Annotated in this window: 51 protein-coding genes and 2 riboswitches (2 of these 53 only partly in view); of the genes, 13 read left to right on the forward strand and 38 right to left on the reverse strand. The window is 45.9% G+C overall.

Features of this window, described 5'->3' with window-relative positions; genetic code table 11:
- Together rsmH and mraZ are read right to left on the reverse strand one after the other, a co-directional pair.
- Window positions 1-320, reverse strand: partial view of a 16S rRNA (cytosine(1402)-N(4))-methyltransferase RsmH gene (gene rsmH / locus K7R10_RS06515; RefSeq protein ID WP_224483876.1) — the 5' portion only. It extends 577 nt beyond the left edge of the window; the window shows 320 of its 897 coding nt (coding positions 1-320); it begins with the start codon at window positions 318-320; its stop codon lies off the left edge, out of view.
- A complete protein-coding gene (gene mraZ / locus K7R10_RS06520) occupies window positions 307-783 on the reverse strand; it encodes a division/cell wall cluster transcriptional repressor MraZ (RefSeq protein WP_224483877.1) in 477 nt (158 codons plus the stop codon). The genes rsmH and mraZ overlap by 14 nt, the downstream gene beginning before the upstream one ends.
- Before the next feature lie 286 nt (window positions 784-1,069).
- Between mraZ and K7R10_RS06525 the strand changes: the two genes are divergently transcribed.
- Complete coding sequence (locus K7R10_RS06525) at window positions 1,070-1,834, forward strand: alpha/beta fold hydrolase (RefSeq protein WP_224483878.1); 765 nt, start codon at window positions 1,070-1,072, stop codon at window positions 1,832-1,834.
- A gap of 2 nt (window positions 1,835-1,836) precedes the next feature.
- Complete coding sequence (yihA, locus tag K7R10_RS06530) at window positions 1,837-2,445, forward strand: ribosome biogenesis GTP-binding protein YihA/YsxC (RefSeq protein WP_224483879.1); 609 nt, start codon at window positions 1,837-1,839, stop codon at window positions 2,443-2,445.
- Here the strand turns inward: yihA and K7R10_RS06535 are convergent.
- The 3 genes from K7R10_RS06535 to gldB all read right to left on the reverse strand — a co-directional run bounded on the left by K7R10_RS06535 (window position 2,432) and on the right by gldB (window position 4,113).
- Window positions 2,432-2,680, reverse strand: a complete 249-nt coding sequence (locus K7R10_RS06535) for a hypothetical protein (protein ID WP_224483880.1) — start codon at window positions 2,678-2,680, stop codon at window positions 2,432-2,434. The two genes, yihA and K7R10_RS06535, sit on opposite strands and share 14 nt — an antisense overlap.
- Before the next feature lie 129 nt (window positions 2,681-2,809).
- Complete coding sequence (gene gldC, locus K7R10_RS06540; protein ID WP_224483881.1) at window positions 2,810-3,148, reverse strand: gliding motility protein GldC; 339 nt, start codon at window positions 3,146-3,148, stop codon at window positions 2,810-2,812.
- Window positions 3,148-4,113, reverse strand: a complete 966-nt coding sequence (gene gldB, locus K7R10_RS06545) for a gliding motility lipoprotein GldB (protein ID WP_224483882.1) — start codon at window positions 4,111-4,113, stop codon at window positions 3,148-3,150. The genes gldC and gldB overlap by 1 nt, the downstream gene beginning before the upstream one ends.
- 135 nt (window positions 4,114-4,248) lie before the next feature.
- On the opposite strand from gldB, the gene nadE reads away from it, so the two are divergent.
- Together nadE and K7R10_RS06555 are read left to right on the forward strand one after the other, a co-directional pair.
- Window positions 4,249-5,037, forward strand: coding sequence for an NAD(+) synthase (gene nadE / locus K7R10_RS06550; RefSeq protein WP_224483883.1), 789 nt, complete (start codon window positions 4,249-4,251; stop codon window positions 5,035-5,037).
- A gap of 178 nt (window positions 5,038-5,215) precedes the next feature.
- Window positions 5,216-5,845 carry a response regulator gene (locus K7R10_RS06555; protein ID WP_224483884.1) on the forward strand — a complete coding sequence of 210 codons (630 nt, stop codon included), beginning with the start codon at window positions 5,216-5,218 and terminating at the stop codon, window positions 5,843-5,845.
- Here K7R10_RS06555 and dnaG read toward each other — a convergent pair.
- From dnaG to K7R10_RS06640, 17 genes are all read right to left on the reverse strand, one after another.
- Window positions 5,842-7,800 carry a DNA primase gene (gene dnaG / locus K7R10_RS06560; RefSeq protein ID WP_224483885.1) on the reverse strand — a complete coding sequence of 653 codons (1,959 nt, stop codon included), beginning with the start codon at window positions 7,798-7,800 and terminating at the stop codon, window positions 5,842-5,844. The two genes, K7R10_RS06555 and dnaG, sit on opposite strands and share 4 nt — an antisense overlap.
- A 69-nt stretch (window positions 7,801-7,869) precedes the next feature.
- Complete coding sequence (locus K7R10_RS06565; protein WP_224483886.1) at window positions 7,870-8,970, reverse strand: hypothetical protein; 1,101 nt, start codon at window positions 8,968-8,970, stop codon at window positions 7,870-7,872.
- Window positions 8,971-9,001: 31 nt separating this feature from the next.
- Entirely contained in the window at window positions 9,002-9,712 is a 711-nt protein-coding gene (locus tag K7R10_RS06570; protein ID WP_224483887.1) for a hypothetical protein, read from the reverse strand.
- Window positions 9,684-10,271, reverse strand: coding sequence for an RNA polymerase sigma factor (locus tag K7R10_RS06575; protein ID WP_224483888.1), 588 nt, complete (start codon window positions 10,269-10,271; stop codon window positions 9,684-9,686). Before K7R10_RS06575 ends, K7R10_RS06570 begins: the two co-directional genes overlap by 29 nt.
- Window positions 10,272-10,413: 142 nt before the next feature.
- Window positions 10,414-11,391 carry a polyprenyl synthetase family protein gene (locus K7R10_RS06580; RefSeq protein ID WP_224483889.1) on the reverse strand — a complete coding sequence of 326 codons (978 nt, stop codon included), beginning with the start codon at window positions 11,389-11,391 and terminating at the stop codon, window positions 10,414-10,416.
- A 61-nt stretch (window positions 11,392-11,452) separates the two neighbouring features.
- Window positions 11,453-12,493 carry a dual-specificity RNA methyltransferase RlmN gene (rlmN, locus tag K7R10_RS06585; protein WP_224484313.1) on the reverse strand — a complete coding sequence of 347 codons (1,041 nt, stop codon included), beginning with the start codon at window positions 12,491-12,493 and terminating at the stop codon, window positions 11,453-11,455.
- A 104-nt stretch (window positions 12,494-12,597) separates the two neighbouring features.
- On the reverse strand, window positions 12,598-13,647 hold the full coding sequence (queA, locus tag K7R10_RS06590) for a tRNA preQ1(34) S-adenosylmethionine ribosyltransferase-isomerase QueA (protein WP_224483890.1): 1,050 nt from the start codon (window positions 13,645-13,647) through the stop codon (window positions 12,598-12,600).
- A 262-nt stretch (window positions 13,648-13,909) separates the two neighbouring features.
- Window positions 13,910-15,136, reverse strand: a complete 1,227-nt coding sequence (gene aroA, locus K7R10_RS06595) for a 3-phosphoshikimate 1-carboxyvinyltransferase (protein WP_224483891.1) — start codon at window positions 15,134-15,136, stop codon at window positions 13,910-13,912.
- Between the two features lie 61 nt (window positions 15,137-15,197).
- Entirely contained in the window at window positions 15,198-15,524 is a 327-nt protein-coding gene (locus K7R10_RS06600; RefSeq protein WP_224483892.1) for a nucleotide pyrophosphohydrolase, read from the reverse strand.
- 4 nt (window positions 15,525-15,528) lie between these two features.
- A complete protein-coding gene (locus tag K7R10_RS06605; RefSeq protein ID WP_224483893.1) occupies window positions 15,529-17,466 on the reverse strand; it encodes a transglutaminase family protein in 1,938 nt (645 codons plus the stop codon).
- Window positions 17,467-17,470: 4 nt separating this feature from the next.
- Window positions 17,471-19,399 carry a DUF3857 domain-containing transglutaminase family protein gene (locus K7R10_RS06610; RefSeq protein WP_224483894.1) on the reverse strand — a complete coding sequence of 643 codons (1,929 nt, stop codon included), beginning with the start codon at window positions 19,397-19,399 and terminating at the stop codon, window positions 17,471-17,473.
- A 76-nt stretch (window positions 19,400-19,475) separates the two neighbouring features.
- The gene (gene dtd, locus K7R10_RS06615; RefSeq protein ID WP_224483895.1) at window positions 19,476-19,928 is read right to left on the reverse strand and encodes a D-aminoacyl-tRNA deacylase; all 453 of its coding nucleotides are present in this window, start codon (window positions 19,926-19,928) and stop codon (window positions 19,476-19,478) included.
- Between the two features lie 26 nt (window positions 19,929-19,954).
- On the reverse strand, window positions 19,955-20,905 hold the full coding sequence (gene rsgA, locus K7R10_RS06620; RefSeq protein ID WP_224483896.1) for a ribosome small subunit-dependent GTPase A: 951 nt from the start codon (window positions 20,903-20,905) through the stop codon (window positions 19,955-19,957).
- Window positions 20,906-21,043: 138 nt separating this feature from the next.
- Window positions 21,044-22,126, reverse strand: a complete 1,083-nt coding sequence (locus K7R10_RS06625) for a bifunctional 3-deoxy-7-phosphoheptulonate synthase/chorismate mutase type II (protein WP_224483897.1) — start codon at window positions 22,124-22,126, stop codon at window positions 21,044-21,046.
- Between the two features lie 10 nt (window positions 22,127-22,136).
- Window positions 22,137-22,997, reverse strand: coding sequence for a prephenate dehydrogenase (locus tag K7R10_RS06630; protein WP_224483898.1), 861 nt, complete (start codon window positions 22,995-22,997; stop codon window positions 22,137-22,139).
- Complete coding sequence (locus K7R10_RS06635) at window positions 22,994-24,160, reverse strand: pyridoxal phosphate-dependent aminotransferase (RefSeq protein WP_224483899.1); 1,167 nt, start codon at window positions 24,158-24,160, stop codon at window positions 22,994-22,996. The genes K7R10_RS06630 and K7R10_RS06635 overlap by 4 nt, the downstream gene beginning before the upstream one ends.
- Window positions 24,157-24,984: a prephenate dehydratase gene (locus tag K7R10_RS06640; protein WP_224483900.1), complete on the reverse strand. Its 828-nt coding sequence runs from the start codon at window positions 24,982-24,984 to the stop codon at window positions 24,157-24,159. The genes K7R10_RS06635 and K7R10_RS06640 overlap by 4 nt, the downstream gene beginning before the upstream one ends.
- A 310-nt stretch (window positions 24,985-25,294) precedes the next feature.
- On the opposite strand from K7R10_RS06640, the gene gldA reads away from it, so the two are divergent.
- A complete protein-coding gene (gene gldA / locus K7R10_RS06645; protein WP_224483901.1) occupies window positions 25,295-26,191 on the forward strand; it encodes a gliding motility-associated ABC transporter ATP-binding subunit GldA in 897 nt (298 codons plus the stop codon).
- Here gldA and K7R10_RS06650 read toward each other — a convergent pair.
- From K7R10_RS06650 to metK, 12 genes are all read right to left on the reverse strand, one after another.
- Window positions 26,188-26,946: a head GIN domain-containing protein gene (locus tag K7R10_RS06650; protein WP_224483902.1), complete on the reverse strand. Its 759-nt coding sequence runs from the start codon at window positions 26,944-26,946 to the stop codon at window positions 26,188-26,190. The genes gldA and K7R10_RS06650 overlap by 4 nt on opposite strands.
- Complete coding sequence (locus K7R10_RS06655; protein WP_224483903.1) at window positions 26,943-28,037, reverse strand: acyloxyacyl hydrolase; 1,095 nt, start codon at window positions 28,035-28,037, stop codon at window positions 26,943-26,945. The genes K7R10_RS06650 and K7R10_RS06655 overlap by 4 nt, the downstream gene beginning before the upstream one ends.
- A 39-nt stretch (window positions 28,038-28,076) precedes the next feature.
- Window positions 28,077-29,030, reverse strand: coding sequence for a methylenetetrahydrofolate reductase [NAD(P)H] (gene metF, locus K7R10_RS06660; RefSeq protein ID WP_224483904.1), 954 nt, complete (start codon window positions 29,028-29,030; stop codon window positions 28,077-28,079).
- Between the two features lie 22 nt (window positions 29,031-29,052).
- Complete coding sequence (gene metH, locus K7R10_RS06665; RefSeq protein WP_224483905.1) at window positions 29,053-31,737, reverse strand: methionine synthase; 2,685 nt, start codon at window positions 31,735-31,737, stop codon at window positions 29,053-29,055.
- Complete coding sequence (locus tag K7R10_RS06670) at window positions 31,734-32,735, reverse strand: homocysteine S-methyltransferase family protein (protein ID WP_224483906.1); 1,002 nt, start codon at window positions 32,733-32,735, stop codon at window positions 31,734-31,736. Before K7R10_RS06670 ends, metH begins: the two co-directional genes overlap by 4 nt.
- Window positions 32,736-32,836: 101 nt before the next feature.
- Window positions 32,837-32,937: riboswitch (SAM riboswitch) on the reverse strand.
- A 105-nt stretch (window positions 32,938-33,042) separates the two neighbouring features.
- Window positions 33,043-34,098, reverse strand: coding sequence for an NAD(P)/FAD-dependent oxidoreductase (locus K7R10_RS06675; protein WP_224483907.1), 1,056 nt, complete (start codon window positions 34,096-34,098; stop codon window positions 33,043-33,045).
- A 5-nt stretch (window positions 34,099-34,103) separates the two neighbouring features.
- Complete coding sequence (locus K7R10_RS06680) at window positions 34,104-34,679, reverse strand: precorrin-2 dehydrogenase/sirohydrochlorin ferrochelatase family protein (RefSeq protein ID WP_224483908.1); 576 nt, start codon at window positions 34,677-34,679, stop codon at window positions 34,104-34,106.
- On the reverse strand, window positions 34,676-35,464 hold the full coding sequence (cobA, locus tag K7R10_RS06685) for a uroporphyrinogen-III C-methyltransferase (protein WP_224483909.1): 789 nt from the start codon (window positions 35,462-35,464) through the stop codon (window positions 34,676-34,678). The genes K7R10_RS06680 and cobA overlap by 4 nt, the downstream gene beginning before the upstream one ends.
- On the reverse strand, window positions 35,461-37,557 hold the full coding sequence (locus tag K7R10_RS06690; protein WP_224483910.1) for a ferredoxin-like domain-containing protein: 2,097 nt from the start codon (window positions 37,555-37,557) through the stop codon (window positions 35,461-35,463). Before K7R10_RS06690 ends, cobA begins: the two co-directional genes overlap by 4 nt.
- 76 nt (window positions 37,558-37,633) lie before the next feature.
- Window positions 37,634-38,806: a trans-sulfuration enzyme family protein gene (locus K7R10_RS06695; protein WP_224483911.1), complete on the reverse strand. Its 1,173-nt coding sequence runs from the start codon at window positions 38,804-38,806 to the stop codon at window positions 37,634-37,636.
- Between the two features lie 17 nt (window positions 38,807-38,823).
- A complete protein-coding gene (gene thrA, locus K7R10_RS06700; protein WP_224483912.1) occupies window positions 38,824-42,213 on the reverse strand; it encodes a bifunctional aspartate kinase/homoserine dehydrogenase I in 3,390 nt (1,129 codons plus the stop codon).
- A gap of 119 nt (window positions 42,214-42,332) precedes the next feature.
- Window positions 42,333-42,434: riboswitch (SAM riboswitch) on the reverse strand.
- A 76-nt stretch (window positions 42,435-42,510) separates the two neighbouring features.
- Entirely contained in the window at window positions 42,511-43,770 is a 1,260-nt protein-coding gene (metK, locus tag K7R10_RS06705; protein WP_224483913.1) for a methionine adenosyltransferase, read from the reverse strand.
- Window positions 43,771-44,073: 303 nt separating this feature from the next.
- Between metK and K7R10_RS06710 the strand changes: the two genes are divergently transcribed.
- Window positions 44,074-44,688: a deoxynucleoside kinase gene (locus K7R10_RS06710; protein WP_224483914.1), complete on the forward strand. Its 615-nt coding sequence runs from the start codon at window positions 44,074-44,076 to the stop codon at window positions 44,686-44,688.
- Window positions 44,689-45,029: 341 nt separating this feature from the next.
- On the opposite strand, the gene K7R10_RS06715 is transcribed toward K7R10_RS06710, so the two are convergent.
- The 4 genes from K7R10_RS06715 to K7R10_RS06730 form a co-directional block, all read right to left on the reverse strand.
- Window positions 45,030-47,381 (reverse strand): sodium-translocating pyrophosphatase, encoded by a 2,352-nt coding sequence (locus K7R10_RS06715; protein ID WP_224483915.1) that lies wholly within the window; start codon window positions 47,379-47,381, stop codon window positions 45,030-45,032.
- A 119-nt stretch (window positions 47,382-47,500) separates the two neighbouring features.
- The gene (locus K7R10_RS06720; protein WP_224483916.1) at window positions 47,501-48,028 is read right to left on the reverse strand and encodes an inorganic diphosphatase; all 528 of its coding nucleotides are present in this window, start codon (window positions 48,026-48,028) and stop codon (window positions 47,501-47,503) included.
- A 105-nt stretch (window positions 48,029-48,133) separates the two neighbouring features.
- A complete protein-coding gene (locus tag K7R10_RS06725; RefSeq protein ID WP_224483917.1) occupies window positions 48,134-50,626 on the reverse strand; it encodes a DUF5686 family protein in 2,493 nt (830 codons plus the stop codon).
- A gap of 66 nt (window positions 50,627-50,692) precedes the next feature.
- Entirely contained in the window at window positions 50,693-51,670 is a 978-nt protein-coding gene (locus K7R10_RS06730) for a pyruvate dehydrogenase complex E1 component subunit beta (protein ID WP_224483918.1), read from the reverse strand.
- A gap of 180 nt (window positions 51,671-51,850) precedes the next feature.
- On the opposite strand from K7R10_RS06730, the gene K7R10_RS06735 reads away from it, so the two are divergent.
- From K7R10_RS06735 to K7R10_RS15335, 7 genes are all read left to right on the forward strand, one after another.
- Complete coding sequence (locus K7R10_RS06735) at window positions 51,851-52,597, forward strand: electron transfer flavoprotein subunit beta/FixA family protein (RefSeq protein ID WP_224483919.1); 747 nt, start codon at window positions 51,851-51,853, stop codon at window positions 52,595-52,597.
- A 48-nt stretch (window positions 52,598-52,645) separates the two neighbouring features.
- Window positions 52,646-53,614, forward strand: a complete 969-nt coding sequence (locus tag K7R10_RS06740; RefSeq protein WP_224483920.1) for an electron transfer flavoprotein subunit alpha/FixB family protein — start codon at window positions 52,646-52,648, stop codon at window positions 53,612-53,614.
- Window positions 53,615-53,699: 85 nt separating this feature from the next.
- Window positions 53,700-54,320, forward strand: coding sequence for a bifunctional nuclease family protein (locus K7R10_RS06745; protein WP_224483921.1), 621 nt, complete (start codon window positions 53,700-53,702; stop codon window positions 54,318-54,320).
- A gap of 102 nt (window positions 54,321-54,422) precedes the next feature.
- Complete coding sequence (locus K7R10_RS06750) at window positions 54,423-56,099, forward strand: NupC/NupG family nucleoside CNT transporter (protein WP_224483922.1); 1,677 nt, start codon at window positions 54,423-54,425, stop codon at window positions 56,097-56,099.
- A gap of 104 nt (window positions 56,100-56,203) precedes the next feature.
- Window positions 56,204-57,028: a thymidylate synthase gene (locus K7R10_RS06755; protein ID WP_224483923.1), complete on the forward strand. Its 825-nt coding sequence runs from the start codon at window positions 56,204-56,206 to the stop codon at window positions 57,026-57,028.
- A gap of 64 nt (window positions 57,029-57,092) precedes the next feature.
- On the forward strand, window positions 57,093-57,593 hold the full coding sequence (locus K7R10_RS06760) for a VOC family protein (RefSeq protein WP_224483924.1): 501 nt from the start codon (window positions 57,093-57,095) through the stop codon (window positions 57,591-57,593).
- Window positions 57,590-57,671 carry the beginning of a GNAT family N-acetyltransferase gene (locus K7R10_RS15335; RefSeq protein ID WP_224483925.1) on the forward strand. The gene runs 389 nt beyond the window's last position, so the window shows 82 of its 471 coding nt (coding positions 1-82); it begins with the start codon at window positions 57,590-57,592; the stop codon falls past the right edge of the window. Before K7R10_RS06760 ends, K7R10_RS15335 begins: the two co-directional genes overlap by 4 nt.

Here is a 57,671-nt window from a genome sequence, read left to right on the forward strand (position 1 = left end):
TCGGCCACATCGAACTGGTGAGACGAAACCCCGAAATCTGCCAGGATGCCATCTACCTTATGTATTCCGTGAAATTTGAGAAACCGCTTAATGAACCTGAAATTTTCACCGATAAGGGTAAAACGATCATCATCGATAGCATTCTCAAATGCATCTTCATCCTGGTCAAAAGCAAACAATCTGCCCTCAGGCCCAAGACGCTTCAGTATTTCCCTGCTATGCCCGCCACCTCCAAAAGTGACATCCACATACACCCCCTCAGGCCTGATCGCCAGACCGTCAACAGATTCTTTCAGCAAGACAGGGTTATGATACGTCATCTGTAAGATTGTTTTCCCGGTTACCCATCACCTCTTCAGCCAGATCTGAAAAATCATCAGCACCCGAATCGAGCACCTCATAATATCGGTCCTTATCCCAGACCTCAATACGATCTACAGACTCAGACAAAACCACACCTTTTTCTATTCCGGCATAACTCAGCAAATTCTTGGGAATGGAGATACGACCCGTACTGTCGATCTCCACCTTTCGCACTCCGGCAGTGAATTGCCTGATGAAATCGTTATTCTTTTTCACAAAACGATTCAGCTTGCTCACCTCCTTCATTTCCCTGTTCCAGGCCTCCATGGTATAGATCTCCAGACACTTCTGAAAAATGGACCTTTTTAACACCAATCCCTCTTCCAAAACAGGCGCGAGTTTGGCACGCATAGCAGAAGGAACCATGATACGGCCCTTGCTATCTGCCTTACACTCATACTCTTCTGTGAAGTGGAACATCTACTGATCGGATTGACGGTTATTTTTCAAATATATATAAATATTTACCACAATTTACCACATTTTGGCACTTTTTACCACAATGTTGATAAATTACAAAAAAGACCGTTCAATAGCCACCATCCTGCCCGGTTGTGAAAATAACGCCCGAACACCTTAAAAGTCAAAGCACTTAAAATCAAGCTCTTCTGAAGAAGGCTGCACAAGCCATCTCCAAAGAGCACAAAACCCCCGCGATAAAAGTGAAATGACTATATTTGCTTCGAAGAAATGTAACTAACCATTAATGGTACACGAATTAAAGAAGGAAGGAAAATTTGCCTACATAGAAGTTGGCGAAGGAACCCCGATGATCGTTCTTCATGGACTCATGGGCGGACTCAGCAACTTCAAAGGGGTTACCGATTACTTTTCTGAAAGGGGCTACAAAGTCCTGATACCGGAACTACCTATCTACACTATGAGCCTGTTAAAAACGAACGTAAAAAGCTATGCTTTGTTTTTAGAGGCCTTTATCGAGTATAAGAATTTTGATGAAGTGATCCTTTTAGGAAACTCACTTGGGGGACATATTGGTCTTTTGCACACCAAACTTTTTCCCGACAAGGTTAAAGCCCTGGTGATCACCGGAAGTTCGGGGCTTTATGAAAGCGCCATGGGTGACGGTTATCCCAAAAGGGGCGATTATGAATTCATCAAGAAAAAAAGCGAGGAGGTGTTTTACGATCCCAAGGTGGCTACTAAAGAGATCGTAGACGAGGTTTACGCCACGGTGAATGATCGCAATAAACTGATCAAGACCCTTGCCATCGCGAAAAGTGCCATTCGTCATAATATGGCCAAAGACCTCCCACATATGCACACTCCAACCTGTATTATCTGGGGAAAGAACGACACGGTAACTCCTCCCAATGTGGCGGAAGAGTTTAATCAACTACTCCCTGATGCAGAGTTATTCTGGATCGACAAATGTGGTCACGCCCCTATGATGGAACATCCGAACGATTTCAACCGGATCTTACACTCCTGGTTGGAAAAACGCAATTTGTAGCTATGCAGATCAAGTCGGCCGATTTTGTAATGAGCAACAGCGAGGTAGCCAAATGCCCTGCTGAGTTCATACCCGAATACGCCTTTATCGGCCGTTCGAACGTGGGGAAATCTTCCCTGATCAATTTGCTGACCAACCGGAAAAACCTGGCCAAGACCTCCGGCAGACCCGGAAAAACCCAACTGATCAACCATTTCAGGATCAACAACAACTGGTTCCTGGTAGATCTTCCCGGTTATGGCTATGCGAAAGTCTCGAAAAGTGCAAAAAAGGAATTTCAAAAGTTTATCACTGCTTATTTCGAACAGCGTAAACAACTTGTCTCTGCCTTTGTGCTGATCGATTCCCGCCATGAACCCCAAAAGATTGACCTGGAATTCATGCGCTGGCTGGGCGAAAGGGAGATTCCGTTTTCTATAGTTTTTACCAAGGCAGATAAACTGAAGCCCAAAGCTCTGGAACGCAACGTGAAGAATTACCTGGAGCAATTAACCGAAGGAGCCTGGGAAGAACCTCCCAATTACTTTATCAGCTCCTCTGCCAGAGGCGACGGAAGAGATGAAATACTGAATTACATAGAAACTATCAACCGCCAGATCAGAGAATCCTAGACTTTTTCGTTCGCTTCTTTAACAGCACTGTCAAAGCCGAAACATCTTTGAGCTCTGCCATTTCAAAGGCGGTGATCAACACTTGGAAATCAGACCCGGAACAGTAGCCGATTACAGGCAATGGCATTTTAGAAACCCTTTCACTACAAGGCAATTCCCACAGCTCATCCCGATGAACAAATCCGATCTCCGCAGTTCTGAATTCTTCGACATATGCCTTCCATTCCTTACGCATGCCAAAAGCATGATGGGTCAATCGGCACAGATCGCATCTATATGTAGACGGGCTGATTATTTTATGAAGGCTGTCAAGGGCTGCATGACCCATGCCAGACCGGGCATTGTAAATGAAATACAGCACGGATTACTGCTTCTTCAGCTCCAGTTTCTCTGCGAAATAATCACAAAAATCTTTCATGGTAGCAGTCATCTTCTCATCCTGAGTAGCCTTATAAAAGGTTTCACTCATGGCCATGAGCGTCTGATGGAAAAACTTTTTCATCTCATCGACGGGCATGTCCTTGGTCCAGAGATCGATCTTTAGAGTCTCCTGTTTTTCACTGTCCCAGACCGAAAGCAACATGGCTTTGGCTTCCTCATTATTTACGCCTCCATCTTCGGCACTCCAGAAGAGTTTTTCGGGAATTCTGTTTTCATCGAGTTCCACCTTCAGGTTGATATCAGAGGTATGTGTTTTTGACATTATTTTTCAGGTTTATATTTTGCTTCATTAAAAATCACTTCTGCAGGTGTCTGCAGCATCTGCTGCAAAGATACCTCATTATTCTCCATATATGCCTGCACAATCTTCCACCCTAGATAGCGCCCGAGGCGGCCCGGGGATTCATTATCAAGTTCCAGGTAAAATTTAGAAAAAGGTGCCGGATCGATGAATCGCTCCTGAAGTTTGCGATCTGTAGAGAACAGCAGATCCCGTTCTACAAAATACCTCCATATCTCAGCTTCATTGGCATCTGCCCAGGCATAATCATCTTCGGTATACCCCATAACCGCAGCCTCTGATTTTTCGGGTAACAAACGGCTGATCAGATAATAAAGTTTCCCGTAATAAACCATTTGAGCCACAAAGGCCCTGTCGTTATAACCCGGCACTTTCGAACGTCCCATGGCCATCGCCACATCGACCGATATTTGCTCACTTTCCAGGGCCTCTTTTACATAGACCGGAATACCGGCATAGAAATGGTGCTCCGGACCCAGGTAATTATCCAACCCGATCAACACTAGGGAATCTGCGTATATCACGCGGTTACGGTAATCGACATCAGAAGTGACCGTTACCACATCAGGGATCGAAGTATCGGGGAAATAGTATTTGTAATGCTGCATGAGTTCATATAGTTCCTGTTCCAGATCGCTGTGATCGGGAAATCTATCGCCAACCTCAGCAAATAATTCCTGTTGAATGGTGTCGGTCATTCTTTGGTACCAGACACTGTCTTCAAACTCATCAGGAAAGAGATAAGGAAAGTCGCTTTTAAGACGTGAAAGATCTTCTGGACCAGCCTGAGCAAATTCACGGTCAAAACGCATGAGCTCCATTTCGACCTGGATCTTATCGATCTCCTGCTCTCTTTTACTCTCCCCGGCACAGGAGAAGACTAACAGGACAATACCGCAACAAAAAATTCTCTTTAAATATGACATACAGATCTGAGGTTTAGCTTTCAAAACGAGAAATAAACTGTTAAATTTGTTTGCAAAGGTAAGCCTATCAGCGATAAGATATCTGCCTAATTACCGGCTGCTTCAACAAACTGTTTGTCCAAATTTAAACCAAAGATGAAAGAAGAAAAAATTATCGATCATATTACCAACTGGCTGAAGAGTTATGCTGAAAAAGCCGGCATGAAAGGGTTCGTAATCGGGGTTTCCGGAGGGATCGACTCAGCCCTCGCCTCCACTCTTTGTGCGCGTACGGGCCTGGAGGTTCTTTGCCTTGAAATGCCAATACACCAGGCTGAAAATCAGGTCAACAGAGCGTTAAGGCATATCGACTGGTTGCAAGAAAAACATCAGAACGTACGCATGGAGACGGTGAACCTTACACCGGTATTCGATTCGCTGGTAGCCGAATTCCCAAAAGTTGAAAACGAGGTCGATCGTTTTATGGCCCTTGCCAACACCCGCGCCAGACTTCGCATGACCTCCCTTTATTACTTTGCTGCCTACCACAAGCTCTTGGTCGCTGGCACCGGAAATAAAGTGGAAGATTTCGGGGTCGGTTTCTTCACCAAATATGGTGATGGCGGGGTAGATCTGAGCCCCATCGCAGACCTGATGAAAACCGAGGTTTATGCACTGGCCTCATATCTCGGCATCAACCATGAAATCCTGGATGCCCCGCCTACAGACGGGCTCTGGGGAGACGACCGTACCGACGAAGATCAGATCGGAGCAAGCTACCCCGAACTCGAATGGGCCATGCGACAAGATGCCCTTGGAAAACAATTGGATGACTTTAACGGGAGAGAGAAAGAAGTCTATGATATTTACAAGAGACTAAACAGGGCGAATCAACACAAAATGAACCCCATACCGGTATGTGAAATACCCGAAAAGTGGAAATGAATGGAAATAATAATACTTTAAACGAAAGTTTTTTCTACTATTTTGCTTACGTATTTTTTTTCGTTAATTTTACTGTTAAGTATAATTTCCCCGAACCATGCGTCTCTGTCTGGTATACCTGATGAAATTATCCTATAGTGTATTGGCTCACTAAATAATAACAACAAAACGTATTATTATGATCAAGGTATTAGTAGCCGACAACCATCCTATTGTTCGCGCAGGATTGAAAGCGGTTTTGAATGATTCCAGCGACTTTGAGGAGGTGGGCAGTGTGAGCACCACTACCGAACTTTTCAATGAGCTGAAGAATGCAAGTCCGGATGTCATCCTTTTGGAAATGGACATCCCTGAAGTTAATGGTATTACCGCGTTACGAAAACTCAAAAAAGATTACCCCGATATTAAAGTGCTGATATACAGTACTCAGGCTGAAGATGTATATGCCCTTAGCACCTTACGTGCCGGAGCAGCCGGATATGTTTCAAAAGCCGCGTCACTCGACACCTTAAAGAACGCCATCAACAAAGTGGCAGAAGGAGGTATGTTTATCACAAATGAACTCGCTCAACGCCTGGCCTTTGACGAAAGCACCAATAAACCCCGTCGTTTTTTCAGAAAGCTTTCAACCCGCGAGGTGGAAGTACTCAAGTTGCTGGCATCCGGTAAAAGAAACAAACATGTGGCGGAAGAACTCGGCTTGAACGAAAAGACCGTAAGCACCTACAAGGCTCGTCTGATGCGAAAGCTGAACGTGGATAACATGGTCGATATGCTGCAGCAGGCAAAAGCCCTGGAATTATATTAAATAACCCGATTCAATTTTTTTGCAAGGAGCCTTCTTAACTGATGGTAATTTATGATCTCTTCCAGAGTTTCTGAATTGCCCTCATTCGAATATTCCTTTACGCTTTCCTGAAGGTGGTCTACCCTTTTGTCGATCAGCTGACATCGCAAACTCAGAATTGTCTCAGTTACCAGCTGAGCCACGACCGCCTGCTTATCTTTCACAAAGATATCTTTACGGTCCCAATCATGGAGCCGGTACTTCTCTTCTTCCATAAGCAGGGAAGATACTTCAGAGGCCACATCTCCTGATGCACTTTTCACAAAGGTTTCAACTGAAAACTGGTCATCGCTGTTCATTCGCTCGATCAGTTCATCATAGATCTCGCGAAACAACGGATTACTCAGGGCCACTTCATCCTGCTGAAGGTCGAGATAAATCTTTTCATACACCTTTGCCCGATGTACCTCGGGCTCCAATATAAGCTCGCCCTTGTCATCTGCTTTCAGTACCAGGTCTTCAAAATCCTCTTCGTGTTTTCCATATAAAAGCAGCAACTCAATGATCTTTCGCTCCAGCTCCTGCAAGGCGTCAACCTTTTCAAGTTTGTGATCGGTTTTGACCACTTCAAAGGCTTTATGCTGTTGCTTCTGAATTTTCCCCAGGTCATTGATCTCTTTTTTTCCGATCTGAGCCAGGGTATTGAAAAGCACGTCTTCAGAAATATCCATTATGCGGGAACATTCCTGTATGTAAATCTCCCGTTTTATCCGATCGGGAATCTTCGAGATACTATTAACGATATCCCTGATCGTCTCAGCTTTCCTGATGGGATCATCAGCAGCTTCCTTCACAAGGACAGAGGCCTTAAAACGAATGAAATCGGTAGCCCGGGTTTCCAGATAATGAGTCACCTCTTCCAGACTGTTCTTTCTGGCAAAACTATCGGGATCTTCTCCTTCCGGAAAGGTACACACCTTTACATTCATCCCCTGCTCCAGGATCAAATCAACTCCCCTGAGCGAAGCTCTTAAGCCTGCCGCATCTCCGTCAAAGAGCACGGTAATATTATCGGTAAGTCTTTTAATAATCCTGATCTGATCGGGAGTCAGTGCCGTACCGCTGGACGCAACCACATTGGTAAGACCCCTCTGGTAAAACTGAATCACATCGGTATAACCCTCTACAAGGTAACAGTTGTTTTCTTTGGCAATAGACTGTTTGGCCTGGTAGATCCCGTAAAGCACCTTGCTTTTATGATAGATCTCGCTTTCCGGAGAATTGAGATACTTGGCTGCTTTCTTATCATTATTCAGAATACGCCCGCCAAAACCCAACACACGTCCGCTCATGGAATGAATAGGAAACATTACTCTTCCTTTAAAGCGGTCAAACTGCTTTTCCCCCTTAACGATCGTGAGTCCTGTTTTTTCGAGAAATTCCAGCTGATAGCCGTCTTTAAGCGCTCTTGAAGTAAAGGCATCCCATTGATCGAGACAATATCCGAGCCGAAATTCCCTTATAGTCTCAGCAGTGAATCCTCTTTCCTTGAAATAGGTAAGACCGATGGCTTTTCCCTTCTCGCTCTCCCAAAGGTTTTCTTCGAATACATCGGCCGCATATTCTGATACCAGAAACATGCTTTCCCGTTCACTTGCCTTTTCCTTTTGCTCGTCGGTCTGCTGAGTTTCAATGATCTCTATGCCATATTTATTGGCCAGGTAGCGAATGGCTTCAGGATAGGAGAAATGCTCGTGCTCCATCACAAAGGCGATCACGTTCCCGCCTTTTCCCGAACTGAAATCTTTCCAGATCTGTTTGACCGGAGACACCATAAAACTGGGGGTACGTTCGTCTGTAAACGGACTCAGCCCCTTAAAATTACTTCCCGAACGTTTGAGGTTGACGAAGTCGCCGATCACCTCTTCCACCCGGGCCGTCTCAAAAACTTTATCTATGGTTTCTTTTGCAATCACAAGCGATGGGATTAAAAAACGATTCCCGCCACAGGGCGGGAATCAAAAATACTAATAAATCGTTATGTCTTAAAGCTCAAATCTCAATCCGGCTGAGATATTGCGCTGCTCCGTATTCTGATCTTTAAAAATGGTATTCAGATCATATTTGACATAGAGCGAAACATCTCCGAAACCTACATAGCCTGCAAGACCATAAATGGTGTTGTTGGTGTTATAATTGTCGATGATCTTTTCTTTGACACGTTCACCATTCTCACGATATTTCAGTTTTTGCCTGGTGGTATAATTGAGCCCCACATATCCCCCTAGCCCCATTCTGAACTGATCATGGGTGGAGTACCTGAAGTAATCTTCCCTTTCTATTTTTTTGGAAGGTCCGAATTCAAAATATACAGGAATCACAATATTGTCCATTCGCAGCTTCGACTTATTCAGGTCAAGGTCGAAGGTTTCAAGGGTTGTAAGATCTCCGTCTTTGACAAAGTACTGGTTATCGTCGGGCTTCAGTCCGTTCTGCTGGATTGAAAAACCATAGCTGACCCGTAACCAGTTTGAATTTTTAAAGACGCGGGTTTTCCACTGCCAGCCGATCTCAAAGAAGCGGCTCCCTCCTATTTTATAAGGGGTGTCATTAAATGATTCCCCTGAGAAGATCGCATTATTGAATCCGAAGGCTATCACCAGGTCGCTGTAGGTTCTGCGATCATACCGCCGCTCCTTATGTTCCCAAAAGTCCCAATCATCCCAGTCATCCCAGTCAACTCCGAAAACACAGGAATCACAATCATCATCGTCCATACCGACCTTGGTTCCCTTGTGAACTTCGAACTCATAGGTCTCACCGCGCTCCAGCAGGGCGATCTTGTTTTCAATAATGGCTGTTTTATTCTCTATGTTCCGCGCACTGCGCATAGCAGCCTCTTCCTTCAGTCGCTTCGCCTCGGCATCGCTGATCTCACCTTTTTCCAGGCGGGCATCGATACGGGAGACTTCAGCCTTCAGACGGTCCTTTTCCTCTGCAACTATATTATCACGCTCAATGCGTAATTGTTCGAGCTGATATCGTTGCTGATCGGTTAGCGTCGAATCTTTGACCGTTTGGGCCGATGAGAAAAAAACATTAAAAATAAGCATCACCAGGGCGATGCAAAGCATTCTTGCATACATAATTGTTTGATTTAAAAGATTGATGAATAAACTATTGATTGCGTTCAGCTACAGCTGTTTTGACTTTTTTAAAACCGCTTTTAAGCATATCGAACATCTTTTCTTTAAAGGTTTCATCCAACTCGTCTTCCACCTCCTCGAGCAAGGCCATGGCATCGACATCTTCATCTGCTGAAAGCGTGTCTTTATAAATTTTACTCTGTGCCTCTGCCAACAAGACCGCTACTTCTCTCTCTGCTGCTTCTGCCGGGGAAAACTCATGATCTTCCTGGAACGCGATCGCATGATCTGAGGAATCTTCCATAGGGTCATCTGCCGGTTTTTCAACATGAGTCACCACTATTTGTCTCTCACCGGGATCAGCAATATCCGAATGGTTTATGGCGCGTTTGCTGTCGGTGGAATCGTCCTGAACGGCCACTGCATTGGAGGTCACAGGTTGGATCAATTGCTGTTCAATCTGATCGGGATGATCTTCTCCCGGGCCTGGTGCAGGGGTTGTGGTCACCTCAATCTGATTTTGTTGTACCGGACTCAGGTAATAAAAAAGGCTGCCTGCCATGAGAAACAGTAAAACGGCGGCCGCAACAGGACGATAATCCCTCAGCCTTTTTACCGGCTTCTCAGCATCCTTATCAAGCATCTCCTCCAGACGATCCCAGGCCATATTCCCCGGCGACATCTCTTTGTTACGGAATGCCCGCTTTACCTGCCTATCCAAATATTTCTTTTCGTTTTCCATCTTTCAATAAGTTCAACTCTTCTTTCAACGCTTTTCTGGCTTTGTGCAATTGGGATTTTGAAGTGCTTTCAGATATACCCAACATTTCGGCAATCTCTGAATGACTGTATCCCTCAACAGCATACATCAGGAAGACCGAACGATACCCGTCAGGCAGTCTTTCGATCAAGAGTCGTATGGTTTCCTCATCATAGAGAATTTCGCTGTCCTGGTGGTGTTCTGCCATTTTATATTCCGGCAATTCATCACGAAAACTGATCCCCTCTTTTCTTGCTCGTAAAAAATCGATCGCTTCCCGCACCATGATCCTTCTGATCCAGCCTTCAAAACTTCCTTTTTGTTCGAATGAATAAAGATTTTTATAAACCTTAAAGAATCCTCTGATCATCACATCCTCAGCAAATTGCCTGTCTTTTACATAAGAATGACAAACCGCCAGCATTTTCGAGGCGTAACGGTCGTAGATCGCACGCTGAGCACTGCGATTTCCCTTCAGGGCTCCCTGAATTAATTTTTCCTCGTTGCGATATAAGGGTATGACCTTCAAAATTCCTTTCATTCGTTCTTCTGTTAATAAAGACGAAACTTTTGTCAATATGGTTGCCTGGCCTATGGAAAAAAATTAATAACCCGGGCTAAATCACTGATAAACCTGCTTATATAAGAGAAGTGAAAAAGCGTAAAATGTTACAAGAGAGGCGTTACTTTTTACGTTCGATCACGTAATTCACCATCATTTCGAGAGAATCACGGTAAGGTGACGGGGGGTACTGACATAGAATCTCCATGGCTTCGGCCTGGAATTTATGCATTTGCTTCTCGGCATAGTCAAGTCCGCCATTTGACTTCACAAAGGCAATAACTTCATTGATACGCTTCTTGCTTTTATTGTGATTCTTAACCGAATTTATCAACCATCTTCGATCTTTCTCCGCAACGGTATTGAGCACATGAATAAGCGGAAGGGTCATCTTTTGTTCCTTCAGATCTATTCCGGTAGGTTTCCCGATAGGACCATCGGTATAGTCGAAAAGGTCGTCTTTGATCTGAAAGGCCATACCGATCAACTCACCAAACTTCCTCATCTTTTCGACCTCTTCTGAATCTGGACTCACCGAACAGGCACCCAGGCTACAGCAGGCAGCGATGAGCGTGGCGGTTTTCTGCCTGATGATTTCGTAATAAACCGATTCTGTGATATCGAGCTTGCGGGCCTTTTCGATCTGCAAAAGCTCGCCTTCGCTCATTTCCCGCACCGCGACCGAGATGATCTTCAACAGATCAAAATCATCATTATCTATGGAGAGGAGCAGCCCTTTAGACAACAAATAATCTCCGACCAGCACAGCGATCTTATTCTTCCAGAGGGCATTGATGGAGAAAAATCCACGTCTGCGGTTACTGTCATCTACCACATCATCGTGCACCAGGGTTGCGGTGTGGATCAGTTCTATAACGGAAGCCCCGCGGTAGGTACGCATATTCACCTTCCCTCCCGAGACCATCTTGGCCACCAGGAAGACGAACATAGGGCGCATCTGCTTCCCTTTTCTGTTTACAATGTAGTGGGTAATACGATTGAGCAAGGCCACTTTTGAAGACATGGATTCGTAGAACTTCTTTTCAAAAAGTTCCATCTCATCATGTATGGGCCCTTTAATTTGCTCAACTACCTTCATCGGAGGATCAAATATAGTATTTCGCTTTGATAATTAAGCGGTGTGATCACAGAATATCGCCTTATGATTTATTGGCAAGCTGCCCGCAGGCAGCATCGATATCCTTACCCCGTGAGCGTCTTACGGTTACGGTGATCCCGGCTTCCTCCAAAATTTCACGGTACATCTCTATAGCATTGAAATCAGCCTGCCTGAATGTATCATCACCTATCGGGTTATATTCGATCAGGTTGACCTTTGAAGGGGCAAAGCGACAAAATTGCACCAGGGCCCTGGCATCTTCCACGGTATCGTTAATGCCCTTCCAGACAACATATTCATAGGTGATCCTGCTTTTGGTCTCCTGGTACCAGTATTGCAAAGCTTCCCGTAGGTCTTTCAGCGGGAAGGTTTCGTTAAAAGGCATGATGCGGCTTCGCACTTCATCTATGGCAGAATGCAGGGAAACCGCCAGCTTAAACCTGACCTTGTCGTCGGCGAGTTTCCGTATCATCTTGGGAACACCGGAGGTAGAGACCGTTATTCGTCGGGGTGACATCCCCAGGCCGTCTTCAGAAGTGATCATTTCGATCGCCTTCAGAACGTTCCGATAATTCATCAGGGGCTCACCCATTCCCATGAAAACGATGTTGGAGAGCGGACGATCAAAATACAGACGGCTTTCATTATCGATGGCCACCACCTGGTCATAGATCTCATCGGGATTCAGATTGCGCATACGCTTTAATTTGGCAGTCGCGCAAAACTTACAATCCAGACTGCATCCCACCTGGCTGGAAACACAGGCTGTTGTTCTGGTTGAAGTAGGTATCAAAACCGATTCAACCACCAGCCCGTCATGCAGTTTCACCGCATTTTTGATCGTGCCGTCCTGGCTTCTCTGCATCTGATCGACCCTGATATGATTGATCACGAAATGCTCTTCCAGCATGGCTCTCGTTTCTTTAGAGAGGTTAGTCATCTCATCGAAACTATGAGCAGACTTGGCCCATAACCATTCATAGACCTGATTTCCCCTGAAAGCCTTATCGCCCTCAGAAACAAAGAAGTCCCGCAACTGATCCCTGCTAAGGGCTCTGATATCTTTTTTTTCCTTTATCATAATCTTTGCAAAGATAAGAGATTCTTTTTCCATGCCTTACGGGCATGGGCAACAAAAAAGCCCCGTGAATCTCACGGGGCTTTTCCTGATATTATATGACCTCTTTACAGGATCAGCATGGCATCACCGTAGGAGTAGAATTTGTAATTCTCTTTCACAGCCTCCTTATAAGCCTTCATGATCAGGTCGTGACCGGCGAAAGCAGAAACCATCATCAACAGCGTTGATTTTGGAGTATGGAAATTGGTCACCATACAATCTGCGATGCTGAATTCGTAGGGAGGAAAGATAAATTTATTCGTCCACCCATCATAAGGATTCAGTGTTCCTTCAGAAGAAACCGAGCTTTCGAGTCCTCTCATAACAGTGGTCCCCACGGCACAAACTTTATTCTTTTTGGCTTTCGCAGAGTTAACGATCTCAGCAGATTCTTCGGTGATGAACAACTCCTCACTGTCCATTTTGTGCTTGGAAAGATCTTCCACCTCAACCGGGTTGAAAGTTCCCAAACCTACGTGAAGGGTCAGTTCTGCAAAATCAATTCCCTTTATCTCAAGGCGTTTCAGCAGGTGCTTTGAAAAGTGAAGTCCGGCTGTCGGAGCGGCTACTGCTCCTTCCTTCTTGGCATAAATGGTCTGGTAACGCTCTTCATCTTCAGGCTCTACCTCTCTCTTGATATATTTCGGAAGCGGGGTCTCACCCAACTCATTCAATTTGCTGCGAAACTCATCATAAGAACCATCATACAGAAAACGAAGGGTTCTTCCGCGAGAGGTCGTATTATCGATAACCTCGGCCACCAGGCTCTCATCTTCCCCGAAATACAGTTTATTACCGATTCGGATCTTACGAGCCGGGTCTACCAACACATCCCACAGGCGTTGTTCCTTGTTCAGTTCCCTAAGAAGAAAAACCTCGATACGGGCTCCTGTTTTTTCCTTGTTACCAAAGAGACGGGCAGGAAATACCTTGGTATCATTCAATACCATCACATCACCTTCATCAAAATAATCGATCAGGTCTTTAAAGAGCTTGTGCTCGATTTTTCCACTTTCACGGTGAAGCACCATTAGTCTGGCCTCATCACGATGTTCAGAAGGATACTCTGCCAATAATTCCTTGGGTAATTCGAAATTGAAATTAGATAGTTTCATCTGCTTTATTTTCTTTTTTCACAGCAGACCAAAAATGAATAAACCGCGAAGAAAGCCTGTTACAGGCATTCAACACGGATCGTATTTTTGATCTAAGGTCTGTTATTCATGTATTCAGTAACCTGAAAGGCAATATTTTATACCTGACAGGAGGCGCAAATATACAACTTCAACAGGGGGGATGTCAAGGAATTGAATGATTATTTTCTCAGTAGACAGAAGGTTATGCGAGCCTCGGGCATCACTGTCCAGAAAAGATTATTTAGATTTTCTCAACGGTGAAACCCAAAACCTCCAGATCGTTCCAGAAATCGGGATATGATTTACTTACCACCCCGGCATCCTGAATGCTCAGCGGCACTTTTAAAGCCAGAGGAGCAAAAGCCATTGCCATTCTATGGTCGTTATACGTAGCTACGGAAACCCCGTTTTGTATGTTACCTGATGGCTGAAGCATCAGTTCCTTATCGGTCACCTCTATCTGTGCTCCAAATTTTGACAACTCGGCTTTAAGCGCTTCTAACCTGTCGGTTTCTTTGATCTTCAGGGTGTGTAACCCGGTTAACCGGCATCCTATTCCTAATCCGAAGCAGGTTACCGCTATCGTCTGGGCTATATCGGGAGCATTGGAAAGATCCAGTTCCATATAATCTGTAACGGCTGCATCAGCAGACCTGCTAAGATGTAACCCATCTCCCTTGAAGCTGGTTTCCACACCAAAATGCCTGTAAATCTCTGAAAGTACGCTGTCTCCCTGCAAACTGTCTTTTCTGTAGCTGCTAAGAGAAATCGATGCAGACTCAGAAAGGGCGGCAATACTGTAAAAATAAGAGGCTGAGCTCCAGTCAGATTCCACAACAAGTGTTTGCTTTTCGACAGTGGTCTTCGGTTGCACCCGGATCAGATTGCCCTTAAACTCATAAGGTACCCCGATGCGATCGAGCAATGACAAGGTCATTTTAATATAAGGAACAGAAGTAATCTTCCCCTTCAGCTCAAGCATAAGACCCTCCGGCAAAGAGGGCGCGATCAATAGTAGCGCCGATATGTACTGGCTGCTTACATCGGCCGGAATGGTAACCTTATTACCCTGCAATCTTTTGCCCTGAATAAGAAGTGGCGGATACCCCTCTTCATTTTCATAACTAATATCCGCGCCAAGCTCGCGAAGTGCCTCCACCAATATCCCGATGGGCCTCTCAGTCATTCGTCTGGAACCTGTGAGCCGGATATTTCGTCCCGGCTGAGTGGCAAAATAAGCCGTAAGAAACCTCATAGCCGTTCCGGCATGATGAATGTCGATCTCTGATGCTGAGCTTTTCAGTCCCTTTTGCATGACCAACGCATCATCTGAATTAGAGATGTTCGCGATGGTTAACTGAGGGTAAAGTGCCTGCAGCAGTAAAAGTCTGTTGGTTTCGCTTTTTGAACCGGTAATGGTAATATCTCCGTTTAAGCGGGATGTTCTGGCGCTTATATTGATGTTCACAGGAAAAATTTTAGGGATAAAAGTAAAAAAGTATCCCGCATTGCAGGATACCTCTTAACACTTATTTCAGCTTTTCATTGTTGTGATGCCGGTCGTGATCACGTTTGGTCTTCAGTTCCATCTTCTTATCGAAAGAAGCCTGCAGGTCGACACCTGTCTGATTGGCCAGGCACAGAACCACAAAAACCACATCGGCCAGTTCCTCGCCAAGATCCTTGTTCTTATCGCTTTCCTTCTCACTCTGCTCTCCATACCTCCTGGCGATAATACGAGCCACTTCACCCACTTCTTCGGTGAGTTGTGCCATATTTGTCAGTTCATTAAAATATCGAACTCCGTGTTCCTGTATCCAGCTGTCAACAACCAGCTGTGCATTTTTTAAATCCATCGTATCATACCTTTACCAAAACGATCTTTTCGGTTTCCTTTTTTACCATCAGGTCAAAAAAGCTCCGTAAAGCCTCGTAATAATCTGCGGGCACAATATCGGTATTTATTTCTGAAGAAACCACCAATTGAATTCTGCTGCCATTCACTGCAACATTGAAAGTAAACTTCCCCAGATTATCGGGAAGCAGAACAGCAGTAGATTCAGGAAGGTGTTCTATAGTGAAGTTTTCAGGGATATTTAGATTCACCATTATACGAGTTATCTTTGGATACAGGAAATCGACCGGGAATTCTCTTTTTTCCAGTTTAAAGGGATTTTCATCTTCAGCAAAAAATAACATAGGAGATAAAAGCATCTTATTTCCACTAAATTCTGCTGTAGTTTCCTGGGTAAATTTGAAACTTTCTACCAATGGCATTTTATGATCTTCCATATTATCCCTGGAATATTCACCTATTAGAATACCTGAAAGTTTATTTTCCATTTCTTCCAAATAGAGATCTTCGCTTTTATTCAGATGATTTTGCCTGAACCTGTATGCTTCGTGGTGGGTCAGCTGTTGTCGCATCATACCTTCCAGGGAGCCGTCTTCCTTAAGATCCACCATTAATGTAACCATCTTTGCGGCTTGCTGCGGGGCGGAAAGGTCTATATCAGCTGAGGTTCCGTCTTCCCTTACCAAACGTCCATTCCAGTTTAATGAACGCAAAGGCAAAACATTTGGCAGGGCGTGTTTATCAGTAGCATCGAGCAATATTGACTTACCGGGCAATTCGACGTGACAAATAACATAATTGAAACCATCTGTAGTTGGAAAAAGCGGAATCCCATGTGATTTGGTACTGGTGAGGACCGGATTTGCCTTGAGCCCGGCATGACGCAACATAGCGGTTAGCATCAAATTGATGTCGGCCACATTTCCGGTATTTTCTTTATAGGCCTTTCTTACCCCCAGGTCACACCAGTAGCCGAAATATTCATTCCAGGTCATCTTATCGCGAACAAAATTAAATATTCGACTGACTTTTTCTTCGGAAGTAGTTGCTCCCTGCAGTGCCCGGTTCAAATCTTCATTGAAATAGCCGTTTTTCTTCAATTCACTTCCAAATTCATCGTAGTCATAGATAGACTTAGTAACATCGTTCCATGTTTGGGAGTATGATTTGTAATATTTCCCAGGAATATTGACTATGTTCAGCTCATACATAGCTGCGGCCCGGTAGTTATTAATGTTATCAACAAAACTTTCGACTTTCAGTGAAGGGATGTTCTCCCTGTCGTATTCATGAATATTAACATTCTGTCCTATACCAGCATTATATGCGCTGGTCTGGTTAGGAAAAATCCCTAAATAGCCCCTGTACTGGGGCTTAAACTGCATGAAATCCGGAGCGCTGAACCGGTAACTTAACTTATTTACCGGAATACCGAATTGAAAAGCAAAAGGGTTAATCCGGGTAATGAAATCAGAGCTGATTTTATATTTATATTCGATCACCGTACCTTCCTTTACCTCCGGCAAAGCGAATTTTACCTTCTTGAAATTCTTATTATATTCTTCTGTGAAAACCTGATCCTTATCCAGCTTCATCTCTTTGAGATTCCCATCTTCTTCATTATATGAATAAGCTTTAAGGCCTCCTAACTTTTCAGCATCGTTCAAAAGAATAAGTTCAATAGTTGCATAATCAAACCCTTCCTTGGTGTATACTTTAAGACGATTATGCACCTCGGTATACTGTTGAATTCCCCCACCTACTGTAAGAAAATAAGTTTCCCTTTTTCTATAAAGCCAAGCTGCCTCTGCCTCAGGTTCTACCGGGTGTTGTTTTTCGCGGACTTCTTCAAGGGAAACTTTACCAAAATCAAAGTCTTGTGCCGAAAGAAATTGGCCAGGCACGAGGATAAATAAAACAATTGAAAAAAGAAGCTTGTTCATAATGTCAGGTTTTTGTGGTGGGTTTAAGCATGAGTTTCAGATTATCGTAGAGGGCGATCTTTTTGCGAAAGGCCCGATATTTTCCATAGTCTTCTTTCGGGTATTTACCCTTTTTGATGAACACTTTGCGCTTGAAGTCTATTTGCTGATCATCTACCATTTCGAAGTCCAGTTCGTAGGAACCGAATTTTCCCTCCAAACGCACCGGTTCGGGCAAAGCTTCGACACGATAGCCTTCAGGTATTGAGATTCTGACCACATCTTCATCTGAAAAACCGGTCTCTATCCAAAGGGGTAGTTTCCGGCTTCTGTAACGGGAAGGAACACGATCCAAACGATTAAAGGCATTCACTGAGAAAAAAAGATCGTCCCCTGAAGGTTTCACATAATTATCGGCAGAAAAGGAAACCGTTTCGGTGAATGAAATTTCAGACTTATCATTCTCAAAACATATACTTTTCAGCTGCAGATTATTCAGATCATCCCAATAGTTTTTATAGTATTTATGAAGTTGCTCTGCATCCTTGTCAGCCAAAAAATATCTGTCATCGTACTGAAGCCCGGTAGTTGTCATCACCAATTCTGCATGCATGACACCATTCGTATCAATCGTATAGCTACCACGGGTGATCTGACGGTTGTCATCGGCTCCGTATTTGGGCGTTTTCAGTATTTCTCCCCCGTCGGGCCTGATCACATGTACCTTCCGGTCATCTGTAAAGTCTCCGAGAAAATTAAACGGTAAGCGTTGAGAGGTACAATCTAACCAAAGAAGCTCATCCTGGTAAGGGATGGCAAGGATTACATGATTCCCCTGGGCAAGCGAGGCAAAATCATCATGAAAATCTACCCGGCTTTTTCCGGCCTGCACATGGGTGTAATATGCTTCAACACCAACTGCCCGAAGGAGTGCCATGGTATAGTTAGTCAGGCCTTTACAATCTCCGTATTTTACCTCATCGACCTCAATGGCCGCTATAGGCTGAAATCCACCAATACCAACCTGTACGCTTATATACCTGGTTTGTGACTGGACATATTCATAAATCAACCGGGCTTTTTCATATATATCATCAGTATGTGCAACGAGATCCTGCACCTCTTTGATAGTAGCTTCCGGAAGCTCCTGTCGTCCCCGCAACAATTCCTGTTGGAACCAAAGTCCAAGTTCCTTCCAGCTGGTCCCTTGACCCTGATAGCCTTCAAACGAAAATTGATCGACTGTCAGTTCTACTCTTGGTGAAAAATCATATATCGAGGGGGCCAGCTCTTCAGATCGGTATGCGGGAATATTCTTTACTGTAAAGGAAAGATAACCTTGGTCTTGCATTACCATGATCTCGTGTTCGTCAGTCTTCGACAAATGGTAAAGAGGATCGAAAACTTCCTTCGGATAATGAAGCTCCACACGGCTTTCCTGAACCGACTGATAAAAGCTGTTGATAAAATAAGTTGTTGGAATAGCTGCTGTATTCGGGGTTTTTACTTCATAATTCAGTTCGAAGGTGAAAGGATACTGAACAGGCGTGTAATCGAGAAAAAGAATCTTAGAGTCAGAATACAACGTACTTCCTGAAACGGCACTTCTTTCATTAAAATCTCCCTTACGAAATTTCTCGATTCGGTTACCCCCCTGATCGTATACATAAGCTGACACGTCGCTAATGCTTCTGCTGTCATCAAAATAAATGTAAGGATCGAGCTGCCGCAATCCGTCTTCGTTCATAATGGTTACAATACGTCTTTCAGAAATGGTCATCCGATCGATCTTTTCAAGCTGCACCAGTGTCTCCTGTAATCTGAGTACAACATCGGCATCGATGGTCAGCTCGGAAGGTATCGTAGAAACCTTGTAATAATCAGCATTGTTTTGGGAAAAAAGGCCAAGGTGAATGCCAGAAAAGAAAATGACAATCAGAAGAATTTTCTGCATGAATAAGGGGTATTGGTCACGCAGTAAATATACTCTATCTTATTAAAAATGAAAGAAAATATGTATAAAATATTTCTTAATCCCTCCGTTTGGAATCGATAATAATGGTAACCGGGCCATCGTTAACAAGCGCAACCTTCATATCTGCCCCGAACTCCCCTCGACCTACCGGTTTCCCGTAGGCTGATGAGAGTTGATCCAGAAACTTTTCATAAAGAGGAACGGCGGTTTCAGGCTTTGCCGCCTTAATGTAAGAGGGGCGATTACCCTTTTTTGTAGAGGCATGAAGGGTAAACTGGCTGATCACCAGTAATTCCCCGGCGATCTGTTCGATATTCAGATTCATCACTCCTTCATGGTCATTGAAAATTCGCAGTCCCATGATCTTTTTCACCAACCAGTCGATATCTTCCCCGGTGTCGTCTTCCTCTATACCCAGTAAGACGAGCAAACCCTTTGTTATGGCATACCTTATTTCATTGTCAATGGTAACGGAAGCTTCACTGACGCGTTGAATCACAATTCTCATTATAGCAGGTTTAAAGTTTGATGATGTCAATCTTCGCCATACATATCGGTACGATATGATTCTTCTTCACCTTCCAGCATTTGCAGATAGCTTTTATAACGGCTCCAGGCGATTTCCCCATTCTCCAGTGCATCTTTTACCGCGCACTTTGGTTCATCAACATGCAGGCAGTTATTAAATTTACATTCGCTTTTCAAGGCAAAGAATTCGGGAAAGTAGTCACCGATCTCCTCTTTTTCCATATTCACTATTCCAAAGCCCTTGATACCCGGCGTGTCTATGATCCGGCCACCAAAATTCAGATCGAACATTTCAGCAAAGGTTGTCGTATGCTGTCCTTGTCTGTGCTGTTCTGAAATAGCCGCTGTTTTTAATTCCAGGTCAGGCTCCAGGGCATTGATCAGCGTGGACTTCCCTACACCTGAATGCCCGCTGAACATCGAAATTCTATCTTTCATCTCCAATTTCACTTTCTCGATATTCATTCCGGTCTTCGCAGATATTCTGATACAATCGTAGCCTATTTTACGGTAAATCTCTTCGAGCCAGGCCACCTCTGCCAATGCCTCCTCGTCATAGGTATCTATCTTATTGAATAAAAGAACGGGGGTGATATCATAGGCCTCGGCCGTAACCAAAAACCGATCGATAAAATCGGTATAGGTCTTAGGGTTGTCGATGGTCACTAATAAAAATGCCCGGTCTACATTAGCTGCGATAATATGTGTTCGTTTGGAAAGATTCACCGATTTTCTGACCAGGTAATTCTTGCGGTCCCTGATCTCATTGATAACCCCAATGACCTCATCTCCGATCTCCTCCGTCTCAAATTCAACCACATCGCCCACCGACACCGGATTGGTGCTCTTTATGCCCTGAATTCTGAATTTTCCCTTGATCCGACAGGAGAAAATTTCGCCATCAGCGGTTTTTACGGTGTACCAACTTCCGGTAGATTTATATACGGTTCCTATCATTGAAGTTTCTAAATCATTAAAATCGGTTAAAATTAACCAGATTCATTCGTTTTTCTTCCTATTCAGGGAAATAATTGAGTTTGCCTTTCAAAAGACAGGAGAATTAAAATAAAAAAAGCGGCCGAAGCCGCCTTGTATTTAACCATTGATGATCTTTTCCTGGTGGTTGATCGATTCCTGGTGAATGGCTTTAAAGATCTTTAGAATAAACTCTTCGCTAAGGCCATGGTCTTCTCCTTCGAGTATCATTTTACCCAGGATCTCATTCCAACGTTTAGACTGAAGTACAGCCACATTCCTGTTTTTCTTCAGCTGACCGATCTCATCGGCGATCTTCATACGTTTACCCAGGGTTTCGATAAGATTGTTATCGATCACATCGATCTGAGCCCTCATATTACCAAGTTTCGACTTGTACTCACTTTCTTCGTCGGTCTCCTTTCTGATCTTCAGGTCTTTCATGATCTGTACCAGCTTTTCAGGTGTCACCTGCTGAGCGGCATCACTCCAGGCATTATCAGGATCACAGTGAGTTTCAATCATGAGTCCGTCATAATTCAAATCCAGCGCTGTCTGAGAAACATCGAAGATCATATCTCTTTTTCCTGTGATATGCGAAGGATCGCAGATCAGTGGAAGATCCGGAAAACGATTCTGCAGCTCGATGGCGATCTGCCATTCGGGAATATTCCTGTACTTGGTCTTCTCGTAGCTTGAAAACCCACGGTGAATCACTCCGAGCTTCGAAATGTCGCTTTTATATAATCTTTCTATCCCACCCAACCAGAGCGAGAGATCCGGATTCACAGGATTTTTTAAAAGCACTACTTTATCGGTACCCTTCAGGGCATCAGCGATCTCCTGTACGATAAACGGACTCACTGTAGAGCGGGCTCCGATCCATAACATATCGACATCGTGTTCCAGCGCCAGTTCCACATGAACCCGGTTGGCCACCTCGGTGGCTGTTTTAAGTCCTGTTTCCTTTTTTACCTGTTGCAGCCATTTCAGGCCTATGGCACCTACCCCTTCAAAATTTCCGGGACGTGTGCGGGGTTTCCAGATGCCCGCCCTGTAGTAGTTCACATCGGTGTCTTTCAGGCTTCTCGCAATATCGAGCACCTGGTCTTCGGTTTCGGCGCTGCAGGGACCTGCGATCACCAGCGGATGGTCGAGTTGGTGGTCATCTAACCAGGTTCTTAAAGCTTTGCTGTTTTCCATAATACAAGTGTTAAGTCGTTTTTATTGTAATTCCGTTCAATATGTCTTTAATACGATTGGTGTCTTCCATTTCCTGATAGATCGCCTCAAAATCATCTTCTTCCATCAGATCTCTGAACTGCCTGAGGTTATTGATATATTCATCAAGGGTCTCTATCACATTGGCCTTGTTTTGCTGAAAGATGGGAGCCCACATAGCCGGAGAACTCTTGGCCAGTCTCACCGTACTCTCAAAACCACTGCCGGCCATATCGAATATATCCCGCTCGTTCTTTTCTTTCTCAATTACCGTCTTTCCCAGCATGAAAGAACTTATGTGCGATAGGTGAGACACATAGGCGATATGCTTGTCATGAGCACGCGGCTCCATGTAGCGTATTCGCATACCCAGTACTGAAAAGAGCTCAAGTGCTCGTTCCTGTAATTTAAAGGCCGTCTTTTCCACCTCACAGATAATATTGGTCTTTCCTTCATACAAGCCGTATATGGCCGCTCCGGGACCTGAAAACTCGGTTCCTGCTATAGGGTGAGTTGCCAGGAAGTTTCTCCGGCGTTCATGTCCGGAAACCAGGTCGCATATACCTGCTTTGGTCGAGCCGACATCGAATACCAGGCATTCGTCACCTATACGGTCGAGTATCTCGGGGATCAGCTCAAGAGCCGCGTTGACCGGAATGGCTACGATCACCATATCGGCATCCTCTAAATCCCCCATATCGCCAATGGCATCAATCAGCTGCCGGTCAAGTGCCTGAATCCCGTGCTCCGGATTCTTATCGATTCCGATCAGGCTCACATTTTTCAATCGCTGCCTGATATCCATGGCGAAAGAACCGCCTATCAGTCCTAATCCTATCACACAAATCTTCATACGCCTACTTCCTTTTTGGTCAACCTTGATAATACTTCCCTGATCTTCCCCTCATCCACACAAAGCGAGAACCGGATATACCCTTCTCCATTCTTTCCGAAAACCGTTCCCGGGGTGATGAATACAGAATGAGTGTAAAGAATATGATCGATATATTGCTCTGCCGGTACAGAACCTTCAGGAAGTTTTGCCCAGACAAACATACCTGTCGAATCCTGGTCATAAGTACATTTTAGTGTATCGGCTATCTGAAAAATAAGGTCCCTTCTCCGGGCATATACCTCATTGATACTTTCATACCAGTGATCACTCAGCTCAAGAGCTTTCGCAGCCCCTTTCTGTATGCCATAGAACATTCCGCTATCCATGTTACTCTTGATCTTAAGCACATCGCTGATATGTTCCTTACTGCCTAAAACAAAACCAACACGCCAGCCGGCCATGTTAAAGGTCTTGCTCAGTGAATTGAGCTCCAAAGCCACCTCTCTGGCACCTTCAAACGCAAGTATGCTCAAGGGCTTGTCATTCAGCACAAAGCTATACGGATTATCATTGACCAGCAGGATATCATGTTCCTTCGCCAGGGCGATCAGTTCTTCGAACAGTTCTGCCGTAGCTGTAGCTCCGGTAGGCATGTGCGGATAGTTGAGCCACATCATCTTCACCTTTGAAAGATCACTTTTTCTAAGTGCCTCCAGATCGGGCAGCCAGCCGTTTTCCTGTTCCAGATCATAATACCTGGGAAGGGCTCCGACTATATTGGTAACCGAAGTATAGGTGGGGTATCCCGGATCAGGGATCAGCACTTCATCGCCCGGATTCAGAAAGGCAAGACTGATATGCATAATCCCTTCCTTACTTCCCATAAGGGGCAGAATCTCTCCGTTTTCATCAAGATCCACCCCAAAATGAGAACCATAGAAATCACGAACTCCCTGTCTGAGCTCAGGAATACCCTGATAACTCTGATACTGGTGGGCTCTGTCTTCCCTCACCGCTTCAATAAGGGTCTCAAGCACTTCAGGAGCAGGATCGAGATCGGGACTACCGATACCCATATTGATGACAGGCTTACCGCCGGCTATAAGTTCCCGCACCTCTTTCAATTTGGTGGAGAAGTAATACTCCTTCACTTGTTTCAATCTATCGGCTGCTTCCATCATAATTTTCCATTTATATATTCTCCATGTATTTTAAAGTGCTCTGCCATGATCGACAGAACCGATTTTGCCTTCTGAAAATCGGCGTATTTATCGAAAGTGACATCTACAAAAAAAGCATACTTCCAGGGGGTTTCTATTTTTGGAAGCGACTGTATCTTAGTAAGATTCAAATGGCAGTCACTCATCACGTTAAGCACGGTGGCCAGACTACCCCTTTTATGGTCCAGTTCGAATTTGAGGGACGCCTTATTTATCTGCGATTCAGGAATCACCGAATTTTTCTTTTGAACGATCACAAAACGGGTGGCGTTATTCTTGATGGTCTGAATCTCAGGCGCCAGGATGTCAAGGCCGAATATTTCAGCTGCCTTGTAACTCGCAATGGCCGCAATTCCCTTCAGGTTCTTATCACTGATACGTCTTGCCACATCAGCTGTATCTGCATCTTCGATAAGTTTTATATGGTCGTATTGTCTCAGGAAGGCCTTACACTGCAGCAACGCCATGGGATGAGAATACACCTCTGAAATATCTTCTATCTGCTGACCCGGTAAGGCCATCAGGTTATGGTGTACGTTGATATAATGCTCGCCGACGATATGCAGATCATTGTCATCGATCAGCGCGTAATTGGGAATAATCGATCCGGCTATGGAGTTTTCTATAGCCATCACTCCTTTCTTTACGATTCTCTCGTTCAACTGGTCTACCAGATTGTCAAAAGACAGGCACTCCAGCAGTTCAATGGAGTCACCGAAATACTCTGATGCTGCCTGATGGTGAAAAGACCCTTTAATTCCCTGTATGGCGATTTTTTCGTTCATAAGTGTAAAAAAAAAGTCCCGATTTATATCGGGACCCTGTAATTCTTTTATAGTATATAATGAGCTATACCGGTCCCGTTCCCCTTCTAAAAAAATAAAAGAAGAAATAATAAAGGTTCCAGATGTAGCTGTTTAAAATCATGTTTATTTTTGTACTAGCCGGGAACTAAAGTAGGTATTATTTTTAAAATACAAACACCTGCGCATTTTTTTTAATAATTCTCGCATAATAAGGCGCCGAATTACAAGATTCAAAAAGAAAATCGTTTATTGTTGCACAATTGACAATAACAAAAACTCATAAATAGCCATGTCGATAACCGTTTCAGAACTCTATAAACTCTACGATAAACAAACCGCCCTGAACGGAGTCAGCTTTACATTGTCAAAAGGAGAGATCGCGGGATTCCTGGGACCCAACGGTGCCGGAAAATCCACCCTGATGAAAATCCTCACCACCTATATAAAACCTGATAAAGGTACCGCAACTGTAAATGGGTATGACATCTTTGAAAACCCCGCCAGGGTAAAGCGAAGTATCGGCTACCTTCCTGAGCACAATCCGCTCTATCCCGAAATGTACGTGCGGGAATACCTTGCTTTCAACTGTGACATTTATGGTATTTCAAAAAACCGCATCGACGAGGTCATTACTGAAACCGGATTGAGCCCTGAGGCTGACAAAAAGATATCGATGTTGTCTAAAGGGTATCGACAGCGTGTCGGGCTTGCTGCCGCCTTATTGCATGACCCGGAAGTACTCATACTCGATGAACCCACCACAGGTCTCGACCCTGCTCAACTGATCGAAATCCGGTCACTGATCAAGCGCATCGGAAAAGAAAAAACCGTATTGCTGTCGACACACATCATGCAGGAAGTGGAAGCCATTTGTGACCGTGTCATTATGATCAAACAGGGAAACATTCTGGCTGATAAAAAGCTTTCCGCTTTAAGAGAAGACCAGGAACAGATCATTGAGGTCGAATTCGATTACCGGGTTGAAGAGGTATTACTGCAGCAGTTACCATATGTAAAGCAGGTGAAAAACACAGTCGGCTTCGTTTATGAGATCACCTTTAAGACCGATACCGATATGCGGGCACAGGTATTCGACTTTGCTCATGACAACGGGCTTAAAACCCTTCAGTTAAACAAGAAAAACAAAAACCTGGAAAAACTCTTTCTTGAATTGGTCAATGCTTAATCTGCATAGAGTAGCCGGCCCCGGTAATGCTCGGTGACATCAAGTGAATCAGGCCTGTTGTAAAGTATCAGATCGCCGGTACCATACAGGTCGCCTTCCACCAAATTCAGAGGATTAACCAGTAAATCGTTACTTCCACGATGATAGATCAAAACATGCTCAGCCTCCAGCGAAGCGGCCTCTACCCTGCTGTTTCCGGCTGCGATGCCAATACTCAATACTCTGACTCTACCGCTCAGGTAGGCATTTGCCAGGCCGTTAAAGGTCATACGCAGGCGATCTGCCTCTATATCCAGATAAAACTCACCATTGGTCACCATATCGGGTTTCAGAAATCCTTCAGACAATAAATTCAGGTCTTGCAACTGCAACCTGCCTTCTGAACGGATGGCGAACTGAGTCGAACTTCTTATTTCGCGAAAATCAGGAGCCTGGATGAGAACTTCTGTGTTGCCGTAACTCCTGAACAGATTGCAGCCGTTGTTGTTGGAAACAATTAACTGTCCCTCCTTAACCTCCAGGGTAACATCGTCTATCAGGTTCTCTCCTGAGGTGATCACTGCTTTATACGACTCTCCCTGTCTTACTACAGCTTTAACGCCTTCGTTAACCAAAATTCTGTCAAATGCCTGAAGAGCTACTTCACGGCTAACGATTTCTCCTGAGGTTTGCCAGCAATCACCGGCATCCGGACTGTCACAACCCCAAAAAATAAGGGATATCACGATTAATACTATGATCTTTACATCTCTCATAAGCGGTATCCTATTCCAATTTCAACTGCCTCAGCCTTTGCCGCATGAGCCTTTAAGGTCAAAGACGTAAACCAATTCTTTCCGGGATAGAACTTCAACCCGGTTCTCAGATACATCCTTCCTTCAAACTCGACCGGATAATAGAGGTAATAGCCAACCTGGGCCAGCCAGGAGAGCCGGTTTATATATAACTCATGTCCGGCAAACACACCGACACGCTTATAATCTTCATCACCGGTGATCTCGTCTTCAGGAAATGAAATGGCTCTGTAACGGATAAACTCCTTCAGGAAATTCGAAAAAAATATCTCAGAACCAAGGTGTACCCCACTTTTTCTGTTGATTCGCTTGTCGGCATAAGCCGATAATATGTAGAAGGCATACTGTCCGCTGTCGATCACATCACTTTCATTCACCCCTGTTCTGAAAGCAAGGTTCAGGTGTATAGGCTCACTATATTTCAAACTCAGGCTGTCATTCCTGTACCTGTCAACCTCGCCGTCCAGATCGTAATTGACCCCCACATTCAACAAAAGGGAATTGATACTGGTATTGGGTGCCTTCACATTGGCATTGCTGTAATGGATCAGGCTTATCCCGGCCTGGAGTCCGAAACGATCAAATATACGTTCCCGCTTATAGTTCAACATAAAGTAGGTGCTGCTCATCAGCCGGGTACCGAAAGCGATATTCCTGAAATTCTCAGCCTTATCGTAGGGCTCAGTGGTCAGGGCGAGTCCCTGCCCGATACGCATCATAAGGTTCCTGTTAAAAAAGTAGAAATTATAATGAGCGTACAGCGCGTAATTTTCTCCTAAAAACTCATTCTTCAGATCCTGGTAACTGAACGAAAATCCGTAGTCGGGATAGCCGTAGAGCTGCTCCCACTCCTTTTCACCATTGGTCTTCCGGTTCCAGCCGACGATCACACCTTCGGGGTGATCGGTGATCAGGTGTAAAATATCATCGTTATGTCTTGCTATATTTCCTGTGAAATAGCTCACATCCAGAAAAGACGGAGGCATTTTCTCCTGGGCCGTTAACATGGCATTGAGAGACAACAGCAGGATCAGCAGGCAGGTTCTTTGCATTTCTGGAGCTTAGGATTGACCGCAAATGTAACCGAAATTTCAGAAAAGGGCTTTTGCGATCGCCTTAATGTTATCTGATTTACCCATGGAATAATAATGCAGGACGGGAACTCCGGCCTCCTTCAGTTCTCTTGACTGCTCGATGCACCACTCAACCCCCACCTGTCTTACCGCTTTGTTGTCTTTACAGTCATCAACAGCCTGCACCAGATTTTCAGGAAGATCGATCTTGAAAACCTGCGGAAGCAACTGCAGGTGTTTTTTCACCGCGATAGGCTTGATACCCGGAATGATCGGCACCCCGATACCGGCTTCCCTTGCTTTTTCCACGAATTCAAAAAATTTGCTGTTGTCAAAAAACATCTGGGTAACGATATAATCAGCGCCCTGATCAACCTTTAGCTTGAGCTTTTGTAGATCAAAGGCCAGGGAAGGTGCTTCCAGATGCTTCTCAGGATAACCGGCCACCCCGATACAAAAATCAGCCTTGCTTCCTGCCTCGACGGTTTCATGCAGGTACTGCCCGCAGCTCAGATCCCTGATCTGTTTCACCAGGTCTGAGGCGTAAGCGTGACCGCCCTCGGTCTTTTCAAAATACCGCTGATGTTTCATGGCATCTCCCCTCAAAGCCATTACGTTCTCTATACCGAGATAATGACAGTCGACCAATAAATATTCTGTCTCCTCACGGGTAAAGCCCCCGCACAAGACGTGGGGTATGGTATCGACATCGTACTTATGCTTGATCGCAGCACAGATTCCAACCGTACCGGGTCGCATACGAGTGATCTTTCGCTCCAGCAGCCCCTCCTTTTCAATGTATATATATTCCTCTCTCGAAGTGGTTACATCGATAAAGGGCGGATTGAACTCCATCAGGGGATCAATATTGTTATAGAGCTCCTGGATGCTTTTTCCTTTTTTAGGAGGAATGATCTCAAATGAAAAGAGCGTATCACCCTTGGCTCTTTCTATGTGTTCGGTTACTTTCATAGTAGTTAAAGTGTGGTTTGTGTTAATCTGCGAGTACAGGACTCAGCCATTTTCGTGCTTCCTCAGGGGATATTCCCCGACGTTCCGCATAGCTCAGCAACTGATCTTCCTTGATCTTTCCAAGACCGAAATACCTGCTCTGCGGGTGAGCGAAATAGTAGCCCGATACCGAAGCGGCGGGCCACATGGCCAGGCTTTCTGTAAGGGTCACTCCGATTCGTTTTTCCACCTCAAGCAATTTCCAGATGGTCTTTTTTTCAAGGTGATCCGGGCAGGCCGGATAGCCGGGTGCAGGCCTGATTCCCTTATATGATTCTTTTATAAGCTCTTCATTGGTCAGCGCTTCCTTATCGGCATAGCCCCAGATCTCCTTTCTTACTCGTTCATGAAGGTACTCAGCAAAGGCTTCAGCCAATCTGTCGGCTATGGCCTTAACCATGATCGCATTATAGTCATCGAGACGTTTTTCATAGGTTGATGCCAGCTCTTCCACCCCAAAACCGCTGGTGACACAGAAGAGTCCTATATAATCAGTCTTTCCGCTATCGCCGGGGGCGACAAAGTCTGCCAGCGCCATGTTCGGAGCACCCTTTGTCTTCTGAGATTGCTGCCTCAGGGTGATCAGCCTGGCAAGAGCCTCTCCGTTTTCATTAAAAACCTGGATATCGTCATCATCAATCTGGTTGGCCGGAAATATGCCTACCACTCCACGAGGCTGCAGAGACCCTGCTGCGATCAGCTGCTTTAACATCGACTTTGCATCGGCATAGAGCGATGTGGCCTGTTCTCCCACCACCTCATCATCAAAGATCGCAGGAAACTTTCCGTGAAGATCCCATGACCTGAAAAAAGGCGTCCAGTCGATATAGTCCAAAAGATCATTGATCGAAACAGTCACTTCCTTTACTCCCGTAAATGCCGGTTTGGCAGGTTCAAATTCCTCCCAGTCCAGGGAGATCTTATTGGCTCTGGCCGTTTTCAGATCATGGAATTTCTTTTCGCGCGACCGGTTCAGGTATCCTTCCCGAAGTTTGGTGTACTCATCCTGGAGTGATTGTACATAAATCTCTCTTCCTGCCTCCTTCTGCAGCAGATTACCTGCTACCGTTACCGCCCTTGAAGCATCATTCACATGCACCAGCGGCCCGGTATATTCAGGAGCGATCTTCACCGCCGTATGCGCCCTTGAAGTAGTGGCTCCCCCGATCATAAGGGGAAATTTTAATTTTTTCCTTTCCATCTCTTTGGCCAGAAAGACCATCTCGTCGAGAGAAGGGGTGATCAGTCCGCTCAGGCCGATGATATCCACGTTTTCATCAACAGCTGTCTGAAGAATCTTCTCGGGGGGCACCATTACCCCCAGATCGATCACCTCATAATTATTGCAGCCCAGCACCACACTTACAATATTCTTACCGATATCGTGTACGTCTCCCTTAACGGTTGCCATCAAAACCTTTCCTGCGGAAGAATTTGTCTGATCTTTTTCAGCTTCGATATAAGGCAATAAATGCGCCACTGCCTTTTTCATCACCCTTGCAGATTTGACCACCTGCGGAAGAAACATCTTTCCGCTTCCGAAAAGATCTCCCACCACATTCATACCTGTCATCAAAGGCCCTTCTATGACCTCAATGGGGCGGTCTGCCTGCACCCTGGCCTCCTCGACGTCGACAACAATAAATTCATCAATACCTTTGACCAGTGCATGAGTGATACGCTCCTGAAGTGGATCGTTTCTCCATTCAAGATTTGATCGACTGCTTGTTTTACCATTCCCTTTTACCTTCTCTGCATATTCCAGGAGTCTTTCTGTAGCATCATCACTCCGGTCAAGCAGAACATCTTCCACATAATTCAGTAATTCAGCAGGAATCTCATCATATACCTCAAGCATTTGCGGGTTCACGATCCCCATAGTCATACCATGCTGAATCCCGTGGTAAAGGAAGGCAGAATGCATAGCTTCACGAACCGTATTATTACCCCTGAACGAAAATGACACGTTACTCACCCCTCCGCTCACATGGGCGCAAGGAAGGTTTTCACGTATCCATTTTGTGGCCTTGAAAAAGTCAACCGCATTACTACGGTGCTCTTCCATACCGGTAGCCACGGGAAAAACGTTCGGGTCAAAGATGATATCTTCAGCAGGAAAGTTTACCTTGTTCACCAACACCTCATACGATCTTTTACAGATCTCTATGCGTCTTTCATAGGTATCGGCCTGACCCTTCTCATCAAAGGCCATAACGATAACTGCAGCTCCATAACGCTTGATCTTCTTAGCCTGAGCGATAAAAACCTCTTCTCCTTCCTTCAGGCTGATGGAATTCACCACACCCTTTCCCTGGATTACTTTCAGACCCGCCTCAATGATCTCCCATTTCGAACTGTCGATCATCACCGGCACCCTGGCAATATCAGGTTCAGCGGCGATCAGGTTAAGAAAGGTTGTCATAGCTGCGACTCCGTCGATCATCCCCTCATCCATATTCACATCGATGATCTGGGCTCCTCCTTCGACCTGTGCCCTGGCTATTTCCACAGCAGCTTCAAAATCGCCTTCCCTGATGAGATTGAGAAATTTTCTGGACCCTGTAACATTGGTTCGTTCGCCTATGTTCACAAAGTTCGTGTCGGCAGTGATCACCAGAGGCTCCAGTCCTGAGAGCATCAGGCTCCTATCACATAGTGCTTTCTTCATGCAGTCTGAGTAATTTTCCTGGGTTCGTATTGAGCTGCCACCTCGGCAATTTTCCGAATGTGTTCAGGAGTCGTGCCGCAGCATCCTCCCACTATATTCACGATACCTTCTTTCAGGTATGATTCAAGCAGGTCTTGCATGGCTTGCGGTGTTTGATCATACTCCCCAAAATGATTGGGCAGTCCGGCGTTAGGATAAGCAGAAACATAGAACCTGCTTTTCTGAGCAAGCCGCTTCACGTATGGCAGTAACTGATCTGCACCCAAGGCGCAGTTAAACCCTACGCTGAGAAGATCAATATGGGAAATGCTGATAAGAAAAGCTTCTGCTGTCTGACCTGAGAGTGTTCTTCCGGAAGCATCGGTGATAGTTCCACTCACCATGACGGGCACATCAACCTCCTTTTCTTCTTTCACCTCTTCTATGGCAAAAAGCGCTGCTTTGGCATTGAGGGTATCGAAAACCGTCTCTACCAAAAGGAGATCAACACCGCCATCGATAAGACCTGTCACCTGTTGCTTATAAGCTGCTTTCAGACGATCGAAATCGATGGCCCTGAATCCCGGGTTATTCACGTCTGGCGACATACTGGCCGTTTTATTGGTGGGGCCCATAGCCCCTGCCACGAATCGCGGCCTCTGCGGATCAGCTTCGGTAAATTTTCGAGCTGCTTCTGCAGCAATGCGTGCAGAAGCGAGATTTATATCATAAACGGCTTCTTCCATTCCATAGTCGGCCATACCCACGGTGGTAGAAGAAAAAGTATTGGTCTCAATAATGTCTGCACCCGCTTCGAGGTATGCCTCGTGAATCTCACCGATCGCCTTGGGCTGCGTTAGCGAAAGCAGGTCGTTATTGCCTTGCTGCGGAAGGGGTGCATTCCTGAAAAGCCTTCCTCTGAAATCTTCCTCCTTAAATTTATAACGCTGTAACATAGTACCCATCGCACCGTCAAGCACCAGGATTCTGCGGTCTAATTCCTCTCTGATATTCTTCATATTGTTTACGTTTCTCCGGTCGTACTGACGCATGCGAAAGCGACCGTGAATTCTTTACACGATGGTGTTATCAGGCTAGAGGAAAAAGGGAAAAAGAGTAATCGTTATCTTTCCTTTTAGGGTAGAATGTAGCACCTTCTCTGAAGTCAGAGGGTTGCTAAGGTTTCAACGGGTCTAGTCCCTTCACCTTTCTTGATAACACGTAATAATGTAATGAACTTCGCTGCAAATATAAAGACTATATGTTTACCTGCAAATAACCACGGGATTTTCGCCATAGTAAGAAGCTGTCGCTCTTCAAAAGGGATCATACCAGGGTTCTTACCACTTCTTTTTTCGCTTCTTTCTTACTTCCGTCAAAGCCCTGAATACCACCTACTGTGGTGTATTTCATCACGAAACGCTTATCGGGATACATATGCTTAAATGCGCTCTGGCAGGCAATAGCCGCTTCATGAAAACCGGAAAGAATAAGTTTCAGTTTACCGGGATAGGTATTGACATCTCCGACTGCATAGATACCGGGTCTGTTGGTAACATAATCATAGGCATTATCAACCCTTATCGCATTTTTTTGGATCTCAAGCCCCCAATTGGCGATGGGGCCCAGCTTGGGTGAGAGACCGAAAAGCAATAACAGGTAATCGGTCTCCAGAGATATATGACCGTATTCCTTTTGAGATACCGTGATACTTTGAAGTTTTTCTGTACCCGCCAAAGCGGTGACTTCTGCAGGGGTGATCACTGAAACCTTTCCGCTGCGGGCCAAACCGGCGACCTTATCAACAGAGTCGGCAGCGCCTCTGAATTCATTCCTTCTGTGCACCAGCGTGATCTCAGATGCGATTTCCGCCAGCTCTATGGTCCAGTCGAGGGCAGAATCACCTCCACCGGCAACCACCACCTTTTTATCTCTGAATACCTCAGGATCCTTTACCATATAGAGCACCCCTTTGCTCTCGAATTCCTCCAGCCTTTCGAGAACCGGCTTTCGGGGCTCAAACGAACCCAATCCTCCCGCTATGATCACCACTCTGGCATGATGAGGGGTTCCACTGTCGGTAGTCACGATAAAACTCCCGTCTTCCTGTTCTGAAATGGTCTCTGCTCTTTCACCAAGGGTGAATCCGGGTTCAAAGGGTGCGATCTGCTTCATCAGGTTTTCGATGAGCTGCCCTGCCCTGACCTCAGGAAAACCCGGAATGTCATAGATCGGTTTTTTAGGGTATAATTCGGTACACTGGCCTCCGGGTTGAGGCAGAGCATCGATCAAATGGCATCTGAGGTTCAGAAGACCTGCCTCAAAAACGGTAAAAAGACCGGTCGGACCGGCACCGATGATTAAAATATCTGTTTGTATCATAAAAATTATTTAGCTGTTAAAGATTTGGTTATTCGGTTGAGTTCAGCAACACGAAAGGCAAAATCGGCTTTGAGGGTATCGCGATATTCATGCAGGTTTCGAATTAGTTCGTCGATGTCATCGGGCAGTATCTGTTCGAAAAACTGCCGGAGCCTTTTGGCCACCGTTGGTGATTGTCCGTTAGTGGAAATCGCTATTTTAAGATTCCCCCTGGTCACGATACCTCCCATATAGAAATCGCATAAAGGGGGGTTATCGGCCACGTTAACCCATATACCAAGACGCCGGCAATCGTTGTACACCTTCTTATTTACCTCAGGTTGATCTGTGGTGGCGATCACCAGTTGCTTCTCCTTCAGGTATAATGGGTAATAATGGTCTCTGATGATCTTAAGATTGAATTTCCTGGCCCACTCAAGGGTCTCATCCCTGAACTCAGGTGCTACAAGGGTGATACGAGCCTGCGGACTGGATCGCAGTATGAACTGCAGTTTTTCAAGTGCTACGTTTCCCCCGCCAACGATGAGGGTTTCCATCTTGTCTAACTTCAGGAATACAGGGTAAAGCTGATTCTGTTTCATCGCATATGAGTTTGTAGTTGTTGGTTTCTTATTTTTTCTTTCAGTGCTGTTATTTCGTGCCTGTGATTGACAACGTCTCCGATAACAATGACCGCCGGATTGGCTATTTTCTCTTCCCTGACCATTTCAGGCATATATCTTACAGGCCCTGTAACTATACGTTCATCGGGCATGGTCCCGTTCTGAATGACCGCCATCGGGGTGCCTCCCCTTCCGCAGGCACAGAAAAGCTCACAGATATCATTCAGCCTGCTCATCCCCATCAGAATAACAACGGTGGCTGTGGAACGGGCAGCCAGTTGAATATCGGCAGAGAGTTCATGGTCCCGGGTTGTGCCTGTAATGACCCAAAAGCTCTCAGATACCTTTCGCTGCGTCATCGGAATGGATTGTAAGGCCGGGACGGAGAGAGCAGATGACAAGCCGGGTATCACTGTCACCGGTATCCCCCTTTCCTTCACATAGGTCATTTCTTCAGCTCCCCGACCGAAAACAAAAGGATCTCCACCCTTAAGCCTCACCACATGCCCGTGAGACTCAGCACGGCTTACCATCAATTCATTGATCTGATCCTGCTGATAGGCATAACAACCCTTGCGCTTACCCACGAAAATCAGTTCTGCTCCGCGGGGAACAAACCTCAGCAATTGCTTGTCTATCAAAGCATCATAAAGCACCACATCTGCAGTACCCAATGCCTTTAGCCCTTTGAGCGTTATCAGCTCAGGGTCTCCCGGTCCAGCCCCCAGCAGGGTTACCTTTGGTTGGTTGTTTAAAGCTTTCATCGGGCTACCTGATTTTTTCGAAAGGAATCTGCCCGGATATAGAAATCAAGAGCCGATTCGAAATAAGACCGGGCAAAGGCCTGATCAGGTTCATTTTCTCTTATGCGATAGACGGTATCTTTAAACGATTCAGGGAATTCACTTTTATACTCAACAACAAAGTTTTGTTCAAAACCGTCGATGATCCCTGCATGAGTGTTGGTCTTTTCGCCGGCACCGGTCAGAAGTGCCTTGGCACTATTTACCAGGGCACTATATGAATAATATACTGCATCGGCCCAGCGGGTCTGTTCCAGCGCAGTTCTTGCATTGTCAAGCTTTTCTTCACTTTCGAAGAGCAGGGTTGCAACCAGGTCAATAACCACTCCTGCACATTCCCCTATACCTACCTCTTTGATGTAGTTTTCCCGGTGCCCCCAGTCGATCAGTTCATCAGGGCTCAGGTTCGTGATATCTGAAAGAGGTTTTAGCAATTGGTAGAAATATGACTGAGTACGGGTATCGTAATACTCAAGGAAATCTTCAAAGCCCTCTCCATGGGCTTTATAGTCATCTAAAAGCAACTTTAAGGCCTGCGGTCCTCGCTTTGAAGGTATCTTAATCACCTTATCGGCAAATCTTCCGCTACCCTTTCCTGTAACCCCTCCACCCAAAAGAATCTGCAATGCGGGAGCCACCTCTCCGGAAGGGGTTTTCACCGACATTCCCTGAAACCCGATATGCGCCATATTGTGTTGTCCGCAGGCATTCATGCAGCCACTGATCTTAATGGTGAGGGATGTATCGGCCCTGAATTCGGGATATTCTTCATTCAGAACCCGCTCGAGCTCTGCTGCGATCCCGGTACTGTTCGCTATACCCAGGTTACAGGTATCGGTACCCGGACAAGCGGTTATATCATTGATGCGGTTGTAACCCACTTCTGCAAAACCCGCTTCAGACAATGCATGATAAAGAGCATACAAGCTGCGTGCAGGGATATGGCGAATGAGTATATCCTGCCTGAGGGTTAGGCGTAACTCTGCATCAGGAAAATAGTTCAATATTTCAGCCAGTTTACGTGCCTGGTCAGAACTGAAGTTCCCAAGCCGTACTTTGACTCCGACCGCATAATAGCCCGGCTGTTTCTGCGAAAGAACATTATACGCGAACCACTGATCATAAACGGTGTCTCCCTTATGCGAATCAACGAGATCTTCCGCGCCTTCCGATTCTGGCAATGCTACTGCAAACGGTTCAGGGTCGATCTCATAACGCTTTTGCGACAGGGCCTTTTGCTCTTTATCTACAAGGGCAAGGAAGGCTTCGGTACCGATGTCCCTAAGCAGGAATTTCAGGCGGGCTTTCAGGCGTTTTGCACGCTCGCCATGGCGATCGAATATTCTCAGTACCGCTTCTGTAATGGGTATCAGCTCTTCTGCCGGAAGAAATTCATGTATCACATCGGCTTCCCGAGGCTGGGATCCGAGTCCGCCGCCCAACAAAACACGAAAACCTCTTCGCCCCCCGGTCAGTCTTGGGATGAATCCGAGATCATGAATGAAGGTCAGGGCCGTATCTCTGTCTGAAGATGAGAAAGCGATCTTGAACTTTCTGCCCATTTCCTGACAAACGGGGTTTCTGAGAAAAAACCTGAATACAGCATCGGCATAGGGAGAAACGTCAAACACTTCCTCCGGATCGATACCTGCTTCCGGGCTGGCTGTCACATTCCGTACGGTGTTACCGCATGCCTCGCGAAGGGTTACATCATCCCTTTCCAACTCGGCCCATAATTCCGGAGTACGATCGAGTTCCACATGGTGAATCTGAATATCCTGGCGGGTGGTAATATGCAAACGGCCGTTTGAATACCGGTCGGAAACATCGGCTATTCGTCGCAGCTGATTAAGGGTTAATCTGCCGAAAGGTATTTTGATACGTATCATCTGTACCCCGGGTTGTCTTTGCCCATATACCCCTCTGGCCAGCCTGAGGCTCCTGAACCTTTCTTCGTCTATGGAACCCTCCTTGAAGAGACGAATCTTACGTTCGAGCTCAATGATATCTCTTTCCACCACCGGGTTTTCGAGCTCTGTTCTGAAACTTTTCATAATTATCTACTTAATCTATAGGTTTATTGATTTTTAGGTTTTAAAAAAAGGTGCCGCAGCACCTTTCGGTTGGTATTTAAACTGTTTCCAGCGCTTGTTTCAAGTCTGCGATAATATCTTCTGCCGCCTCAAGTCCGACTGATACACGAACCAGTCCGTCAGTGATACCGACCTCCAGCCGGTCTTCTTCAGACAACTTGCTGTGAGTGGTCGAGGCGGGATGAGTAACTATGGTTCGGGTATCGCCCAGATTTGCAGAGAGGGAGCACATTTGAATGGCATTAAGAAATCTCCGACCGGCCTCAATACCTCCTTCGATCTCAAAAGCCACGACACTACCTCCCTTTTTCATCTGTTTCCTGGCGATCTCATAGCCGGGATGTGACTTCAGAAAGGGATATTTCACCTGTCTTACCCGCGGGTGTTCTTCCAGAAACCGGGCAGCTTCGAGGGCATTATCACAATGGCGATCGACTCGTACGGCCAGGGTTTCCAGACTCTTTGAAAGCACCCAGGCGTTGAAAGGAGAAAGGGCCGGGCCGGTATTTCTTGCAAACAGGTAGATCTCCCTGATCAGGTCTTCGCGGCCTACCGTCACACCGCCCAGCACCCTGCCCTGCCCGTCAATCAGTTTGGTGGCAGAGTGAATGACCAGGTCTGCTCCGAACTTAATCGGTTGTTGCAGATAAGGTGTGGCAAAGCAATTATCGACTATAAATATCAGATCATGTTTTTTAGCCAGTGCCGACAAGGCTTCCAGGTCGAGAAGATCCACTCCCGGATTGGTCGGCGTTTCCACATAGAGGCAACGGGTTTCGGGTCTGATCAGGCTTTCAACCTTATCGGCCTCTTCCACCTTGAAATAGCTGGTTTCGATATTCCACTTCGGAAGAAACTTTGTAAACAGCGAATGGGTGGAACCGAATACCGAACGACAGGATACTATATGATCCCCGCTGTTTAAAAGGGCTGCAAAGGTCGAAAATACCGCACCCATCCCGGTAGCAAAGGCATATCCGGATTCAGCTCCCTCCATCTGGCAGATCTTCTGAACGAATTCAGATGTATTGGGATTGGTGAACCGGCTGTAAAGGTTGCGTTCCTTTTCCTCGGCAAAAGAAGCTCTCATATCTTCGGCATCTTCAAACACAAAACTTGATGTAAGGTATAAGGGAACAGAATGCTCCAGGTTTTCAGACCTGTCGATCTGAGTTCGAATAGCCAGGGTTTCAAAATTATCGTAGCTCATATAAGGTATCTTTTCTGTTAATTCTTTTCAGTGAGTTTGAGGATATCGCCAAACACCCCGCGGGCGGTTACTTCTGCCCCTGCACCTGCTCCTTTAATAACTATGGGATGCTCTCCGTAAGATTCGGTATAGATCTCGAAAATCGAATCTGCACCTGTTACCCCTCCGAGAGAGCTTTGTGAAGGTACGCTTACCAGTTTCACTTCGAGTATTCCCTTTTCCTGCTGTAAATCTCCGTGAAGATCTCCCACGTATCTAAGCACGTGACCCGGCTCCTGCCCGGCGCGAAGCTCCTCATAGGTTTTATTAAAAACCTGCAGGTTTTCAAGAAAGTGCTCTTTTGCCCAATCACGGGCTTCTTCAGGCACCAGGTTTTGTATGTTCACATCTCCCATCTCGTTGCTCAGATCCAGTTCTCTGGCCAGAATAAGCAATTTCCTGGCTACATCAGCCCCGGAAAGATCTTCCCTTGGGTCTGGTTCAGTGTACCCCTTATCGATCGCTTCGGAGAGTACCGAGCTAAAGTCTTCATCGCCATTTGAAAAACGGTTAAAAAGAAAACTCAGGCTGCCCGAGAAGACCCCCCTGATACGGGTAATATTTTCCCCGGAAAGATGCAGCAGTCTTATAGTATCGATCAGAGGGAGGCCGGCACCCACATTGGTTTCATAGAGGTATCGCTTTTTGTTTTCCTCGAGGGTACTGCGCAGTGATTTATAAGCATCAAAGCCTATGGTATTGGCGATCTTATTGGATGACACAAGATCGAAACCTGCTTTAATCAGCGTCTCGTAGGAGGTCACAAACTCTCTGCTGGCTGTATTATCAACTGCGATCAGGTTACCGAGATGGTTTTGCCTGGCAAAATCGATGATCGACTCAACCGAGCTTTCCTGCTCGCTTCGGGAAACAGCATCCCGCCAGTTCTCATCTACTCCGTTCGCCTGCAGCAGCACCTTTTTTGAATTGGCTACCGCAAAAATATTAAGCCTGATGCGCTTGCGATTTTCAATATTATCTGCCGATCTCAGGATCTGATCTATCAGGGCTCCACCCACGGTGCCGTGACCGAAAACTGCAATGTTGATCGATTTTGAAACCCCGAAAATTTCACCATGAATCACGTTCAGTGCCTTGTGAAGATCAGCCTTATGAACGACCAGGCTGACATTTTTACCTGTAACGGTATTATTGAACAGAACCGGCACTACTTTATTCCTGATCAGGGTAGTGTAAGGCTCATGAAAGTCGCTGAGGTCCTGACCGATGATCGAGATCACCGAAACCTCATCGGTTACGGCAATGCGGTTGACATCACGGGCATAAAAGTCATTTTCGAACTCTCTTTCCAGTGCCACTACCGCATCGGTGGCTCTTGCTGCACTGACAACCAGACCGATACCCCGCTCAGAAGAACCCTGTGAGATGATACTCACGCTGATATCTTCTCTGCCCAGGGCTTTAAAAATACGGGCATCTATACCTGCTTTCCCTAAAAGCCCCCGCCCCTCCAGGTTGATAAGGGCCACATCTTCGAGTACAGACAGGGATTTAATACCCTTCTTATCAGATCCGGCGCTGATCAGCGTACCTTCATTATCGGGATTGAAGGTATTGAGAATTCGCAGGGGGATATTTTTTTCCAGGAGTGGAATAATGGTCTTGGCATGCAGAATGGTAGCCCCGAAATTAGCCAGCTCATTGGCTTCATTGAAGGAAAGCTCCCTGATACGTTTGGCCGCCGGCACCAATTCCGGATTGGCGGTAAAGATTCCGTCAACATGCGTATAGTTCTGTAATTCTCCGGCATCGAGATAATTGGCCAGCAATGCGGCAGTATAGTTGCTTCCGTTACGACCCAGGGTGGTGGTTTCATTCTTTTCATTCGAACCGATAAAGCCGGTCAGAACATTTACGGTAGTACCGTTATAGGTTCGGAAATGTCTGAGTATATTCTCTTTTGATAATTTATCGATAGGCTGGGCATCACCGAACTTTTCACTGGTCTTGATCAATTTTCTGGTGTCTGTAAAATGAGCATTCACCCCACTATTCTGCAGCAGTTTACTCACGATAAGCCCTGAAAGCACCTCTCCCTGAGCCAACACTTCATCTTTTACCTTATCGCTGTAGTCGCCCAGCAATAACACCCCTTCGAAGAGCTCTTGCAGTTTATGGAACACCTCGCTGAGATCAGCATCGGGACATACGAGTTGCTGGTAGCTTTTGAAATTGCCAAAAAGCTCTTCGTATGGCTGCTTTGAAGCAGCACGGTTCAGGATCTCCAGCAGTTCATCGGTAGCTGTATTCCTGGCTGAGACCACCACCGCCAGGCGTTCCCCAGAGTTGACCTTATCGCGTATAATTTTTATGGCATTCTCTATTCCCGGTCCGTTAGCGAGGGAACGCCCTCCGAATTTCAGTACGATCATTTTGCGTTTTTTAGATTCAGGTGAAAAAATTTCTTCTATGAGTTTGGTTAGTTGTTCTGTTTCTATCAGGAAGGCATCATGCCCGTGAACCGAAACGATCTCGCCGTATCCTACCTTATCACTTGAACGGGCGAGTTGCTTATAGGTTTCACGATTTTCTTCAGCCGTAAAGAAAAGGTCTGAATTCACCCCAATGATGTGAATATGGGCCCTGATGTTCTCCAACACCTGGAAAGCCTGATCGGTACCCCGGGTAATATCGATGGTCTTCAGCAACTGGTTCATCAGCCTGTAGGCCGAAACCTGGAAGCGTTCCTGTAATTTCTTCCCGTGATGCAGCAACCAGCTCTCCACGTTAAAGACCTGCAATTCTTCGTTGGTAGAACGGTGAAAACGCTCCTTGAAAGATTCCGGGGTCCGGTAACATAGCATGGCATGCATGCGGGCATCATGCACCGGATCATTTGAATTGTTGAGAATTCGCTCCTGGATCTGACAGTTAGCGATCAGCCAGTCGGTCGATTTCCAGTCGGTAGCTACCGGGATAAGATGTGAAGTAATATCAGGAGCCAGCGCAGCCATTTCCCAGGCTATACCGCCTCCCAGTGACCCTCCTATGATAGCATACAGCTTTTCGACCCTGAGCAACTCCAGGCCCAACAGAAAAATACGCGCCATGTCTCTGGCGACGAATTCCTGGTACTCTTCGATCAAAAATCCGTCATAACCGTTGCCGGGAATATTAAAAGCAAGAATGGTGTATGTATGGGTGTCGATGGCCTTTCCGGGACCTATGAGGGTATTCCACCAGCCATCTTTACCTGCCACTTCAGAGTTCCCGGTAAGGGCATGGTTCACCAGTACAACCGGGGCACTGCCGAGCTCGGGACCGAAGGTATGGTAGGAAAGTTCCATATCGGTTCGGTACCCGCTCAGGGTAGTAAAATCAGGTATATGCAGCCTTTTCAGTTTCATTTTAACATTCAAATTACAAGCACGAAAAAGGCGTTGACAACACTGTGAAAAAAGTGATGTCGTTAATTGAAAATGTTAAAAAGAAAGGCTGATAGCCATTTTGAAAAAAATGGACAGGCATGTTATCTATCCCTTTACGGGTAGAATGTAGCACCTTCTCTGCAGACAGAGGGTTGCTAAGGCTTCAACGGGTCTATTCCCTACACCTTTCTTGATAACAATTCAATAAGTGCCTGAACGTGGAAATCAAAGATTCAGAAATAATATCTGAATATCCAAATTATTTTCTCTAAGTTTTTATTTCAGATCGAAAGCAGCCTTCACCTGGTCTACATAATCCAGTTTCTCCCAGGTAAATAGCTCGACCTCTTTCTCTACGCGTCCGCTGTATGGCGACTCAAAAACCTTCTTTACCATACGGGGCGCTTTCCCCATATGACCATAAGCAGCAGATTCCAGATAGATTGGGTTTCTGAGCTTCAGGCGGGATTCTATGGCAAAGGGTCTCAGATCAAAGATCTGCTTCACTTTCTGTGAAATAGCTCCGTCGCTCAGGTCCACCTTAGAAGTGCCGTAGGTATTCACGTATACGGATGTAGGTTCAACCACCCCGATTGCATAGCTTAACTGCACCAGTATCTCATCGGCTACTCCTGCAGCCACCAGGTTCTTGGCAATATGACGGGCAGCATAGGCTGCACTGCGGTCTACCTTGCTCGGATCTTTTCCTGAGAAGGCACCACCACCGTGTGCTCCTTTCCCTCCGTAGGTATCAACAATGATCTTTCTTCCGGTCAGACCGGCATCTCCGTGCGGACCACCGATCACGAATTTACCGGTAGGATTGATGTGGTAAGTGATATCATCGTTGAAGAGTTCCTGAACATATGCCGGTAAACGAAGCTTTACCCTGGGAATGAGGAAATCGTGTATATCTTTTTTGATCTGTTCCAGCATTCTGGTATCATCTTTATCGAAAGGATCGTGCTGGGTAGAAATCACGATAGTATCGATACGCTGCGGAACATTCTCATCTGAATATTCGATGGTCACCTGGGCCTTGGCATCAGGCCTCAGGTAGGGCATATCTTTAGCCTCCTTTCTAAGTGCTGCCAGTTCCTGCAGGATCTTATGAGAAATATCCAGAGCCAATGGCATGAAATTCTCGGTTTCCCGGGTAGCATAGCCAAACATCATACCCTGGTCACCGGCACCCTGCTCTTCTTTATTCGCTCTGTCAACCCCCTGATTTATGTCCTGAGATTGCTCATGTATCAAAGAAATTACGCCACAGGAGTCACCGCTGAACTGGTATTCTCCCTTGGTATACCCGATATTGTTGATCACCTCTCTGGCTATTGACTGTACATCCAGATAGGTATCGCTCTTGACCTCTCCGGCCAGAACGACCTGTCCGGTGGTTACGAGAGATTCACAGGCTACCTTACTTTCGGGGTCGAATGCCAGAAAATGATCCAACAACGCATCACTGATCTGATCAGCAATTTTATCGGGGTGTCCTTCACTCACCGATTCGGAGGTAAATAAATATGCCATAAACGTTCTTTGCTATATTCGTGGAGGCGATTGACGAGACCCGTCTAAAGAAGTTTTCACTGCTTTAGCGCTTTTTTTACGAGGTGGCAATCAGTCAAATCTGTCCTCAAATTTCGATTGCAAATGTACATAAATCTGGTAAAATGAAAAACAGCTACCGGGGAATTATTGCCGTCTTTCAGCCGATCTATAAAATAAGGTGCTGCCAGACCATTTTAACTTAAAAAGTGTTTCTGAAGCTGCCGATATCTTGTATATTTATCTTCCCCTAGCTAATAATTTACTAACTAAAATTTCTTATCGATGCATGTCGCTATTGCAGGTAACATAGGTGCAGGAAAGACTACGCTCACACGTTTACTGGCCAAACACTTTTCATGGGAGCCTCATTTCGAAGATGTGGTAGACAATCCGTATCTCGATGACTTCTACAACCAGATGGAACGCTGGAGCTTTAACCTGCAGATCTACTTCCTGAACACCCGTTTCAAACAGATACTGCAGATCAGGCAAAGCGGCAAGAACATCATACAGGACCGGACCATCTATGAAGATGCTTTTATTTTCGCGCCCAACCTTCACGCAATGGGCCTGATGACGAACCGGGATTTTCAAAACTACATCTCCCTGTTCAATATGATGGAAGAGCTGGTACAATCTCCGGATCTTCTGATCTATCTGCGCAGTTCAATTCCCAACCTGGTCAACCAGATACATAAACGAGGGAGGGACTATGAAAATTCTATTTCCATCGATTATCTAAGCCGCTTGAATGAGCGCTACGAAGCCTTTATTCACGAGTATGATCGCGGCAAACTGCTGATCGTTGATGTAGACCGCTACAATTTTGTGGATTCACAGGAAGACCTCGGAGAGGTGATCAATAAGATCGACGCTGAATTGCACGGGTTGTTTTAGAGGTTAAACGGTTATGCGGTGATACGGTTATGCAGTTATGCGGTTAAACGGTGATGCGGTGATACAGTTTTCAGGAAAGGACCCCATGCACCATTCACCATTCACCATTCACCATTCTCTAATACAATCCTTCCGCAATTATCTTCCCGATCAATCAGATAATGGGGGAGGTCAAAAGGTGAAAATGTTTTGGTAAGAAGATAGAATTAATTCCCCATACAACGCCTCACCCCATACCCCCATCACTCCATACCTTCATACCTTCATACCTCCATACCCCCATCACCAAAAAAAAAGCGACACCTTTCGGCATCGCTTTTTATATCAGGAGTAAAATATTCTTATTCCTTCATTTTTTCAACCTCAGCTTTTATTTCTGCCTCGGTTCCTTCGAGAGTCTTCTCATCGGTGATGGTTTCTCCGTTTTCGGTTCTGACCGTTTTGATCACCGCTGTGGTTTTTTCTCCTTCGGTTTCAGCTTTAATCTCAACCATGATCTCCTTTTTGATCTCCTGGTCAGCAGCCATCATACTTTCTTCAGCACCATGACCACCGAGTATCGGTGCGATCACCAAACCTACCAGACAGGTAAGCTTGATCAGAATGTTCATCGATGGCCCTGAGGTATCCTTGAAAGGATCTCCCACTGTATCTCCGGTCACCGCAGCTTTATGTGCATCAGACCCCTTATAGGTCATCACTCCGTTAATCTCGACACCTGCTTCGAAAGACTTCTTGGCATTGTCCCATGCACCACCGGCATTGTTCTGGAAAATAGCCCACATCACACCCGATACACAGACTCCGGCCATATACCCTCCGAGAGGTTCAGCACCAAAGATCAGCCCCATCAATATCGGAGTGATGATAGTGATCAGTCCGGGTACCAACATTTCTTTCAAGGCAGCCTTGGTGGAGATCTCAACACACTTTCCATACTCCGGGGTAGCCTTTCCTTCCATAATACCGGGTATTTCCCTGAACTGTCGGCGCACTTCCTGCACCATTTCCATTGCGGCTTTACCCACCGATTTCATGGCAAGAGCCGAGAACACAACCGGAATCATTCCTCCGACGAACAGTGCTGCCAAAACATCTGCCTTAAAAATATTGATCCCTTCAATTCCTGTAAAGGTCACATAGGCAGCAAACAATGCAAGCGCCGTAAGTGCCGCTGAGGCGATGGCAAAACCTTTCCCGACAGCAGCAGTAGTATTCCCTACTGAATCGAGTATATCTGTTCTTTCGCGAACTTCCTTAGGCAGTTCACTCATCTCTGCAACACCTCCTGCATTATCAGCAATCGGACCAAAGGCATCGATTGCCAATTGCATGGCAGTGGTAGCCATCATGGCCGAAGCAGCCAGAGCCACCCCGTAAAAACCTGCCAGGGCATACGATCCGTAAATGGCCGCTGCAAAGAGCAATACTGACCAAAAGGTCGATTTCATACCTACTGCAAGTCCGGCAATGATATTGGTAGCTGCTCCGGTTGAACTGTTTTGAACGATATCGAGTACCGGTTTTTTACCCAAACTGGTATAATAAGCCGTCACATACGAGATCAAAGCTCCCACGGCAAGACCGATCAGTGTTGCATAGTATACATGTCTTGAAGGAATCGCTTTTGAGCCTTCTCCGAAAAAGTTCATCTGAAGCGTTTCCGGCAGCATCCAGTCAACAAGGAACCAGATCGCAATAAGTGTAAACCCTATGGCCACCCAGTTACCGGTATCAAGAGCGCGCTGAACATGCGGTTCTTTAGCATCGTTATCTTTTATCTTTACCAGGAAGGTTCCGATGATCGAAGCCAGTATTCCGACTCCGGCAATCACCAGCGGAAGAATCACCGGCCCCATATTGTTGAACGGATCGGTAAACGGCCCGTCGATACTCATATCCCGTATCACGTAGTTTCCTAACACCATGGCAGCAAGAACGGTTGCCACATAAGATCCGAAGAGATCTGCTCCCATACCGGCCACATCTCCAACATTATCACCAACGTTATCGGCAATGGTAGCGGGGTTTCTCGGATCATCTTCAGGAATTCCTGCCTCTACCTTTCCGACCAGGTCAGCACCCACGTCGGCAGCTTTGGTATAGATACCTCCCCCTACACGAGCAAAGAGTGCAATCGATTCTGCTCCTAGCGAAAAACCTGCCAATGCCTCAAGCACAACAGTCATCTCTTCATAGAAAGAACCACCCTGCCCTACGAACTGAGCAACAAAAAACATAAAGAACAAACTAAGCCCCAGCACGGCCAGTCCAGCTACCCCGAGCCCCATTACGGTACCTCCGCCAAAAGACACTTTCAATGCCTGTGGCAGACTGGTTTTAGCCGCTTCTGCAGTTCTTGCGTTAGCTTCGGTAGCTATTCGCATACCAATATTACCTGCCAGTGCCGAGAACACCGCCCCGAACACAAATGCCGGAACGATCATCCAGCTGGTGGTCTCAACCACGGTCGAAATACCAAACAGTGCCAGTGATGCAATCACTACGAAAATGAGCAGCAACCGGTACTCCGCATTCAGGAAAGCCAGCGCCCCTTCTTTAATACTTTTTGAAATCGACTGCATACGGTCATCCCCTGCAGCCTGCTTGCGAACCCAAACGGCCTTTACACCCATAAAAAAAAGGCCAAGAATGGCTAAGACTACGGGCAAGTAGATAATATTAGTTTCCATAAAATTGTTGATTGTTTAAGAAAATCCGGGTAAAAGTAAGAAAACAGCAACAATAAAAAAAGCAATAACCGAGTGGTTATTGCTTCTGTTAAAATTCGGAAAATATGATAATCTGTATCTTATTTGATACTTACTTCGTTTGCCGGAACATCACTGTCTTTAAAGCGCTGAATACACTTCACGATAATGTCTTTAGCTTCCTTAAGATCACCCCAGCCACCGATAGCGACTTTCTTTTTCTCAAGGTCTTTATAGACCTGGAAGAAATGCTCTATCTCCATGATCAGGTGCGGGTTCAACTCATTAAGGTCATTGACCTTATTCCAGATAGGATCTGAAACAGGTACGCAAATCACTTTCTCATCGGGACCTTTTTCATCTTCCATATGGAACACCCCGATTGGCTTCACCTCCATCACACAACCCGGAAAGGTAGGTTCTGTTACCAGTACCAGCACATCAAGAGGGTCTCCGTCTAATGCAAGGGTCTCCGGAATAAAACCGTAGTCTGCAGGGTACATCATCGAGGAAAAGATCATTCGGTCATAACGAATTTTTTTCAGCTCGAAATCGTATTCATATTTATTACGGCTCCCTTTAGGGATCTCAATCAACACATCAAAAGAAGTAATGTTCTCTGAACTCATTTTATCTCAATTTTTTAAAGGCTGCAAAATTAGCATTTCCCTTCCATTTAAACAACAATACCACAAAAGTACTCCAAATAAAGCAAGTGGCAGATTATCAAATAGTTAAAATGAAAATTCAAAAGCACCCGTGATTGAGAACGGACGAGCATCGGGAAGGTCAAGATAATTACCCCGGAAGTTAAAATCTATTCGGGCCAGTCGGAAAATATTCCCGATCCCGAACGAGTATTCGTAGTAAAGCTGATCTGTCGGAGCCCTGAGCACTCTTCCCCCCGGGGCATTCAGATCGATATTCTCCTGTGAAATCTCCCCCCAGACCGTTCGGAAACCTACGATTTCCCTCAGGTCAAGGTTCCTGATCCAAGGGATGCGTGAGAAGAGCCTCCCGTTGAAATTATGTTCGATCTGTCCGGACACATAGGTGTCGGTAACGAACTCGTAGAAGTTCAGGTTCGGATAGGTATTAAATATTGTGAAATAGGTCTGGTTTCCGGGTATCGGACTCAGAAGACTCAGCGGTACGGTACCAAAGATCTTTCCGGCCTCAAATGTGGTGATCGATCGCCCCAGTCCGCCAAGCTGCAAGGGCTGACGGTAATAAAACTGTAATTTTTTATAATCGAAATCACTTTCCAGCAGATTCTTATAGCTGGCTGCATACCTGAAAATGATTCTCGGATATTCGTCGTTCACATCGTAGCGTTCCACCCCGTAACCGGTGGTTCTGCGCCCCGGGGTATACGCCAGGTTCATTTCGAACTCAAGCTGTTTAACCTGGTCAGAAATGCCTCCCGGAGCATCAGGGTCTACGTAATCAAGGTTAAAGTCATCGGGCAGCGCCGAACGAAGGGTACGGTAATTCGCGCCCCATTTGAAATTTAGATTCCGGGCAAAGTCATAAGAAATGGAAGCTGTGGTCAGGTTGATATCTGTCAGGGTATTATTGGCCCCGGCCGTAAAAATCGAGGAAGAGGCAAAGCTCCTTCCCAGCACATCACTGGTAGAGGTGAGACTGGCCCCCAGCTGTTCAATATCCCTGCGATTTCCCGCCGAAACCACCAGCCTCCTGGTCTTATCGAGCAGGATCTTACCCAGCACTCCGTATTTAAACCTTTTATCTTTAAAACCATAGGCTCCGTAGGCTTCCACCCGCCAAGGGTCATTAGGGCCAAAATAAGTTCTCCCGCCAAAGCGAACCCGTACTCCTTCAGCTTCATTAAAGCCAAAAGTCGAATAAATAGGTCCATAGTCCAGATTCCATCGGTCAAGTTCGATATATCCCGAGGTCAGAATAGCACCAATATCATAAAGTCGTTTGAATTTCGGAACCTGCTTGAGAGTATCGAGCATCTGGTAGATACCTTTTTCATCTTCACTCAGACTCTCCAGACGGTTCTCTTCCCAGAAGTTTTCATCCCGCTGATATACCAGTTCATTGTACACATCTATTCCCTTATTATAAAAACTGGCCGGTTTTTCCTCATCGAACACATAATCACTGTAAATGGTCGTGCGTTTTCCGTAGAGACCTTTGGATTCTTCTTTCTTCCGCAGGGCAAAATCACTGAGCATATAATCTCTCTTCAGCACAAATACCGAATCGTTAAGCACATCGAACTCCTGTTCGATATAGATCTCTTTGACCCAGTTGATATTCGCACTCTTGGTCACCTGCATGTTGATCTCCTTGATCGCAAATGTGGTATCGTTCACCCAGAAATCACCCTTAAAGGTCAGCTCATTCTTCCGCCTTGGGTAGTAGATGATGTTATAGCACCACTTATCACCTATGTACGCGCTATCGTTCAGCACATAGTTATAGGTGTCGATACCCGTGCGGGAAAGCGGACTCACAAAACTCTTATCAAAGAATTTGAGGTAATTATTATAGATATCGTATTCAGCGTAAAGATCTCTTATAAATGCGATGATACTCTGATTGGTACTGAACCCGGAGTTCTGATTCCCGATCATGATCTCCTTTTTCTTATCCAATTCATTGTCACCATACACCTGGTAAGCCGCCTCATTGATAAAGATGGGCAGGTAGGTTTTTCCTGTGACACGGGAAGTATCGACACGCTCGAAGATAAACTCCATGCCCTTAAAGATCATGCTGTTCATCATAGCGCTGTCTATGGTATTCAGATCAAACTCTACCTTCTCGTACTTATCGTACTGGTACTGCTTGAACATATTCACCCCATTGACGCGCTTTTTTTCCCATATCTTTCTGAGTATATCGATGGCCGGGTTGTTCTTTTTGGGCTGCTTTCCGACATATAACACCACTTCTTCAAGCTCTTCGCCTTCGCTCAGAACGATATTCATATTATAGGTCACCCTTTTTTCAAGAACGATCTCCTGTGGTGAATATCCAAGCAGGGACACCTGCAGGGTATCATAACTCTTCTCAGATTCGAGGTAAAACCTTCCGTCGTCATTAGTGATCGTTCCCTCGGTCGAATTTTTAAAAAGCACGTTGGCAAAGGCGATGGGAACATCGTTTTGATCTACCACAATACCCCCCACCTTGGTTTGAGACCATAAGCAGAATGAAGTCAGGAAAGCCAGTAGCAGAAGCAGGTTCTTCATAAATCAAAAAACTTCACCAGCCACGAATATAGCCAGTGAAGTTCAGATAACGTATTTATTTACAATTTATTTATACAGCACTTTATGTACCGCTTTCTTTACATCTTCAGCGTTGGGTAACCACTCTTCGAGCAAGACCGGAGAATAAGGCGCAGGGGTATCTGCGGTATTCAGTTTTATAACCGGAGCATCGAGATAATCGAATGCCTGAACCTGAACCTGGTAAGTGATCTCGGTAGCCACATTTCCGAAAGGCCATGCTTCTTCGAGTATCACCAGGCGATTGGTCTTTTTCACAGACTTGATAATGGCTTCGTGATCCATAGGCCTTACCGTACGCAGATCGATAATCTCGCAACTGATATTTTCCTTTTCAAGATCTTCGGCAGCCTTGTAAGCTTCTTTAATGATCTTTCCGAAGGAAACTATGGTCACATCGGTTCCTTCTCTTTTTATATCGGCAACTCCAAGTGGAATGGTGTATTCTTCTTCAGGAACCTCGCCCTTATCACCATACATTTGCTCTGACTCCATAAAGATCACCGGGTCATCGTCACGAATGGCCGATTTTAATAAGCCTTTCGCATCATAAGGATTCGATGGCACCACTACTTTAAGACCGGGTGTGTTGGCAAACCAGCTCTCAAATGCCTGGGAGTGGGTGGCTGCGAGCTGACCTGCTGAGGCAGTAGGTCCGCGAAAAACAATAGGAATATTGAATTGACCACCACTCATCTGCCGCATTTTTGCGGCGTTGTTAATGATCTGATCGATACCTACCAGAGAGAAGTTAAACGTCATGAATTCGATAATGGGCCGGTTCCCATTCATGGCTGAACCCACACCGATTCCGGCAAAACCTAATTCAGAGATCGGGGTATCAAGTACTCTTTCAGGCCCGAATTCATCTAACATTCCTTTAGAAGCCTTGTAGGCACCATTGTACTCTGCCACTTCCTCACCCATGAGATAAACGGACTCGTCGCGACGCATCTCCTCGCTCATGGCCTCACGCACCGCCTCTCTAAACTGAATTGTTCTCATTTATACTATCGTTGATTATTTTTAAAATGCTGTTTAAAAAAGATTAACAAAAATAGTAATTCTAAAAGAACTTTATCAGCCATATCCGGACAAAAATATATTATGCATGCATAGTATATTTGAGAATTTATCAGTATATTCGTAGCGCTTAATTGACTATCATAAAAAATAGCTGAAAATATGAAAATACTAGTGTGTATTAGCCATGTTCCCGACACCACATCGAAAATCAACTTCACCGATGACAATTCGAAGTTTGATACTAATGGTGTGCAGTTCGTGATCAATCCAAACGATGAATTCGGCTTGACCCGGGCTATGTGGTTTAAAGAAAAGCAAGGAGCTACGGTTACCGTAGTAAATGTAGGAGAGGCTGACACCGAGCCCACCCTGAGAAAGGCTCTGGCCATCGGTGCCGATGAAGCGATCAGGGTAGATGCCAAACCCACCGACGGAATGTTTGTGGCCCGGCAGCTGGCGCGTGTTGCCAAAGAAGGCTCATATGATCTGATCATAGCAGGAAGAGAATCTATCGATTATAACGGAGGAATGGTACCGGGTATGCTGGCCACCATGATCGACGCCAACTTCGTAAACACCTGTATAAGCCTGGAAGTAGAAGGCGATCAGGCTACGGCGGTAAGAGAGATCGACGGCGGAAAGGAAACCCTTAAAGCTTCACTTCCTTTGGTAATCGGAGGACAAAAAGGACTGGTTGAAGAGAGCGACCTGAAGATCCCGAACATGCGCGGTATCATGATGGCTCGTAAAAAACAACTCACCGTTATGGAGCCCGTGGAGGCGGAAGCTGCCACTGAATCGAAGAAATTCGAAAAGCCGGCTCCGAAAGGAGAAGTGACTCTTGTGTCACCGGATAACCTGGATAAGCTGATCGACCTGCTTCACAACGAGGCAAAGGTGATATAACACCTTTTCAGCATTTAGCTTTTATCAATTCATAAAACAAAGAAATCTATGTCTGTTCTAGTATATACTGAAAACGAAAACGGTAAATTCAAAAAACCCGCCTTTGAAACCGCTTCCTATGCACGTGGGCTTGCCGACATGCTGGGCACTACTGTGACCGCTGTGGCTGTAAATGCCGAAGGTGCAGAAGAGCTGGGCAAATACGGGGTTGACAAAGTACTTACCGTAAACGACGAAAAGCTGGAGAAGTTCAGCGCGAAAGGGTACGCAGAAGTGCTCTCTCAGGCTGCAGAAAAAGAAGGAAGCACCTTCATCATCGTAAGCTCCAGTGCCAATGCTAAATACATGGCGCCGGTTTTAGCGGTTAAAAGGTCTGCCGGGTATGCACCAAACGTGGTAGCCCTTCCTGAAAATGACGATACCCTTACCGTAAAGCGTACGGTGTTCACCAATAAAGCGTTTAATCATACCGCCATCACGACCGAAAACAAAGTGATCGGGGTATCTAAAAACGCCTACGGCATCACAGAAAATGAAAAAGATGTTCAGCTGGAAAGCTTTGCCGTTACCCTTGGAGATGAACAATTCGGCGTTGAAGTCACAGAAGTCGATAAGGTAACCGGAAAGGTAACCATAGCCGATGCAGAGATCGTGGTATCAGGAGGTCGCGGGCTTAAAGGTCCCGAAAACTGGCACCTGGTGGAAAACCTGGCCGAAACGCTGGGAGCTGCCACGGCATGTTCCAAGCCGGTATCAGACCTGGGCTGGAGACCGCACAGCGAGCACGTTGGACAAACCGGAAAACCGGTCGCTTCCAACCTGTATATCGCTATCGGAATCTCAGGAGCCATTCAGCACCTGGCCGGTATCAATTCCTCCAAAGTAAAAGTAGTGATCAATAATGATCCGGAGGCTCCTTTCTTCAAGGCAGCCGACTACGGAGTGGTTGGAGACGCCTTTGAGATCGTGCCTGAGCTCACCGAAAAATTGAAGGAATTTAAAGCGAATAACGCATAATTTTTGTTAAATTGTGCCCTGCGGGGGCTGTCTGAATATTGGCAAAATATCCCATTATTTAGACAGCCTTTGTTATTTTTGGCATATGAGCTTAGTAAAACTGAACATAAAAGGAATCTCTTACAGTCAGACACAAAACGGGGCATATGCCCTGATTTTGAATGAGGTGGAAGGCGAAAGAAAATTACCGATCGTAATCGGTGCCTTTGAAGCACAATCTATCGCCATTGCCCTGGAAAAGGAGATCAAACCTCCCAGACCGCTTACCCACGACCTGTTCAAGAACTTTGCAGACCGGTTCGAGATCGTTGTCAAACAGGTCATTATACATAAATTGGTAGACGGAGTATTCTATTCCAGCATCATTTGTGAGCGGGATAAGATCGAAGAGATCATCGATGCCCGAACCAGTGATGCCATCGCTCTGGCCCTGCGGTTCAACGCCCCTATTTTCACTTATAAGAACATTCTTGACAAAGCCGGAATTTACCTGAAGGTTTCTCCCAAGGAAAAGGAGGAGACCGAGGAAAGTATCATCGTTGATGAAGTTCTTGGCGGCGAAGACAAACCATCAGGACCCAAGGAAAGCTACAAATCGTATTCTCTTCAGGAGCTGTACACCATGCTCGACGGAGCTGTCGCCAGTGAAGATTACGAGAAAGCAGCCAAAATCAGAGACGAGATTTCCAAGCGCGAAGAGAATTAAGCTGTATCTCTGACATTTACAGGCCGTCTGAATCACTCTAATTATGTACTTTTGCCCTTTATCGCCATAAAGCGGCATATTTATCAAGAAATTCGGATCAACTTGAGAAAATTTGTAATACTTATCATCTTCCTGTCTGGGTTAGGTTTTGGCTTTTCACAGCAACTTGACAAAAAATGGCAGATCGAAGACCCGTCAGAAACCTCTCTTTCCTATCTCAATTTCGAAAATGGTGATTTCGACATTTTCAACCGAGACAGCACCCGTATCAGCGAAGGACAATACATCTTCCAGAGCAACAACCTGATCCTGTTCTTCAACAGTGAGAAAGACAGTATTCTCAGACTAAAGGTAAACCGGCTGAACGATTCAAGCCTGGTGCTTACCGACAGGGGAAAAACATTTAATTTCAAAGCGGTAAAGGGACAACAGCAAGCCCTGGTCTCTCAGCAGGAATACCAGGAGATCATTCCCAGTGAGGGGATATCCCTCTCGAGCATTCTCAGAGGCGCCCTCGGAATGTTTGTATTACTGCTAATCGCATGGTTGTTCAGCAGTAACCGGAAGGCGATCAACTGGAAAACAGTAGGTGTCGGCCTCAGCCTGCAGCTTCTGCTTGCCGTGGGGGTTCTTTTGGTGCCCTTCATTCAAAAATCATTTGAATGGGTCGGAGGCATTTTTGTACTCATACTGGATTTTACCGCTGCCGGGAGCGAATTTCTGCTTGGGGGTATGATGAATGTGGAGACCTATGGCTTTATCTTTCTTTTCCAGGTATTACCCACCATTATATTCTTTTCAGCCCTGACCTCAGTGCTTTTCTACCTGGGGGTGATTCAGCGAATCGTCAGCGGACTTGCCTGGTTCCTGAGCAGCCTGCTTGGGATATCAGGAGCAGAGAGTCTTTCTGTAGCCGGAAACATCTTTCTGGGTCAGACCGAAGCACCGCTTATGATCAAGGCTTACCTTGAAAGAATGACCCGTTCTGAGATTCTTTTGGTCATGGTAGGCGGAATGGCTACCGTTGCCGGTGGTGTTCTGGCTGCCTATATCGGATTTTTAGGGGGTGACGATCCTGAGCTGCGCCTTCAATTCGCCAAGCATTTGCTGGCTGCATCTGTTATGGCTGCTCCCGGAGCGATCGTCGTTTCAAAAATGCTGTATCCGCAACAGGAGTCTGTGAATACCAATGTCGAAGTCTCCTCCGACCGTATCGGTTCCAACATACTGGATGCAATCGCCAACGGAACAACCGAAGGCCTCAGACTGGCTGCTAATGTAGGAGCTATGCTGCTGGTTTTTATCGCATTTATCGCCATGATCAATTATTTCCTGGGATGGGTAGGAGGATTTACAAACCTTAACAACTGGCTGGCTGCGAATACTCCGTACACCCAGTTCTCGCTGGAGTCGGTACTGGGAACTGTTTTCGCTCCCCTGATGTGGCTGATCGGGGTAGCCAGAGAAGACATCATGTTGATGGGGCAGTTACTGGGTATCAAACTGGCCGCCTCTGAGTTCGTTGGATACGTACAGCTGGCCGATCTGAAAAACATCAGCAGCAGCACGCATTTCACCTATAACAAGTCGGTCATCATGGCCACCTATATGCTATGCGGATTTGCCAATTTCGCTTCCATAGGTATTCAGATCGGCGGAATCGGTTCACTGGCACCGGGTCAACGTAAAACCCTTTCTGAATTCGGAATGAAGGCAGTGATCGGAGGCTCACTGGCTTCACTGCTATCTGCCACCATAGCAGGAATGATCATCGGATAAGCCGTTAATAACCTATTGATAAAAAATCAATCTCAAACCGATCCCGGCAAAGCATATTTTATATTTTTAGCCACAAGGCTAATCTCTAAAAAGCCCGTATTCATATGAAGCAATATCACGACCTTCTGAAGCATGTATTGGAAAACGGCCACGAAAAATCAGATCGCACCGGCACAGGAACGCTGAGTGTTTTTGGGTACCAAATGCGTTTTGACCTGAGCGAGGGCTTTCCGCTGGTCACCACCAAAAAACTGCATCTCAAATCGATCATACATGAGTTACTATGGTTTCTCAAAGGCGACACCAACATCAAGTACCTGCAGGAGAACGGAGTTCGTATCTGGAATGAATGGGCTGATGAAAACGGAGACCTCGGTCCGGTGTACGGCCGCCAGTGGAGAAACTGGAACGACCAGGAGATCGACCAGATCAAGGAAGTGATCCACACCCTTAAAACCAACCCCGACAGTCGCCGGATGCTGGTAACTGCCTGGAACCCGGGGGTACTGCCAGACACCAGTAAATCGTTTAGTGAAAACGTAGCCGAAAACAAGGCAGCACTTCCACCGTGTCATGCTTTTTTCCAATTCTATGTGGCAGATGGTAAACTATCCTGCCAGCTCTATCAGCGAAGTGCAGATATATTTTTAGGGGTGCCGTTCAATATTGCCTCCTATGCCCTGCTTACCATGATGATGGCGCAGGTTTGCGGGTATCAGCCAGGAGATTTTGTGCACACCTTCGGTGACGCTCACATCTATAATAACCACCTGGAACAAGTGCAACAGCAGCTATCACGGGAACCAAGACTCCTTCCGCAGATGAAACTCAATCCTGAGGTGAAAGATATATTCGGGTTTACATTTGAAGATTTCTCCCTGGAGAATTACGATCCGCATCCTCATATAAAAGCTCCTGTAGCCGTATAACTCAACCACCGACCACCACTGGTGCCGTTTCGCTTATTTAATTACCTTTAGGGATACGCTGAATATGTCTGAGAAAGATCCATATCGTATCCCTGCGGCCACCCGCATCGGTCACGTACACCTGAAGGTTTCTGATCTTGAGAGGTCGCTCGAATTCTATTGCGGAATGCTGGGCTTCGAACTCATCACTACCTATGGCCGGGAGGCGGCCTTTATCAGCGCAGGTGACTATCATCACCATATTGGCCTGAACGTCTGGTACAGTAAAGACGGCAGTCCGCCACCCGCAAACAGCACCGGTCTTTTTCACACTGCCATCTGTTATCCTGAACGAAAGGATCTCGCTATTGCCTACAAACGGCTGCTCGACAGGAATTACCCTGTCACCGGCACTGCAGACCACGGGGTTTCTGAGGCTATTTATCTCAATGATCCCGACCGCAACGGTGTGGAACTCTACTGGGACCGACCCCGCTCTCATTGGCCGACCGATGAGAAAGGAGGTATCACCATGTACACTCATCCCCTGAATACGGCAGAACTTCTTGAAGAGTTAAGCAAGTGATCTTTGAAAAAATACAGCTCTGGCATGCACCCGAACTCAGCAGGCTCACCAAAGCATCAAAGGCCTCCTGGGGTTATA

The organism is Robertkochia aurantiaca, from assembly GCF_020166495.1.
Taxonomy (GTDB): domain Bacteria; phylum Bacteroidota; class Bacteroidia; order Flavobacteriales; family Flavobacteriaceae; genus Robertkochia; species Robertkochia aurantiaca.

What these genes read in the sequence shown, in the direction of transcription:
- queA (WP_224483890.1), bottom strand. Translation starts at nt 13,647, where the DNA reads ATGAAACTATCTAATTTCAATTTCGAATTACCCAAGGAATTATTGGCA.
- metK (WP_224483913.1), bottom strand. Translation starts at nt 43,770, where the DNA reads ATGGCATATTTATTTACCTCCGAATCGGTGAGTGAAGGACACCCCGAT.
- K7R10_RS06640 (WP_224483900.1), bottom strand. Translation starts at nt 24,984, where the DNA reads ATGAACGAAAAAATCGCCATACAGGGAATTAAAGGGTCTTTTCACCAT.
- gldB (WP_224483882.1), bottom strand. Translation starts at nt 4,113, where the DNA reads ATGTCATATTTAAAGAGAATTTTTTGTTGCGGTATTGTCCTGTTAGTC.
- yihA (WP_224483879.1), top strand. Translation starts at nt 1,837, where the DNA reads ATGCAGATCAAGTCGGCCGATTTTGTAATGAGCAACAGCGAGGTAGCC.
- K7R10_RS06655 (WP_224483903.1), bottom strand. Translation starts at nt 28,037, where the DNA reads ATGCAAAGAACCTGCCTGCTGATCCTGCTGTTGTCTCTCAATGCCATG.
- K7R10_RS06695 (WP_224483911.1), bottom strand. Translation starts at nt 38,806, where the DNA reads ATGAGCTACGATAATTTTGAAACCCTGGCTATTCGAACTCAGATCGAC.
- K7R10_RS06755 (WP_224483923.1), top strand. Translation starts at nt 56,204, where the DNA reads ATGAAGCAATATCACGACCTTCTGAAGCATGTATTGGAAAACGGCCAC.
- K7R10_RS06670 (WP_224483906.1), bottom strand. Translation starts at nt 32,735, where the DNA reads ATGAAGAATATCAGAGAGGAATTAGACCGCAGAATCCTGGTGCTTGAC.
- K7R10_RS06630 (WP_224483898.1), bottom strand. Translation starts at nt 22,997, where the DNA reads ATGAAGATTTGTGTGATAGGATTAGGACTGATAGGCGGTTCTTTCGCC.
- K7R10_RS06760 (WP_224483924.1), top strand. Translation starts at nt 57,093, where the DNA reads ATGTCTGAGAAAGATCCATATCGTATCCCTGCGGCCACCCGCATCGGT.
- rsgA (WP_224483896.1), bottom strand. Translation starts at nt 20,905, where the DNA reads ATGATAGGAACCGTATATAAATCTACCGGAAGTTGGTACACCGTAAAA.
- K7R10_RS06650 (WP_224483902.1), bottom strand. Translation starts at nt 26,946, where the DNA reads ATGAGAGATGTAAAGATCATAGTATTAATCGTGATATCCCTTATTTTT.
- K7R10_RS06710 (WP_224483914.1), top strand. Translation starts at nt 44,074, where the DNA reads ATGCATGTCGCTATTGCAGGTAACATAGGTGCAGGAAAGACTACGCTC.
- gldA (WP_224483901.1), top strand. Translation starts at nt 25,295, where the DNA reads ATGTCGATAACCGTTTCAGAACTCTATAAACTCTACGATAAACAAACC.
- K7R10_RS06600 (WP_224483892.1), bottom strand. Translation starts at nt 15,524, where the DNA reads ATGGATTTAAAAAATGCACAGCTGGTTGTTGACAGCTGGATACAGGAA.
- K7R10_RS06635 (WP_224483899.1), bottom strand. Translation starts at nt 24,160, where the DNA reads ATGATGGAAGCAGCCGATAGATTGAAACAAGTGAAGGAGTATTACTTC.
- K7R10_RS06570 (WP_224483887.1), bottom strand. Translation starts at nt 9,712, where the DNA reads ATGGAAAACGAAAAGAAATATTTGGATAGGCAGGTAAAGCGGGCATTC.
- K7R10_RS06715 (WP_224483915.1), bottom strand. Translation starts at nt 47,381, where the DNA reads ATGGAAACTAATATTATCTACTTGCCCGTAGTCTTAGCCATTCTTGGC.
- cobA (WP_224483909.1), bottom strand. Translation starts at nt 35,464, where the DNA reads ATGAAAGCTTTAAACAACCAACCAAAGGTAACCCTGCTGGGGGCTGGA.
- K7R10_RS06745 (WP_224483921.1), top strand. Translation starts at nt 53,700, where the DNA reads ATGAGCTTAGTAAAACTGAACATAAAAGGAATCTCTTACAGTCAGACA.
- K7R10_RS06525 (WP_224483878.1), top strand. Translation starts at nt 1,070, where the DNA reads ATGGTACACGAATTAAAGAAGGAAGGAAAATTTGCCTACATAGAAGTT.
- metH (WP_224483905.1), bottom strand. Translation starts at nt 31,737, where the DNA reads ATGAAGAAAGCACTATGTGATAGGAGCCTGATGCTCTCAGGACTGGAG.
- K7R10_RS06575 (WP_224483888.1), bottom strand. Translation starts at nt 10,271, where the DNA reads ATGAAAGGAATTTTGAAGGTCATACCCTTATATCGCAACGAGGAAAAA.
- nadE (WP_224483883.1), top strand. Translation starts at nt 4,249, where the DNA reads ATGAAAGAAGAAAAAATTATCGATCATATTACCAACTGGCTGAAGAGT.
- K7R10_RS06680 (WP_224483908.1), bottom strand. Translation starts at nt 34,679, where the DNA reads ATGAAACAGAATCAGCTTTACCCTGTATTCCTGAAGTTAGACAAGATG.
- K7R10_RS06555 (WP_224483884.1), top strand. Translation starts at nt 5,216, where the DNA reads ATGATCAAGGTATTAGTAGCCGACAACCATCCTATTGTTCGCGCAGGA.
- K7R10_RS06690 (WP_224483910.1), bottom strand. Translation starts at nt 37,557, where the DNA reads ATGAAAAGTTTCAGAACAGAGCTCGAAAACCCGGTGGTGGAAAGAGAT.
- K7R10_RS06730 (WP_224483918.1), bottom strand. Translation starts at nt 51,670, where the DNA reads ATGAGAACAATTCAGTTTAGAGAGGCGGTGCGTGAGGCCATGAGCGAG.
- K7R10_RS06580 (WP_224483889.1), bottom strand. Translation starts at nt 11,391, where the DNA reads ATGAAGGTAGTTGAGCAAATTAAAGGGCCCATACATGATGAGATGGAA.
- K7R10_RS06605 (WP_224483893.1), bottom strand. Translation starts at nt 17,466, where the DNA reads ATGAACAAGCTTCTTTTTTCAATTGTTTTATTTATCCTCGTGCCTGGC.
- K7R10_RS06535 (WP_224483880.1), bottom strand. Translation starts at nt 2,680, where the DNA reads ATGCGTAAGGAATGGAAGGCATATGTCGAAGAATTCAGAACTGCGGAG.
- rlmN (WP_224484313.1), bottom strand. Translation starts at nt 12,493, where the DNA reads ATGATAAAGGAAAAAAAAGATATCAGAGCCCTTAGCAGGGATCAGTTG.
- dtd (WP_224483895.1), bottom strand. Translation starts at nt 19,928, where the DNA reads ATGAGAATTGTGATTCAACGCGTCAGTGAAGCTTCCGTTACCATTGAC.
- K7R10_RS06565 (WP_224483886.1), bottom strand. Translation starts at nt 8,970, where the DNA reads ATGTATGCAAGAATGCTTTGCATCGCCCTGGTGATGCTTATTTTTAAT.
- K7R10_RS06740 (WP_224483920.1), top strand. Translation starts at nt 52,646, where the DNA reads ATGTCTGTTCTAGTATATACTGAAAACGAAAACGGTAAATTCAAAAAA.
- K7R10_RS06625 (WP_224483897.1), bottom strand. Translation starts at nt 22,126, where the DNA reads ATGGAAAACAGCAAAGCTTTAAGAACCTGGTTAGATGACCACCAACTC.
- mraZ (WP_224483877.1), bottom strand. Translation starts at nt 783, where the DNA reads ATGTTCCACTTCACAGAAGAGTATGAGTGTAAGGCAGATAGCAAGGGC.
- K7R10_RS06675 (WP_224483907.1), bottom strand. Translation starts at nt 34,098, where the DNA reads ATGATACAAACAGATATTTTAATCATCGGTGCCGGTCCGACCGGTCTT.
- metF (WP_224483904.1), bottom strand. Translation starts at nt 29,030, where the DNA reads ATGAAAGTAACCGAACACATAGAAAGAGCCAAGGGTGATACGCTCTTT.
- K7R10_RS06610 (WP_224483894.1), bottom strand. Translation starts at nt 19,399, where the DNA reads ATGCAGAAAATTCTTCTGATTGTCATTTTCTTTTCTGGCATTCACCTT.
- gldC (WP_224483881.1), bottom strand. Translation starts at nt 3,148, where the DNA reads ATGTCAAAAACACATACCTCTGATATCAACCTGAAGGTGGAACTCGAT.
- K7R10_RS06720 (WP_224483916.1), bottom strand. Translation starts at nt 48,028, where the DNA reads ATGAGTTCAGAGAACATTACTTCTTTTGATGTGTTGATTGAGATCCCT.
- K7R10_RS06735 (WP_224483919.1), top strand. Translation starts at nt 51,851, where the DNA reads ATGAAAATACTAGTGTGTATTAGCCATGTTCCCGACACCACATCGAAA.
- thrA (WP_224483912.1), bottom strand. Translation starts at nt 42,213, where the DNA reads ATGAAACTGAAAAGGCTGCATATACCTGATTTTACTACCCTGAGCGGG.
- K7R10_RS06725 (WP_224483917.1), bottom strand. Translation starts at nt 50,626, where the DNA reads ATGAAGAACCTGCTTCTGCTACTGGCTTTCCTGACTTCATTCTGCTTA.